Raw genomic sequence first — 57545 nt, 5'->3', positions numbered from 1 at the left:
CGCCCCAGTGCGCGAACCACAGACGGCCGTCGTGCCAGCGCGCGGACTCGACCATCGCCAGCCCGGTCAGCAGCGTCCGCGGAGGCGGCAGGTGCTCGATCATGGGTGCTCCTTCCCGTGTCGTCGGGGACAACGAACGGCACCACCCGCAATCGACAGCGGCCCGGAATCGACAGCGGCCGATCGCCGTCCCCATCGGCCGGTCGCGTCCCCAGGCCGCGGAACCCGAGGGAGCCGTGACCGCGCGGGGTGCGTCGGAACCGGTGTGGACGACCAGGACGGGCTGCGGGTGCGGCCCGAGGAACTGCGGGAGACGGGGGCGGCGTGTGTCGCCGCCGCGCTCGAGGCGCCGGCGGCCGCGCCGGGGGAGGCGGTGCGGACCGTCGAGGTCCTGCCGGGTGGGCGGGCCGGACCGGCGGCGGGTGGGCTGGCCGATCGGTGGGAGGCGGCGCTCGCGGGGTGGTGCGCCGACCTCCTGACCCACGGCGAGGCGCTGGCCGCGGGCGCGCTGGCCTACGCGGCCGGGGACGGCGCCGCCGCGAGCGGGCTGACGGCAGGGTCGGCGGTTGGGGGCGGCGACGAGCACGGGACGGGCCGGTGACGGCGCTCGGCGTGACGGTCGCGGCCGCTCGCCTGGTGGTCGCGCGCCGGCGGCTGGCCCGGGCGGGGGAGGTCCTCGCCGCGCCGGTGCCCGGATGGATCGGCGCCGCGGCCACGGCGGCGGAGGCGTCGCGCGTCGCCCTGCTCGGGGCGCACGAGGGCCTGCTGGACGAGCTGGACGCCGTGCTCCGGTCCCTCGGGGTCGCGGCGCTCGCCCTCGGTGCCGGCACCCCGCCCCTCGTCGTGGACGCGGCCCTCGCCGCCGCGCTCGCCGCCGCCGGCGCGCAGCCCACCGTCACGATCCCGGCGGCCACCGCGCCGGCGGGAGCCACCGTCCCCGGACTGGCGCCCGAGGCGGTCGCGCGGTGGTGGAGCGACCTCGACCCCGAGGCGCGGGCGGCGCTCGAGCGGGATCGTCCGGCGCTGGTCGGTGGCCTCGACGGGCTGCCGGCCGCGGTGCGTGACCGCGCCAACCGGCGGGTCCTCGCGGCCGCGCAGGCCGAGGCGCGTGCCGAGGAGACCGCAGCCCGCGACCGCCTCGCCCGCTCCCGCCACCCCGTCGAGCTCGCGCGGGCCGGCGGCGAGCTGCACGAGGTGCGGGCGCGGCTCGCGCGGCTCGGCGCCGTGGCCGCCGCGGTCGACCGTCCCGGTCGCGCGCTGCTCGACCTCGAGGTGGACCGGCACGCGACCGTGGGCCAGGGCGTGCGCGCGGCGGTGGCCCAGGGTGACGTCGACACGGCCGCGCACGTCGGCGTCGTGACGCCGGGGTTCACCACCGGTGTCGACGAGCTGCCGGGACGCCTCGAGGAGCTCGGTGCCCTGATCGACGCCGCCGGGCCGGGGACGGCCGCGGTCGCCTGGTACGGCTACGACGCCCCGCAGCTCGACGAGGTCGCCGACCCGGACCGCTCGGTCCTGGGCCGGGCGCCCGCCGAGGAGGGCGGCCGGCGGCTGGCCGCATTCCTCGGCGGCCTCGACGCCGCCCGGCCCGGCACGGGCGCCGACCCGCACCTCACCGCGGTGGGCCATTCGTACGGGTCGATGGTGACCGCCGCCGCGCTGGACGACCGCGGGGCGGCGGGGGCGGACGACGTCGTGTACCTCGGCAGCCCGGGCGTCGGCCCGACCCCGGGGCGACCGGCCGGCCACGCCTGGGTGGTCGAGGCCACCGGCGACGCGACGGCCGACACCGCGTGGTTCGGCCCCGACCCCAACCGCATGCCGGGCGTCACCGGCCTCTCGGCCCGCGAGGTCGCGCTGCCCGACGGGCGGGTGCTCACGGAGTCGCGGGGCCACCACGGCTACCTGACACCGGGGTCGACGAGCGCGGAGAACGTCGCCGCCGTGGTCGGCGGCCGCCCGCAGGACGCGGTGCTCGACCGGGGCATCGACGCCGGGGACCGGCTGCGACGGCTGGTGGGCCGGTGATCGGGGGTCGGTGATCGGGAGCTGAGCGCACGAACGGCCCGACCCCGGTCCTCTGGGGACCGGGGACGGGCCGTACCGACGAGCGAACGCGGGAGCGGCTGCGCCTGCCTGCTGCTCCGGGTTACTCCTTGCCGCCGGTGGCGGGCTTGTCGGAGGACACCGCGCCGTTGGGGCTCTGGCCGCTCACGGCGTCGGTGGCCGTGTGCGTCGGGATCTCCTGGGCGCTGGCCTGGGCCGGCGTCACCGGGGCGGACCCGGCCGCCCCGGCCGGCTTGTCGGCCGACACCGGCCGCGGGCGCGGCGCGGGCGGCGGCGGGGGCGGCAGCTCCGGCTCGCGGCGGGTGGCCACGACGGCGGCACCGACCCCGACCAGCGTGAGGACGGCGAGCCAGAGGCCCCAGCGACGGCGCTTCTTCGGCTCCTCGGGCTCGATGCGGGCCGCGAGGTCCTTGCGCACCGAGGTCAAGCCCTCCTCGAGCGAGCCGCGCACCGACTCGCCGAGGTCACGCAGCTCGTCGGCGCTGGTGGGCACCGGCGAGTCCTCGAGGCGCTTGCGCGCCTCCTTGGCGTAGGACTTGGCCTGCTTGCGGGCTTCCTTGGCCGCCTTGTTGGCGCGCTTGCGCGTCTCCGCGCGAGCCTCCTGGGCCCGGGCGCGGGCCTCGGACTGGGCCTCCTCGGCGCGCTGGCGGGCCTCGGCGCGCGCGTCGAGCACGCGCTGGCGGGCCTCGTCGGCGGCCTTGCGGACGTCCTTGCGGACCTCCGCACGCTTCTTCGCGCCCTGCTTGCGGGCCTTCTCACGGTCCTTGCGGGCCTGGGCGGCGGCCTTCTGCGCACGCTTCTCGGCCTTCTTGCGGGCGCGCTGGCCCTCCTTGCGCAGATCGTCCAGGTCCTCCCTGGCGCCGATCAGAGTCTTGCTGCTCAACGACTTCACCTCACTCGTCGGTGGGCGGCCATGATGCCCCCGGCCTTGTCGTGCAGGTGCCCGACCCGCCGGGGTGTCACACCCTCTACTCCATTCGAAGGTCGTCACCGCTCTAGTGGCACGATGGCCCGGTGACCTCCGCCGACACCTCGACCGCCACGCTGCACACCACCAACGGGGACATCAACCTCATCCTCTTCGGGAACGAGGCGCCCAAGACCGTCGCGAACTTCGCGGGTCTGGCGACCGGTGAGCAGTCGTACAGCGAGCCCAACGCCAAGGGCGGCAGCAACGGGCCGTTCTACGACGGCACCATCTTCCACCGCGTCATCGCGGGCTTCATGCTGCAGACCGGTGACCCCACGGGCACCGGCCGCGGTGGCCCGGGCTACAAGTTCGCCGACGAGTTCCACCCCGACCTGCGCTTCGACCGGCCCTACCTGCTCGCGATGGCCAACGCCGGCCCCGGCACCAACGGGTCCCAGTTCTTCATCACGGTCGCGCCGACCACGTGGCTGAACCGCAAGCACACGATCTTCGGTGAGGTCGCCGACCAAGCCTCGCGCGACGTCGTCGACTCCATCGCCGCCACCGCGACCGGCCCCGGTGACCGGCCCGTCCAGGACATCACCATCACGTCGGTCACGGTCGGATCCTGAGCGGCACGACCGTGAGGGCGGCGTGACCGCCGGGCCGGAGGCGACGCCGCACTGCGTCCGGCACACCGACCGGCCGACGGCGCTGGCGTGCACCCGGTGCGGCCGACCGGCGTGCCCCGACTGCCTGCGCCCCGCGCCAGTCGGCGCGCACTGCGTCGACTGCGTGGCCGAGGCGAACCGCGCGGCGGCGAGCACCCGGCCGCGCGGGGTCGGCGGTGGCCGGCAGCGCACGGACGCGCGGCCCGTGGTGACGACGACGCTCGTCGCCGTCAACCTCGTCGTCTTCGTGCTCACCGCGCTCTCGGCCGGCAGCGTGTGGGAGAACTACGCCTCGCCGTGGGTGGAGGCCACCTGGCTGGTGCCCGACGACGTCGCGGCCGGCCAGTGGTGGCGCCTCGTCACGGCGGGCTTCCTGCACATCGGACCGCTGCACGTCGCGTTCAACATGGTCGCGCTGTGGGTGCTGGGCCGCGATCTCGAGCTGGTGCTCGGCCGGTTGCGGTTCTCGCTGCTCTACGGGGTGTCCCTGCTCGGCGGCTCGGTCGCGGTGGTGCTGTTCGGCGATCCGTCCCGGCCCGTGGCCGGCGCCTCCGGCGCGGTGTTCGGGCTGATGGGCGCGCTGCTCGTGGTGCTGCGCCGCCTGCAGCTCAACCAGGGTCCGGCGCTGCTGACCATCGGCATCAACGTCGTGCTGAGCTTCACGATCCCCGGGCTGTCGCTGCTCGGGCACCTCGGCGGCCTGGTCACGGGCGTGCTCGTGGCCGCGGTGCTCGTGCACGGCCCGGCCCGGTCACGCCCCGCGGCCGGGCTCCTCGCCGTCGGGGGGATCGTCGTGGTGCTGGTCGTCCTCGTCGCGGTCCGGTCGCTCGCCCTGACCTGACCGGCCCTGGCCTGACCGACGCCGCCCCGCGCGCGCCCGGTGCTCCTGGAGCGCGTCCGCGACCTCGACCGGGTCGGTGCCGAGCTCCATGCGGCCCAGCACGAGCAGCCGGTCGGTCCCGTCGTCCCCCTCGTCCCGCACCTCCACCTCGAGGTACGCCGCGGGCAGGCCCATCCGGCGCATCCGCACCGCGCGGACGGCGTCGACACGCGTCCACGGCCAGGCGCGCCGGCCCGAGACGCCACGCAGGGCGAGGCCCTCGTCGTCGGCGCGCAGCCGCGGCCGGGCGAACGCCCCGAACGCGGCGCCCAGCGCGAGCGCGAGCGCCGCGAGGCCGGTGAGCAGGCGTCCGGGCGGGTCGGTGGCGGCCAGCGACCACGCACCGAGCCCGAGCGCGCCGGCCGCACCGAGGACGACCGCGGGCCACGGCGGGGCCCAGGAATCGCTCACGAGGACTTGTCCACAGGGTCCGTCCACAGCGGTGGACGAATGACAGCGGTGTGGTTCAGCGCCACTTCATGGTCATCAGCAGGGACACGACGATGAGCCCGAACCCGATGAGGAAGTTCCACGCCCCGAGGTCCTGCATGAAGGGGATGGACTCGGAGGCGAGGTAGTTGACCACCAGCCAGGCGAGCCCGATGAGGCCGACGCCGAGCATGATGCCGACGTACGCCGGGTGCGAGGGGCCGGCGGGCGCGGGCCCGGCCTTCGGGGGCGGGGTGTAGGCCGGCTTGCGGCGGACCTTGGACTTCGGCACGTCGGCTCCGATCGGGGTGACTGCCCGCGGAGTCTAGTGCACACGCCCTGATCACCCGGCTCGTACGCTGGGGGGATGCGCGTCCTGGTCGTCGACAACTACGACAGCTTCGTCTACAACCTCGTCCAGTACCTCGCGCAGCTCGGCGCCGACCCCGTCGTGCGCCGCAACGACGTCGACGGTGTGGTCGACCTCGTCGACGAGGTCGACGGCGTGCTCGTCAGCCCGGGCCCCGGGACGCCCGACGACGCGGGCGCGAGCCTCGACGTCATCCGCCGCTGCGCCACCGTCGGGCGCCCGATGCTCGGGGTGTGTCTCGGTCATCAGGCGCTGGGCGCCGCCCACGGCGGGGTCGTCGACCGTGCGCCGGAGCTGCGCCACGGCAAGACGTCGCTGGTCCACCACGAAGGCACCGGGGTGCTCGCCGGGCTGCGCACCCCGTTCACGGCCACCCGCTACCACTCGCTGACGGTGCTGCCCGACACGCTGCCCGCGGAGCTGGAGCCCACGGGCTGGACCGACGACGGCGTGCTCATGGCGATGCGCCACCGCGAGCTCCCGCTCGAGGGCGTGCAGTTCCACCCCGAGTCGGTGCTCACCGAGGACGGCCACCGCCTGCTCGCGACGTGGATGGGGTCCTGCGGCCATCCGGTCGACGAGACCGTGGTGCGCGACCTCACCGACGGGATGCGCGCGCTCGCGGTCGCAGCGGCACCGCCCGCCTAGCGTCAGTTCCCGGGGAAGAGCCCGCCGCCGGTGTCGTCCCCGCCGCCGGGCTGGAAGCGTCCGACGACCACCGCGATGCTGGACCCGGGATCGGCCGTCGACCCGGCCGACGGGTTCTGGCTCAGGATCGTGCCGTCCTGGGACTGGTCGCTCACGGCCTGGGACGTCTGCTGCAGGTTGCCGCCGCGGAAGCCCGCCTGGACGAGGGTCTGCACGGCCTCCGAGGGCCGCTGCCCGACGAGCGACGGCACCTGGGTCTGGTTGCCGCGCGAGACCTGCAGCGTGACCACCGAGTTGCGCGGCACCTGGGTGCCGGCGCTCGGGGAGGTCTCGACGACCGTGCCCGCGGACTGGCCCCCGTCGACCTCGCTGACCTCCACCCGCAGGCCCACGCCCTCGAGCGTCGAGGTGGCGGTCTGACGGTCCTGGCCGACGACGTCGGGCAGGCGCAGCGTCTCGCGCTGGCGCCCGATGGTCAGCTGCACCGGCGTCCCCGGGGCGAGGAACTGCCCGGCGGCGGGATCCTGCGCAAGCACCCGGCCGACCTGGTTGGAGTCGTCGACCTCGCGCTGCTGGGGCACCGGCGCGAGGGTCAGGCCGAGGCGCTGCACGCTCGCCTGCGCCTCGTTGGCGGTCTGCCCGGAGAGGTCGGGGACCTGCACGCGGTCGGGTCCCCGTCCGACGCGCAGCTCGACGACGCTGCCGTTCGGCACCTCGAACCCGCCGGTCGGGTTCGTCGTGACGACCTGGCCGACCTGCTCGGGGGTGGACGCCACCGGCACGACCGTCGGCCGCAGACCGGCCGTCGACAGCGTCTGCAGGGCGGCCGCCTGCTGCTGGCCGATCACCGTCGGGACCGCGACGGTGTTGGCCGAGGGCGAGAAGAGGAAGTAGGCACCGGCGAGGGCCGCGAGCAGCACGAGCACGGCCGCGACGCCGATCGCGCGCTTGCGGCCGCGGCGGCGCCGGGCCTCAGCCTGTTCGGCCTGCCACTCGGCGAAGTCGTCGACCTGGTCGACGGGCCCGGTCGAGGCGGCGACCGGGTGGCCGCCCGTCATGTACTCGGTGCGCTCCTGCTCGGTCATCACCGCCGGTGCGCCCGGGCGCTCGCCGGCCAGGACGCGGTAGAAGTCCTCGCGCATCTCGTCGGCGCTCTGGTAGCGGTTCGACGGGTTCTTCGCGAGCGACTTCAGGGTGATGGCGTCGAGCTCCGGCGATACCGCAGGGTTGATCTCCGACGGGGCCGGCGGGTCCTCCCGCACGTGCTGGTACGCGATCGCGACCGGGGAGTCACCGGTGAACGGGGGCCGACCCGTGAGCAGCTCGAAGAGCACGCAGCCGGTGGCGTAGACGTCGGAGCGGGCGTCCACGGACTCGCCGCGGGCCTGCTCGGGCGAGAGGTACTGCGCGGTGCCGATCACGGCGGCGGTCTGCGTGACGGCGGGCTGGGCGTCGGAGAGCGCCCGGGCGATCCCGAAGTCCATCACCTTGACCGCCCCGGCGGGCGTGATCATGATGTTGGCCGGCTTGACGTCGCGGTGGATGATCCCGTGGCGGTGCGAGAAGTCCAGCGCCGCGCAGACGTCGGCCAGGACCTCGCAGACCCGGTAGGGGTCCATCGGGCCCTCGGTCTTGACGATGTCGCGCAGCGTCCGGCCCGCCACGTACTCCATGACGATGTAGGGCAGGGGCACGTCGTCGGTGGGCGTCTCGCCCGTGTCGTAGACGGCGACGATCGCGGGGTGGTTGAGCGCCGCGGCGTTCTGGGCCTCGCGCCGGAACCGCACCTGGAACTGCGGGTCACGGGCGAGGTCCGCGCGCAGCACCTTGATCGCCACGTCGCGGCCGAGGCGGACGTCGCGGCCGCCGTGCACCTCGGACATCCCGCCGTACCCGAGGGCGGGCCCCAGTTCGTAGCGCTCGGACAGGAGTCGCGGGGTCGTCATCCTCAGAACTCCTGACAGGTGACGGTGACGGTCTCCCCGCGTGGCACCTCGCCGGTGGGCGAGAGGTAGAGCACCCGGCAGCGCGACGGGTCGGACGGCTCCCCGCCGAGGATGGTCGCGACCTCGGGATCCAGACCGGACTCCCGCAGCGCGGCCGACGCGACCGAGGCGGGCCGCCCGACGTAGTCGACCGGGTTGACGGAGATCCCGTTGGCCGCGGACGACGTGGTCGTGGTGCGCGAGCTGCGCGTGGTGGTCGAGCTCGGCGCCGTGGTGGTCGACGTCGCCGTCGTGCTCGCCACGGGTGGCAGCGGGTCGGACGTCTGGGTCATGTTCATGACCCAGAACACGCCCGCGAGCAGCAGCAGGGCGACCACGGCGAGGGCGGCGACCGTGCCCCACGGCCCGCGGCGGCGGGGCTGCTCGGGCTGGGCGGCCCACCGGTCCGGGCGCTCGGCGCCGCGCGGCGGCGAGGGCTCGCGCGACATCGCCGGCGCCACGCGGGTGGCGGGGTTGACGCGCTCGGTGGGTGCTCCGCCCGCACCGCCCTGGCCGGGCAGGGGCAGCGGCTCCCCGCGCCGGACCGCCCCGACCGCCTGCGCGAACTCGCCGCCGGTGGCGTAGCGCTGGCGCGGGTCCTTGGCCAGCGTCGCCTCGATGAGCTGGCGGACCACCGGCGGGACGTCGTTCGGCAGCGGCGGCAGCGGGTCGCGGATGTGCATCATCGCGACGGTGACCGCGTTCTCGGACAGGTACGGACGCCGTCCCGCGAGGCACTCGTAGCCGACCACGCCGAGGGAGTAGACGTCCGAGGCCGGGCCCGCGTCGCCGCCGCCCGCCTGCTCCGGCGCGATGTAGTGCGCGGTGCCCATGACCATGCCCGACCGGGTCACCGGCGCCGCGTCCACGGCCTTGGCGATGCCGAAGTCGGTGATCTTCACCTGGCCCGCGGGCGTGACCAGGATGTTGCCCGGCTTGACGTCGCGGTGCACCAGCCCGCGCTCGTGCGCGGCCTCGAGGGCCCAGCCCGACTGCTCGAGGATGTCGAGCGTGTAGTCGACACCCAGGCGCCCGTGCACGGCCAGGATCTGGGCGAGCGGCTCGCCGCGGACCAGCTCCATGACGAGGTAGGCGGTGGGCACCTGCACGGTGCCGTTGGCGGTGGCCCACTCCGTGGTGGTCTCGCCGTAGTCGTGCACGGCCGTGATGCCGGAGTTGTTCAGCGAGCCGGCCGTGCGCGCCTCGGTGCGGAAGCGGTGCAGGAACTCCGGGTCACCGGTGAGCTCGGCCTTGAGGATCTTCACGGCGACGGTGCGGCCGAGCCGGGAGTCCTCGGCCTCCCAGACCTCGCCCATGCCGCCGACGGCGATCCGCCGGCCGAGCCGGTAACGGTCGCCGATCAGCGAGCCGGTCGTCGGCGCCACTAGGAACCACTCCCCAGGGCGGCGGCGATGACCGCGCGGCCGATCGGCGAGGCGACCGAGCCGCCGGTGGCCTCCTCGCCGCGGTTGCCGCCGCGCTCGACGATGACCGACACGGCGATCTGCGGGTTGGGCACGGGGCCGAAGGCGTCGTACCAGGTGTGCGGCGGGTTGGTCTTGGGCGAGGCGCCCCACTCCGCCGTCCCGGTCTTGGACGCGATCTGCACGCCGGGGATGCGGCCCTGACCGGAGCCGTTGTTCTCCGAGCCGATCATCAGCTGGGTCAGCGTGTCCGCCGTCGACTGCGAGAACGCGCGGGCCAGCCGGTCCGGCTCGGTGGACTCGACGGTCGAGAGGTCCTGGCCCTGGATCTGGGCGACGGTGCTCGGGGTCATCGGCACGCCCCCGTTGGCCACGGTCGCCGTGATCTGGGCGTTCTGCAGCGGGGTGAGCCGCACGTCGCGCTGCCCGATGCCGGACTGCGCGGTCGAGGCGCCGTCGGCGAGGTCGCCGACGCGCGAGGCCTGCACCGGCATCGGGACGGTCAGTCCCGGGTTCTCGAAGCCCAGCGCCGTGGCCATGCCGCGCAGGCGCTCGGCCCCGATCTGTGCCGCGAGGTTCGCGAACGGCCCGTTGCACGACTTCGCGAACGCCGTCGCGAACGGCACCGTCGCCCCGGGGCCGCACGGCTTGCCGTCGTAGTTCTCCAGCGTCGTCGTGCTGTCGGGCAGCGTCACCCGGGGCGCGGCGGTGACCGGCGCGTCCGGCGTGATCGCGCCCGCCTCGAGGGCCGCCGCCGTGGTGACGATCTTGAAGGTCGACCCCGGGGGGTAGGTCTCGCTGGTCGCCCGGTTGGTCAGCGTCGGCGGGTCGTCCTCGGTGAGCTCGTTCCAGGCGTTCTGCTGGGTCGTGCCGGAGTGGCTCGCGAGCGGGTTCGGGTCGTACGACGGCGTGGAGACCATCGCGACGATCTCGCCGGTCTGCGGGCGGATCGCGACGACCGAGCCCTGGTAGCCGCGGGAGGCCATCGCCTCGTACGCGGCGCGCTGGACCCGGGGGTCGATGCTCAGCACGACGTTGCCGCCCGCGGGGTCGCGCCCGGTGACGGCGTCGGAGATGCGGCGCACGAACAGACGGTCGTCGGTGCCGTTGAGCACCGGGTCCATCGCGCGCTCCATGCCGCCCGCGCCGTAGATCTGGGAGTAGTAGCCGGTGACCGGGGCGTAGAGCGGACCGTCGGTGTACTGGCGCTGGTAGCGCAGCCGGTCACCGGGGTCGGGGCTCTGCACGCTCTGGGCGAGCACCTCGCCGCCGGCCGAGATCTGGCCGCGCTGGCGGGAGTACTCGTCGAGCAGGACACGGGCGTTCCGCGGGTCGGCGCGGTACTCGTCGGCCTTCACGACCTGGATCCAGGTGGCCTGCCCCAGCAGCAGCAGGATGAGGACCATGACCGCGAGGGAGACCCGTCGCAGCGGGGTGTTCACTCTCCTCGGGTCCTTCCTCGCGGGGCGTGCTCGGGGGCACCGGTGCCCGACTCGTGCCGCACGCCGTGGGGCGGGGTGCGCACCTGGTCGCGCGACACCATCTCGGTGCTCGCCTCGGCCAGGGGCGCCATCGGGGCCTGGCCCGGCGGGGGCGTGGCACCGGGCCGCTTGTCGGCGGAGGGCTGGCGCGCCGCGTTCGACACCCGCAGGACCAGCGCCACGAGAGCGTAGTTGGCCACCAGCGAGGACCCGCCGTAGGACACGAACGGTGCCGTGATGCCGGTGTTCGGGATCAGGTTGATGACGCCGCCGACGACGACGAAGACCTGCCACGCGATGGCGAAGCCGAGGCCCGCGGCGAGCAGCTTGCCGAAGGTGTCCCGCACGGCGAGCGCGCTCCGCATCGCGCGGGTGGCGAGCACGCAGTAGATCAGCAGCAGCGCGGCGAGCCCGACCAGGCCGATCTCCTCGCCGAGCGAGGTGAAGATGAAGTCGGTGCTGGCGAAGGGCACCAGCTCGGGGCGTCCGGCGCCGAGGCCGGTGCCGCCCATGCCGCCGGTGGCCAGGCCGAACAGGCCCTGGCTGACCTGGAAACCGCGGCCGTTGTAGTCGGCGAACGGGTCGAGCCACACCGAGACGCGGATCTGGACGCGGGACACGAAGGTCCACGCCGCGAACGCGCCCGCTCCGAAGATGGCCAGGCCGATGATCACCCAGGAGATGCGCTCGGTGGCCACGTAGAGCATCACGAGCACGATCCCGAAGAACATCAGGGACGTGCCGAGGTCGGACTCGAAGACCAGGACGGCCATCGCGACGCCCCAGGCCACGAGCAGCGGGCCGAGGTCGCGGGGCCGCGGGAAGGTCATGCCGAGGAAGCGCTTGCCCGCGCTGGTGAACAGGTCGCGCTTGACCACCAGGAACGACGCGAAGAAGACGACGAACAGGATCTTCGCGAACTCACCGGGCTGGATGCTCGCCGGGCCGATGCGGATCCAGATGCGGGCGCCGTTGACCTCCGAGAGCGAGGCGGGCAGCACCGCGGGCAGGGCGAGCAGGATCAGGCCGACGAACCCGGCCGTGTAGCCATAGCGCGAGAGGGTCCGGTGGTCGGGAACGAGCCACAGCACGCCGACGAAGAAGACGAGCCCGATCGCGGTCCAGCCGACCTGCCGTACGGCCTCCTGGGCGGGCTCCTCGTTCCCGAGGCTCACCGCGCGGGCGATCTTGGCGAGGTCGACCCGGTGGATCATCACCAGCCCGATGCCGTTGAGCAGCGCCGCGAGCGGCAGCACGAGCGGGTCGGCGTACGGGGCGAACTTGCGCACCGCGAGGTGGGCCAGCGCCAGCAGCGCCAGGTAGGCCGCGCCGAGGTAGAGCAGGGCCCACGTGAGCTCCTGCTCCTGGTTGGCCTCGACGAGGACCAGCGCGCCGGTGGTGATCACGGCGGCGAACGCGAGGAGCGCGAGCTCGACGCCGCGGCGCGTGGAGACGGCGGCCGCGACCGCCGGCCGCATCGCCGTCCGGTCCGCCGGGCGCTCGATGCCGGGCGCCCCGGGTGCGCCGGGGGAGGCGCCGGGAGCGGTGGGGCGCGTCATTACGGCACCCGGCAGTCCCGGCCCGGGACCTGCGGTTCGTTCGTGCTCGGGGACGCCACCGGGGCCTGCCCGGCCACGCCGGGGATGCCGGGCGCGGGGGTGGGCGCCGCGCCGGCGGGCGGCACCGCGCCGGGCACCGGCGTCGCGGCGACCGGCTCGCAGGGCGGCAGCATCTGCTCGGTGCGCAGGCGGTCGACGGTCGCCTGGGCGCGGGGGAGGTCCTCGGTGCGGATGCCGTCGCCGGCCAGCTGCTGGCGGGCGACCGGCGTGAGGTCGGCGATCCGGACGCCGGAGTCCTGCGCGACGCTCTGCAGGGCGACGCCGAGGAACGACCCGGGGACGCCCTGGTAGATCACGACCGTGTCGTCGTCGGCGGCCACGTAGTACTGGCCGCTGACGTAGACGGTGGCGGCGAGCACCGCGATGCCGGCGAGCGCGACGACGGCCAGCGCGGCGAGGGCGAGGCGCAGCCGGGCGCGGCGGGGGCGCCGGCGCGCGGACTCGGAGGCCGCGGGCGTGGGGCGGGGCTCGGGCTCGCTGCGGGTGAGCGTCGCGGCGGAGGCGCGCGCGGCCGCGGAGTCGCCGGGCGGCGGGTCGGCGCGGCCGTCGCCGGCGGCGCCGCCGTAGATGGGGTCGTGCTCGCCGAAGTCGACGTCGACGACGTCGGCGACGATGCAGGTGACGTTGTCCGGGCCGCCGCCCTTGAGCGCGAGCTCGATGAGGCGGTCCGAGCAGTCCTGCGGGTCGGCGATGGTGAGCGCCTCCGCGAGCGTCTCGGCACTGACGACGCCGGAGAGCCCGTCGGAGCACAGCAGGTACCGGTCGCCGGAGCGGGCCTCGCGCACCGTGAGCGCGGGCTCGACGTCGTGGCCGGTGAGCGCCCGCAGCAGCAGCGAGCGCTGGGGATGGCTCGCCGCCTCGTCCTCGGTGATCCGGCCCTCGTCGATGAGCGACTGCACGAACGTGTCGTCGCGGGTGATCTGGGTGAGCACGCCGTCGCGGAACAGGTAGGCGCGGGAGTCGCCGACGTGGACCATGCCGAGCCTGCTGCCCGCGAAGAGCACGGCGGTGAGCGTGGTGCCCATGCCGTCGAGGTCCGGCTCCTCGGCCACGAGCTCGGTGATCGCGTCGTTGCCCTGGGCGGTGGCTTCGGCGAGCTCGCCCAGGAGGTCGTCGCCGGGCTCGTCGTCGTCGAGCGGCACGAGGGCGGCGATGACCAGCTTCGAGGCCACCTCGCCGGCCGCGTGTCCGCCCATGCCGTCGGCGAGGGCGAGCAGGCGCGGGCCCGCGTAGACCGAGTCCTGGTTGTTCTGCCGCACCAGGCCCCGGTCACTGCGAGCGGAGTAGCGCAGCACCAGGGTCACGGGTCGATCCTGCACGGGAGGGGACGGGGCGTCGTCACCCGGGTCCGGATGGAGGGCCGGCCGGGCACGGGGCTGGTCATGAGCGGAGCTCGATGACCGTCTTGCCGATCCTGATCGGTGTGCCCATCGGGACACGGGTGGGTCCGGAGACCTTGTTGCGGTCGAGGTACGTGCCGTTGGTCGATCCGAGATCCTCGACGTACCAGTCGTCGCCCGACTGGGAGATCCGCGCGTGCCGGGTCGACGCGTAGTCGTCGTCGAGCACCAGCGTCGAGTCGTCCGCCCGCCCGATCATGATCGGACGGCCGTCCAGGGCGATGCGGGTGCCCGCGAGGGCACCAGCGGTGACGATCAGGGCGCGGGGCCCCGAGCGGCCACCGCCGCCGCGGGCCGGCTTGGACGTGCTCCCCCGGGAGGAGGAAGGACGTCGGCCACCGGGCGCCGCGGCCCGCAGACCCGAGGCCGCGTAGAGGTCGCTGCGGACGACCCGCAACGCGGCGAGGACGAACAACCACAGCAGGGCCAGGAATCCGGCCCTCGTGATCTGGAGGACGAGTTCGGGCACGCCGTCGGGCCTTCGGGCCTCAGCCCTGCGCGCGGAAGAGCAGCGCGCTGTGCCCGACCCGGATCGTGTCGCCGTCGGCGAGCTGCCAGGTCTGCACGGGCGTGCCGTTCACCGTGGTGCCGTTGGTCGACCCGAGGTCGGACAGGGTGGCCTGCTGGCCGTCCCAGTTGATCTCGAGGTGACGACGGGACACGCCGGTGTCCGCGAGGCGGAACTGGGCGTCCTGGCCGCGGCCGATGACGTTCGAGCCGTTGACCAGCTGGTAGGAGCGGTTCGAGCCGTCGTCCAGGGTCAGCGACGCGGTCATCTGGCGGGTCTGGACACCGCCGTAGCCCTGCTGGCCGTACTGGTCGTAGCCCTGCTGCTGGCCGTAGGGGTCGTAGCCGCCCTGGCCGTACTGGCCGCCGTAGCCCTGCTGACCGTAGGGGTCGTAGCCCTGCTGCTGGCCGTAGCCCTGGGGCTGGCCGTACTGGTCGTACCCGGGCTGCTGGCCGTAGCCCTGCTGCGGGTAGCCCTGCTGGCCGCCGTAGGGGTCGTAGCCCTGCTGCTGGCCGTAGCCCTGGGGCTGGCCGTACTGGTCGTACCCCGGCTGCTGGCCGTAGCCCTGCTGCTGGCCGTACTGGTCGTAGCCGGGCTGCTGGCCGTAGCCCTGCTGCGGGTAGCCCTGCTGCTGGCCGTACTGGTCGTACCCGGGCTGCTGGCCGTAGCCCTGCTGCGGGTAGCCCTGCTGCGGCTGGCCGTACTGGTCGTAGCCGGGCTGGCCGTACCCCTGCTGCGGGTAGCCCTGCTGCGGGTAGCCCTGCTGACCGTAGGGGTCCTGCTGGCCGTAGTTGCCGTCGCGACCCTGCTGGTCGTCCGGGTAGCGGCCGGGTGCCTGACTCATGGGCTGTTCTCCTGCGGATCGGGGGCTCGCGGCCCGTCGCCGCGACGCGTCGGGGTCAACGGACGACCTGGTGCGGAACTGTCCCGTGTGCAGCGCGTCGGAACGCTCCAGAGAGACTACGACCTCACCGTAAGTCTCCCACCCGCCCTCCGTGAGGTGCTCCTCCACGACCTCGATGAGCGAGTGGGTGATGGTCTCCTCGTCGCCGGCCAGACGTGCGTGGTCCGCGGGACTGAGCACCACCGTGTACTGATTGGGCGCCAAGCGGCGCCCACCTGCCAACTCTCGCACGCCGTCCTCCGCCTCACGGCGAAGGCCCTGTGCTATCTCCTGCGGGACGACCTTGCCACCGAACACGCGTGCGAAGGCGTCACCCACCAGACCTTCGAGCTTGCGCTCGAAGCGCTGTGCGCGCCCCACCGCGATCCCTCCTCGTCCGACGCTTCGCCCGGTCGTCCCGACACCTGCTGCCCCGTCCGGAGTGTCGCCACACCGACCGGGCCGGATCGATGGTATCGGTCGCCGTGCCGAGGGCGCCGACCTCCTTCCGGGCGGCCGGATCCCTGCGTGCTAGCGTTTTCGACAGATCACTTCAGGGCGAGTGGCGGAATGGCAGACGCGCACGGTTCAGGTCCGTGTATCCGGAAGGATGTGGGGGTTCAACTCCCCCCTCGCCCACCAGCACAGAGGGCCCCGGTCGTGACCCACGGCCGGGGCCCTTCGTCATCTTCACCGCCGCATCTCCACCCGCGAGAGGACAGCGACCGATGCACGACGCACGCCTCCTGATCGAGCTCGGGGGCGAGGCGCAGCGCCGCCTCGCCCGGCGCGGCTACCGGCTGGACCTGGCCGGCCTGGAGGCGATGTCGTCGCGGCGCTCCGCGGCGATCGGTGCGGTCGACGAGCTGCGGGCGGAGTCGAAGCGCGCGGCGGGCGAGGTCGGCCGGGCGGCGAAGGCGGGTGCCGCGAGCGACGAGGTGGATGCGCTCAAGGAGCACGCCCGTGCGCTCAAGGACCGGATCCGCGAGGCCGAGGACGAGGTCGACGCGGCCGAGACCGCGCTGCGCGACCTCCTGCTGACCGTCCCGAACCTCCCGTCGGACGACGCCCCCGACGGTGACTCGGAGGCCGACGCCGTCGAGGTCCGCCGCAGCGGCGAGCCCCCGGCGCTCGGCTTCACCCCGCGCGACCACGTCGAGATCGGCGAGGCGATGGGGATCCTCGACCTCGGGCGGGCGGCCAAGCTCTCGGGCGCGCGGTTCTCGGTGACGCGCGGGCCGGGCGCGGTGCTCGAACGGGCGCTCGCGTCCTTCTTCCTGGCGCTGCACACCGGTCGGCACGGCTACACCGAGTTCTCGGTGCCCTACCTCGTCACGGCCCCGACGATGACCGGCACGGGTCAGCTGCCGAAGTTCGAGGAGGACCTCTTCCGGACGGGCACCGGCGACCGGGACCTCTACCTCATCCCGACCGCCGAGGTGCCGCTCACGGCCATGCACGCCGACGAGATCCTCGAGACGGAGTCGCTGCCGCGGGCGTACACGTCGTGGACGCCGTGCTTCCGCTCCGAGGCGGGCTCCTACGGCCGCGACACCCGCGGGATCCTGCGCCTGCACCAGTTCTCGAAGGTGGAGCTGGTGCGGGTCTGCGCCGCCGACGCCTCGCGGGCCGAGCTCGAGGTCATGCTCGGCCACGCCGAGGCCTGCCTGCAGGAGCTGGGCCTGGCCTACCGGGTCATCCGGCTCGCCGCCGGCGACATGGGCTTCAACGCGCAGCTGACCTACGACATCGAGGTCTGGCTCCCCAGCCAGGACACCTACCGCGAGATCTCGTCGGTGTCGGACTGCGGCACGTTCCAGGCGCGCCGCTCGGGCATCCGCAGCAAGGACGCCCAGGGCCACCGCGGGCAGGTGGCGACGCTCAACGGGTCGGGCCTGCCGATCGGGCGGACCCTGGCCGCGGTGCTCGAGCAGTGCCAGGCCGAGGACGGCTCGGTGACCGTCCCCGAGGCCCTGGTCCCGTTCACGGGCTTCCGGCGCCTGCTGCCGGACGGCACGCCGGAGACGGTGCTCTAGCTAGCGCCGGATCGCCGCGAGCTGGTGGGCGTGGCCGACGAGCCGGTCGGCGGCGTCCCACACCCGGCAGGTCTCGTGCATGCGGTCGGCGCCCGCGCGCTCCACCCACTGCGTGACCCGCAGCGGGCCCGGCGCGGGGTCGGTGACGACGTGCGCCGACAGCGACATCGTCGGCGACCAGCCCGAGAGGCCCATGTCGAAGGTCGCGGGCGGCAGGACGTCGAGCGCGACCAGCAGGCCCTCGGCCGTCCACGGGTCGCCGGAGCCGAGCGACGCCCAGCCCGCGATCCGACCCTCGCCCGACGGGCGGCCGCGCAGGAAACCCGCCGTCCGCGGGTCGAGCCGGGTGTCGACCACGTCCATGATCGGCAGGGAGCCGCGACCGTCCTCGTCGGAGCCCGACGGGCTGCGCGGGCAGTCCTCCCGCGGGGTGAGCTCCGGCGGGGCCGGCGCCACGTCGTCGGCGGTGACCGCGGCCGGCGGGCCGAGGATGCACGCGGCCTCGACCGCCGGGCCGTCCTGGTCGAGCCGCACGCGCAGCTGGGAGGCGCCCCGCCCGAGCCGCAGGACGGTGACCTCGAGGGTCGCCGGCCCCGGCTCGGGGGCCTGGAGGTAGGTCCCCGTCACCGACTGCGGGCAGGTGTGGTCGGGACGCTGCGCGGCGATGGTCTCGCGGGCCGCGCGCGCCAGGACGGCGAGGAGATAGCCCCCGTGGAGCTTGGGGCCGATGCTCCACTGCTCGTCGAGGAGGATCGTGAACCGGCCGGCCTCGTCGGTCGACTCCGGCCGGGTGGCCTTGTCGAAGTCAGCCACGGTGCCCCGGACGGTCGGTCGTGCCGTCTCCCGCGCCCCGGGTCACGACTGCGGCGGGCGCGGCCAGTCGGCCGAGTCGTCGTGCGGGGGGCGCGGCGGGTGCGTCGGGCGGCCCGGGTCGGTGGGTGCCTCGGACGGCGGCGTGCTCACGGGCGGGCTCGCGGGCGGACCGACGGGACCGGTCGGCGGCTCCGGGGTGGCCGAGGCCCCGGGGGCGGTCGGGGTCGCGCCGGGCGGGGTGCCGGTCGGGCCGGTGGTCGTGGGGCCGGTCGGGCCGGTGCCCGTCGGGCCGGTGGTCGCGTCGGGTGTGCCGTCGCCCGCGGCCGCGCCGGGGGCCTGCGGTTCGCCGGTGCCCTGCTTGGCGGCCCAGCCGACGCCCTCGCCGGCCTTCGCCTCGGCCTTGCCGATCTGCTCGGAGTACTTGCCGCCGGTCTTCTCGTCCACCCAGCGCGCGGCCTTGCCGATCGCGCCCAGGATGCTGTCCTCGTTCTCGGCGACCTTCTTGCTGGCCGTGTCGCGCAGGTCGTTGGCGAACTGCTTGCCCTGCTGCACGTAGTCGTCGCGGCTCATGGGTCCTCCACGGTGGGCTCTCCGGAACGGAACCGTACCCGTGCGGCGCGCCCGCCCACACCCTTCCGGGGGCGCGCCACAGGGTCCGGTGGTATCGCCCGGGGAGGCGTGTGCGGCAGGGTGGCCGTCGGCCTCGCCGAGCGGGCCAGGCACGATGGGCAGGCGCCCCGGCCTCGCCGGGGAGGATCAGACATGCACTTGACCGAGGAGGCGCGCGGGCGTGAGTTCGACGGAGGCGGGCCCGCCGCCCACCGTGGGTGGAGGTCGTTACACCCTCGGGGACCTGATCGGGCGCGGTGGCGCCGCCGAGGTGTTCCGGGCGCGCGACGAGCTGCTCGGCCGCGACGTCGCCGTGAAGCTGTTCCCGGCCGGTGTCGGTGAGGCCGACGAGTCCCGCCGCCAGCGCGAGGTCCAGACGCTCGCCGGGATGAACCACCCCGGCCTGGTGACGATCTACGACGTCGGCCAGGAGCGCGACCGCGCCTACTTCGTCATGCAGCTCATCGAGGGTGAGTCGCTGGCCGACCGCATCCGCAGCGGCCCGCTCGCGCTCGGCGACGTCGTCGCCCTGGGCTCGGCCCTCGGTGACGCGCTGACCTACGTGCACCGCCACGGCGTGGTGCACCGCGACATCAAGCCCGGCAACGTCCTGCTCGACACCGACGGCCGCCCGCACCTCTCGGACTTCGGCATCGCGGTGCTCGCCGACGCCACGAACATCACCGCGACCGGGATGGTCATCGGGACGGCGTCGTACCTCTCGCCCGAGCAGGTGCGCGGGCAGCAGGTCGGGCCGGCGTCCGACGTCTACGCGCTGGGCCTGGTGCTCCTCGAGTGCATCACCGCGCGCCGCGAGTACCCGGGCAACGCGCTCGAGGCCGCCGTCGCCCGTCTGCACCGTGCGCCGGAGATCCCGCCGGACCTGCCGCCGCCGCTGGGCAACCTGCTCGCGGCCATGACGCGCGACGAGCCGATGGACCGCCCCACCACGGAGCAGGTGGTCGGCGAGCTGCGGATGATGGCCCGCGAGGCCGGCATGGACGCCCAGACGGTGTTGGCCCCCGCGCCCGTGACCGGCAGTGGCGCGATGCGGACCACGGCGATGGGGCCGGGTACCGGTGCCACCGCCTACGCCCCCATGGGCGGCGCCCCGGCCAGCGGGCCGACGCGGCGCATGGCGACGCCCCCCGGCGGCTACGCCCCGTCCGCCTACGGCGCGACGGGGGCCTACGGAGCCGCCGACCCGACCGCGCTCGTCGGGCCGGACGACCCGCGCACGGGTGGCCAGGCGCCTCCGAAGCGCGGACGCCGCGCCGCGATCGTCGCGCTCCTGGCACTGCTGCTCGCCGGCGGCGTCGGCGGGTACTTCCTGCTCTCCAACCAGGAGGAGGCGGCGCCGCCCGCGCTGCCCCCGGCCCCGCCGGTGTTCTCGTCGAGCACCACCACGACCACCGAGCAGGAGACGACCACCCGCTCGCGGCGCACCACCACCGAGGCGCCGACCACCACGGTCGCCCCGCCGCCGGTCGTCCCGACGACGCGGACGACCACGACCACTACCGTCGCGCCGAATCCCGGCGGGGGTGGCGGTGGCGGCGGAGGCAGCGGCGGTAATTCCGGTGGTGGCGGGAACGGCAACACCGACACCGGCGACGACGATCCCGTCGTACCGGCGCCGGCACCGGCGGGTGGCGGCTGACCTGAAGGCTCAGGCCCGGGGTGCGCCGAACTCCCCGGCGAGCACGCCGCGGCGGAAGGCGACCCACTCGTCGTCGCGGAAGTGCAGCACCGCGCCGGAGGAGTGCTCGAGCACCGCACGGCCCCCGTCGGCCCGGGCGTCCGGCGTCGTCACCTCGACCGCACCGTTGGCCGAGGGGACGTCACGGGCGACCTCGTCGAGGAACGCCGACCAGGCCTGCGCGTCGAGGTGCAGCACCGCACCCTCGCCGTTCTCCTTGGTGTCGCGCAGGTAGGTCGCGCCGTCGGCCTCGAGGACCTCGACGCAGCTGGCGCCGTTGGAGCTGAAGCTGGAGGTCCGCCATTCGTTGATCATGGACTCGTCTCCTTGCACCGGGGGGAGCGATGCGGCCGCGGCACGGGCTCGGGGCTCAGTGGGCCTGAGGTGTCAGCGCCGCGCGGCGGTCGCGGATCACCTGGACCGAGGCGTCCTCCGGCAGCGCTACGGCGTGGAGTCTGGCAGCGGCGGTGCGGTATCCGCCAATCCGGTCAGGATCCTGGACGTAGACCGCCCCGTCCTGGAACTCCACGTAACCAATTGATCGCGCAGCGTCGAAATCGAGGAGCGTGAACTCGCCGTCGAGCCCGTCGTGTACGGCGACCGCCAACGGCATGACCCGGATGCTGACGTTCTCCTGCTCCGAGAGAGTGAGCAAATGGTCGAGTTGCTCCGCCATGACGGCGGGGCCCCCGACGAGGCGGTCCAGGATCGTCTCCTCGATCACCGCCTCGTAGCGCAGCGGCCGCGCGCGGTCGTGCAGGCGCTGCTGGCGGGCCAGGCGCAGGGCGACGACGCGCTCGACGTCGACGACCGGGACGCGCAGCGCGTCGGCGAGCAGCGCCGTGGCGTAGGCGCGGGTCTGGAGCAGGCCGTGCAGCAGCAGCGGCTCGTAGGCGAAGGCGGCCGTCGCGAGGCCCTCGAGCCCGACGAAGGTGCGCAGCCAGTCGGGCACGACGTCCGCGAACGGCGCCCACCAGGTGCCGCGGTCGGCCGCCGAGGCGAGCGAGGCGAGGCGCTCGACGTCGGCCGGGGCGGCGCCGTAGGAGCGCAGCAGGCGGGCGACCTCGTCGGGACGCTGCTGGTTCTTGCCCTGCTCCAGGTAGTTGATCTTCGCGTGGGTGCACGCGAGGACGCGGGCGGCCGCGGTCTGCGTGTGGCCGGCGAGCTCCCGCGCCGAGCGCAGCTCGTGCCCGATGAGCCAGCGCAGCGCGCTGGGGTCGGACCGGTCCGGCCCGCTGCCCCCGCTGTGTCCGGTCTCCCCCACGTCGGCGGTGCGATCCACGCCCCGCGTCCCTCCTCGACCCCCTGCGGCACCGCCGATCGGTGCCGAACGTCGAGAGGGTAGCCACCTCCCGCGACACGAATCGGTGAACTACGCTTCCACCTACATGTAACGGTGCTCTCGCGTGACATGGAGGCCCTGGTGACCGAACGTTCCGGCGAGCCCGTGGCCGACCCGCCCGCCACCCCGGTGGTGGTGCCGTCCACGCCGGGAGAACCGACGTGGATCCTCCCCGCGGAACCGGCGTCCGGGACGACGACCACCACCGCGACCGGCCACCGCGCGACGCTGACGCACTGCCGGTGCGGCCTGCCCGTCGGCGGCGAGGGCTACGACGTCTCCGTCGACCCCGAGCCGCCCGGCCTCGTGACGGTGACCGTGCTCGGCCAGGTCCCGGGCGTCGCCCGGTGGGACCGGGGCGCCGACGGGCTCTGGCACGGTGCCCGCACGCGCTACCAGGTGCCGACGCCGCCGGTGCCGTGGCGCGCGCTCGGGGTCTGCACCGCGCGCCGGCGGCACCGGATCGTCCCCGTCCGGACCCTGGGGTAGGGGTCGGCGCGGAGGGGCCGGCGCGCAGGATCAGGCGTGGCGCCGGAACAGCGGCGCCCGACCGGGGGGCTGCTCGACGTCGCCGACCGGGGGCGGGGGCGGCACGTCCTGCGTGACCGGCTCGCCCTTCGCGACGGTGACCGACCCGCCGTGGTGCCCGATCTCGAGGTCGTCACCCTCCTCGAGCGTGTACGTGACCTCCGTGCTCGCCACCTCGACGTGCAGCGAGCGCCCCCGCCACTGGATGCGGAACCGCACGCCCGACAGCGCCTCGGGCAGCCGCGGCGCGAACGTCAGCCGCCCGTCGTGGGTGCGCATGCCGCCCAGGCCCATGACTATCGAGGTCCACGCGCTGCCCATCGCGGCGAGGTGGACGCCGTCGCGGACGTTGTGCTCGAGGTCGGCGAGGTCCATCTGCGCCGACTCGCACAGGTAGTCGTAGGCGAGGTCCATGTGGCCGGTCTCGGCGGCCATCACCGCGAGCGTCCCGGGTGAGAGCGAGGAGTCCCGGACGGTCACGCGCTCGTAGTAGACGAAGTTGTCGTGCTTCTGCTGCGGGGTGAACGCGTCGGGGCACTGCACCATCGCGAGCACGAGGTCCGGCTGCTTGACGACCTGCTTGCGGTAGAGGTCGAAGTACGGGTAGTTCAGCAGCAGCGGGTAGTTCTCCTCCGGCGTGTTCTCGAAGTCCCACACCGCGTGCCGGGTGAACCCCTCGCTCTGCTGGTGCACACCGAGGGCGGAGTCGAAGGGGATGACCATCGAGCTCGCCGCCGAGCGCCAGCTCGCGATCTCCTCGGGCGAGACGTGCAGGCGCTCGGCCTCGCGGGGCCAGCGCACCGCGGCGTCGGCGGCCCCGCGCAGGTTCTTCTGCGCCATGAGGTTGGTGTAGACGTTGTTGTCGGCCACCGCGGAGTACTCGTCGGGGCCGGTGACGCCGTCGATGCGGAAGGCGCTGTCGCTGTCGTGGTGGCCCAGCGAGCGCCACAGCCGCGCGGTGGCCACCAGCAGGTCGACGCCGATCTCGCGCTCGAACTCCTTGTCGTCGGTGGCGGCGACGTAGCGCATCACGGCGTCGGCGATGTCGGCGTTGACGTGGAACGCCGCGGTGCCGGCCGGCCAGTAGCCCGAGCACTCCTCGCCGTTGATCGTCCGCCAGGCGAACGCCGCACCGTCGAGCCCGAGGTGCGCGGCGTGCGCGGTGGCGATCTCGAGGGTGCTGTGGCGCCAGCGCAGGGCGTCGGCCGCCGCGCGCGGCTGGGTGTACATGAACACCGGGAGCACGAACGTCTCGCCGTCCCAGAAGCTGTGGCCGTCGTAGCCCTGGCCGGTGAGACCCTTGGCGCCGATCGCGCGGTGCTCGGCCCGGGCGCCGGCCTGCAGGACCTGGAACAGGCAGAAGCGCAGCGCCTGCTGCAGCCGCGGGTCGCCGTCGATCTCGAGGTCGGCCTTGGCCCAGAAGGCGTCGAGGTACTCCCGCTGGGCGGCGACGAGGCCGTCCCACCCGGTGTAGACCGAGGCGTCGAGCGCGGCCTCGACCTGGTCGACGATCGCGGGCTGCGAGCGCTGGCTCGACCAGCCGTAGGCCATGTACTTCACGACGCGCAGCTTCTCGCCGGGCTTCAGCCGCGTGATCACCGTGGTGCGCCCGACGTTGTTCGAGCAGGAGCTGGTGACCTGCGCGTCGTCGGGCCCGAAGACCTGGTGCTCCATCGCCGCGCCGACCCGCAGCTCGGAGCGCCGCGTCTGGTGGGTCATGCGCGCGCCGTGCGTGGAGTTGGAGTGGTGCTCGGGCACGAGCACGTTCTGCAGGGCCGCCGCCACCCGCGGGTCGCCCTCGATGACCGGCATCTGCTCGTTGGCGAACAGCTCGGACTGGATGACCAGCAGGGCCTCGGAGCCCGCGTCCTCGGGCACGGCGACCTCGTAGGAGATCGCGGCGACCGAGCGCTGCGAGAACGACACCAGGCGCTCCGACGTCACCGTCACCCGCTGCCCGTTGGGGGAGACCCAGTCGACGTGGCGGGTGAGCGTGCCCGCGCGCATGTCGAGCGTGCGGTGGTGGGCGCGCACCTGGCCGTAGCGCACGTCGAGCGGCTCGTCGTCGACGAGCACCCGGATCAGCTTGCCGTTGGGGACGTTGACCAGCGTCTGGCCCTCGTCGGGGTAGCCGAACCCGCCCTCGGCGTGCGGCAGCGGGCGCGACTCGTAGAACGAGTTCAGGTACGTGCCCGGCATCGCGTGCGGCTCCCCCTCGTCGAGGTTGCCGCGCATGCCGACGTGGCCGTTGGCCAGGGCGAACAGCGACTCGGTCTGGGGGAGCGCGTCGAGGTCGACGTGCGGCTCGTGCACCGTCCACGGGTCGACGCGGAACGGGTTGCTGATCACGGCTTCTCCTCGTCCACGGGACTGTTCACGCGCGCGGAGCGTAGCCCGGGCCGATCCGGCGACCGGGCCTACGGTGGAGCGCATGGCCGATCACGTCCGCATCCCCCGCACGGAGCTCGACGTCCACCCGCTCTGCCTGGGCGGCAACGTCTTCGGGTGGACGGCCGACGCGGCGGCGTCGGCCGCGGTGCTCGACGCCTACCTCGCCGCGGGCGGGAACTTCGTCGACACCGCCGACTCCTACACCTGGCGGGTCGAGGGCAACAGCGGTGGCGACTCCGAGCGGGTCCTCGGTGACTGGATGGCCGCGCGCGGGGTCCGCGACCGGATGGTCGTCGCGACCAAGGTCGGCTCGTGGCCCGAGCGGCCGGGGCTGTCGCCGGAGAACGTCCGGGCCGCCTGCGACGACTCGCTGCGGCGGCTGCGCACCGACCACATCGACCTCTACTACGCCCACCGCGACGACCCGGACACCCCGCTCGAGGACGCGCTCGGGGCGTTCGACGAGCTCGTGCGGGCCGGGAAGATCCGTCACGTCGGGCTGTCGAACTACTCGGCGGAGCGGCTGACCTCGGCGCTCACGGTGGCCGAGCGCCACGGCCTCGCCCGGCCCGTCGCGCTGCAGCCGCACTACAACCTCGTCGAGCGCGCGGTCTACGAGGACGAGCTGGCCGACGTCGCGGCCGACGCCGACCTCGGGGTGATGCCGTACTTCGCGCTGGCCAAGGGCTTCCTCACCGGGAAGTACCGGCCGGGCGACGCGCCGCCGGACACCAGCGGACCGATGGCCTCGGCGCGCGCCGGCGGGGCCGTCGCCTACCTCGACGCGCGGGGGACGCGGGTGCTCGACGTCCTCACCGGGGTCGCGGACGCCCACGGCGTGCCGATGGCCGCGGTCGCGCTCGCGTGGCTGGCCGCCCAGCCGACCGTCACGGCCCCGATCGCGTCGGCCCGCACGGTCGAGCAGCTCGCGACGATCCTGCCCATGGCGGACCTGGTCCTCGCCGCCGACGAGGTCGCCGCGCTCACCGAGGCGTCGGAGGACACTCGACTGGCGGGGTGAGCGCCGCTCGGGTTTCGTGGAGCGTGTGAGCGCGCTCTCCTCGGTGCACCGCGCCCTGCAGGTGCTGGAGGTCGTCGCCGCCGCGGGCGACGGGATCAGCGCGAAGGCCGTCGCGCGCCGGCTCGAGTACAACCTCTCGACGACCTACCACCTGCTCGACAGCCTCGTGTCCGACGGCTACCTGGTGCGCCTCGAGGAACCGCGCGGGTTCGGTCTCGGCCCGAAGCTGCCGGCGCTGCACGACCGTCTCGTCGCCCAGCTGCCCGTGCCGCGGGGGCTCGGCGGGATCCTCGGCGAGGTGCACGGCACCGCGGGCGCGGGCGCGCTCTACGCGGCGTTCCGGGACGACGACGTGGTGGTCGTCGGGCACGACGACTGCGCCCAGCACCCCGTTCCGGTGATCTCCACCTGGCGCGGTGCGCTGCACGCGACGGCCGTCGGGAAGCTCTGGCTGGCCGAGTCCGGTGCCACCGCCCGGCGGGCGATCCTCGACCGCGACGGCCTGCCCTCCCACGCCTACCGCACGATGACCGACCGCGACGAGCTCGAGCGCGAGCTGGACGCCGTGCGCCGCCGTGACCTCGCCGTCGACCGCGGTGAGCTCCGCGAGCGCCTGGCCTGCATGGCGGCGCCGGTGCGGGTGTCCACCGGCGAGGCTCCCGTGCTGGTGGGGGCGGTCGCGGTGGCCGTGCCGGTCGTGCCCGCGGGCGGTCCGGGCAGCATCGCCGACCGCCGCGACCGGCTCGAACGCGCGGTCCGCGAGGGCGCCCGTCGCCTGTCCGTGGCGCTCGCGGATCCCGTTTCCGCTGGATGGGACGACGGCGGGCCGGGCGCCGTACGGCGCGGATAGCCTGCCGCGCATGAGTCCCCGGACCAGCGCCCCGTTCCGCGCCGACCACGTCGGGAGCCTCCTGCGCCCGCCCGCCCTCAAGCAGGCGCGCTCCGACCACGCCGAGGGGCGGATCGGCGCCGACGAGCTGCGCAAGGTCGAGGACGAGGCGATCCGCGACGCGGTCCGGCTGCAGGAGGACGCCGGGCTGCAGGCCGCCACGGACGGCGAGTTCCGCCGCACCTCGTGGCACATGGACTTCCTCTACCAGCTCGACGGCGTGACCTCGTCGAAGGACTCGTCGGTCGAGGTGGCCTTCCGCAACGCCTCCGGCGACCTGACCTTCGCCGCCATGTCGCTGGTGATCGACCAGCGGATCGGGGTCTCGCAGACGATCTTCGGCGACGCCTTCACCACCCTGGCGTCGTTCACCTCGTCGGCGGTGCCGAAACTGACGATCCCCTCGCCCTCGATGCTGCACTACCGGCTCGGCGGCGCCCCGGTGCACGAGGGCTCGCCGTACAGCGACCCCGACGCGTTCTGGGCCGACCTCGCCGCCGCCTACCGCGACGAGGTGTCGCGGCTCTACGACATCGGCGTGCGCTACCTGCAGCTCGACGACACCTCGCTCGCGTACCTCAACGACCCGGCCCAGCGCGAGTCGATGGCCGCGCGCGGCGAGGACGCCGACCACATGCACGAGCGCTACGTGGCCACGATCAACGAGGTCCTCCGCGACCGCCCGGCCGACCTGCGCGTCACCACCCACATGTGCCGCGGCAACTACCGCTCCTCCTGGGCGGCCGAGGGCGGCTACGACTACGTCGCCGAGACCGTCTTCGGCGGCCTCGAGGTCGACGGGTTCTTCTGCGAGTACGACGACGCCCGCTCCGGCGACTTCTCGCCCCTGCGCTTCGTGCCCCGCGGCGACCAGCAGGTCGTGCTGGGCCTCGTCACCACCAAGACCGGCGAGCTCGAGGACCCCGACACCCTCAAGCGCCGCATCGAGGAGGCGACGAAGTACGTGCCGCTCGAGCAGCTCTGCCTCTCCCCGCAGTGCGGGTTCTCCTCGACGGTGGAGGGCAACGACCTCACCGCCGACCAGCAGCGGGCGAAGCTCGACCTCGTCGTCTCCGTGGCGCGCGACGTCTGGGGCTGACCCCTCGCCTCCCCACCCGCCCAGCGCGGGGCCCGGAGACGAACGAACGGCGCTTTCGCTGCTACCGAAGCAGCGAGAGCGCCGTTCGTGTTTCCGGCGACGCGGCGATCGCCACGTCGGGTCGTCCGACCGGGCGAACGATCGCCTCAACGCGGGCGTTCCCCGTGCACACCGGGTGCCGCCGTCCCCAGGTGCCGGCGAGCGAGTACCTTCGCGGGCCGGCGGCGCCGGAGTCTCGACGCATGCCGCGCCGTCCTCGCCAACCGGGACCGACTCCGAGTGAGCTGTCGTTCCTCGCTCCACACCGCGTTGTCGCCGTCGCCGACCTAGTCGCTGCCGGCGTGTCGTCGGCGACCGTCGCCCGCCGCATCCGCCGCGGTCTGTGGCAGCGCCCGGTGCGCGGCACGGCGGTGCTGCAGAGCGGAGTGCCGACCAGGGAACAGCTCGTCGAGATCGCGCTGGTCTACGCCCGTCCCGACGCCGTCCTCACCGGGGTGGAGGCTCTCCGCCGCCACGGGCTGCGCCGGGTCCCGGACACCGATGCGGTCCACGTCCTCGTGGGTGAAGCCCGACGGGTGTCCTCGAGCGCCTTCGTCCTCGTGGAGCGCACCGAGCGACTCCCGGCGCCGGTCGTGCGCGGTGACGTCCCGGTGGCGCCGCTCGATCGTGCGGTCGTCGACACGCTGCGGCGCTGCCCGGATCGCGACGAGGTGCGGGCGCTGCTCGCCGAGGTGATCGGCGCCCACAGGTCGACCGTGGCGCGCCTGCGCGACGAGCTCGAGGCGGGCTCGCAGCGGGGTAGCGGGCTGGTCCGCGAGGTGCTCGTCGAGATCGAGGACGGGATCCGCTCGGCGAGCGAGGGCTGGGCGCGCGACCTCCACGAGTCGAGCGATCTCCCGACCGTCCTGTGGAATCCGAAGGTGCTCCGCGCCGACGGACGACTCCTCGGTCGACCGGATGCGTGGTTCGACGATGTCGGCCTCGCCTGGGAGATCGACTCCTTCGAGTTCCATCCCGAGGGGGACGACGCCACCGCTCGTCGCCGGGCGGCGTTCGTCGCCGCCGGCGTCGTGGTCGTCCACCACCGTCCGCGACTCCTCCGCGCCGACCCGGCGCGGGTGATCGAGGAGGTGTGGAGCCACTACCTGCTCGCCGCCTCCTGCCCCCGGCCCGAGCTGACGGTCGTCCCCGTCTCCGAGGCCTCATGAGCCGTTCGGTGGCGAGGTGAGCGCCGAATGCTGTGGGCCCGGAGGAACGAACGGCGCTTTCGCTGCTTCCGAAGCAGCGAAAGCGCCGTTCGTTCGTCACGACCTGGCCCGCCAACCGAGCGAGCCAGGCGAGCCACGCGAGCTGGACCCGCGACCCCTCAGACGCCGTAGCGCGCCGCGAGCTGGCCGCGGCAGATGCTCGTGTTCGCGTCGACGCCCACCTGGTACGAGCGTGCCTTGCGCAGGTGCAACGGGAGGGCCTCGACGCCGACGGTGGCGCCCGAGGGGTCGACGACGAGCGGGTCGCCGTCGCCCGAGGGGATGCCGAGCTCCTCGCGGCGGGCCCGGAGGCGCCGGAGGTCGTCCGAGGGCGGGGCGTCGCCGAGCGTCATCGCCGCCACCTGCTCCGGGGTCGCCCCCTCGCGCACGAGGGGGCGCACGACGAGGTCGGTGCCGGCCATCAGCGCGCGCTCGGTGAACGTGCGCCGCAGGTCGTCGAGCTCCTCGACGGCCTCGCCGACCTCGGTGCCGGCCATGGACCCGACGAAGCCGGCCCGCGCGGCGACGCCGGCGTTGATGGCGTCGGAGGCGAAGTGGTCGGCCAGCGTCACGTCGGCGACGTCCACACCGGGCACCGCGGACACCGCGTCGTGGGCGTCGGCGACCATGAGGAACGCGAAGTTCGGGGCGCAGAAGTAGGTGGGAAGGCGCAGCGACACGTGCGCGACCCCGTCGGACACGGAGCAGGAGCCGACGAAGTCGAGCGAGACGACGTCGGCGTCGAGCTCCGGGTCGCGCACGGTGCGCAGCGCCTCCCACACCCGCGCCGCCAGGCCCTTGGCCGCCGCCGCAGCAGCCGCGTTGGACCCGGCGACACGGGCGTCGGAGAGCACCGTCATGCCTGGGCCACCGCCTTGTCCTCGACGAGCTCGGCGTCGTCGGCCGAGGCCGGCGCGCTGGCGTCCGCGGAGAGCCGGCACTCGGCCGGCACCGGGATGTCGTAGAGCCGGGCGGCGTTCAGGCCGAGGATCTTCTTCTTGCCGTCGACGCCGAGGCGCGGGTAGTCGTCGTACTCGGCGCTCTCCGGGTAGTCCCAGTCGACGAGGCCCTCGACCTGCCACTGCGGCGTCCAGATGTTGTAGTCCGAGCCGAAGGTCATCTTGTCCTCGCCGACCCAGAACAGCAGCTCGCCCATGACCTTCGCGAAGAAGCGGGGACGGGCGTGCATGAGCCCGCCGAGCACGACCGAGAGGCCGGCGTAGACGTTGGGCTCCTGCGTCGCCATGAAGCAGAAGTCCTCGATGCGCGGCAGGCCCACGTGCTCGACGATGAAGTTCAGGCCCTGGAAGTCGGTCGCCGCGTGGTCGACGTCGGAGACGTCGAAGGCGTCCTTGTCCAGCGGCCAGATCGTCGGGCCCTTGTGGACGTGGATGTTGCGGATGCCCAGTTCCTGGGCGCGCTCGAGGAAGCGGTAGCACTCGGGGTCCGAGAGCTTGAAGCCGCGCGAGTCGCCGTTCCACTCCGCGGTGTAGAGCTTCGCGCCGAGCGGCTGGTAGCGCTCGACGTTCTTCTCGAACTCGCGCATGCCGGCGTCGCCGTCGCGCGGGTCGAAGCGGGTGTTGACGCGGAACTTGTCCGGGTGCTTCAGCGCGAGCTCGCCGTTGCGCTCGCTGGTGTTGAAGCCGTCCTTGTACCACTCGCGCAGGTACGTGGACTGGAAGATGGCGACGTCGACGTGGCCCTCGTCGAAGACCTCGCGCATCAGCTGGTCCTCGGAGACCTTCTGGAACTCCTCGAGCGGCTGGTGCGTCTCGGTGGGGCCGAGCGACTGGTAGGCGTGGAAGCACTCGATCCAGCCCTTGGCGTACTGCTCGGCGCCCTGGACCCAGTTCTCGGGCGAGGCGTCCCAGTAGTGCATGTGGGAGTCGACGACGAAGTACTTCTCACCGTTCTTCTCGTACACGGTGACGGCCTCCTGGTGCTGCGCGGTCGTGGTGGTGGGTGTGGTGGTGGCCACGCGGTCCACATCACACGTGATCGTTTGGGCGTGGGCAAGACCACGGTTTCCGCCTGTCGCCGAAACGGACGAAACGGACAGGGTTCGAGGGTCGCGCGTACCGTCGTGGCCATGCGCATCGTCATCGCCGGCGGCCACGGGAAGATCGCGTTGCGCCTCGAGCGGCAGGCCGCCGCCCGGGGTGACGCGTCGGTCGCCCTCATCCGCGACCCGGCCCAGTCCGACGACGTGCGCGACGCCGGCGCGGAGCCGGTCGTCGCCGACCTCGAGTCGAGCCGCGCCGACGAGCTCGCGACCCACCTGACCGGCGCCGACGCCGTCGTGTTCGCCGCCGGGGCGGGCCCGGGCAGCACCGTCGAGCGCAAGGGCACCGTCGACCGGGACGCCGCCCTGCTGCTGGCCGACGCCGCCGCGACGGCCGGTGTCCGGCGCTACGTGCTGGTCTCGGCGATGAACATCGACAACCCGCCGGCGGCCGGCGACGACGACTCGGTGTGGGCGCACTACCTGCGCGCGAAGAAGGCCGCGGAGGACGCCCTGCGCGCCCGGGACGACATCGAGCTGACGATCCTGCGGCCCGGGCGCCTCACCGACGACCCGGGCACCGGCCTCGTGCGGCTCGGCGCCGTCGACGGCCAGCCGCCCGTGGGCTACGGCGAGGTGACCCGCGACGACGTCGCCGCGGTGCTCCTGGCCCTCCTCGACGCCCCGGACACGGCCGGCGCCGTGCTCGACCTCATCGGGGGCACCGTGCCGCCCGCGCAGGCCGTCGCCGCCCTGAGCGGCGCGAACGCCCCGCGCTGACCCACGCCTCTACCCGATCAGCCCCTGCTCGCGCAGGAACGACCGCGCCACCTCGTCGGGGTCGCGGCCACCGGCGGACACGCGCTCGTTGAGCTGGCGCATCACCGGCTCGGTGAGCGTCGGCGCGAGCATCCGCCCGAGCAGGGCCAGGCGCGGATCGCGGGCCATGACGTCGCTGCGGACCGTCAGCGCGGCGTTGTACGGCAGGAAGTAGCCGCGGTCGTCGACGAGCGTGGAGAGCCGCAGCGGGTTGAGCCGGCCGTCGGTGGCGAACACCTCGCCGAAGGTGCACGGGTTCGCGGCCGCGATCGCGTCGTAGATCTGGTCGATCTCGCGAGTGTCCAGGGCACGGTCGCCGAGGGGCACGTCGTACGTGGCGAGCAGCCCCTGCAGGCCGTCCTCGCGCCCCGTGAACTCCTGGTCGACGCAGAGGGTCCCCTCGGGCGATCCGGAGCGCACGAGGGCGGCGAAGTCGGAGAGCGTCCGGACCCGCAGGCGCTGCGCGATGTCGGTGCGCACGCCGATCGCGTACGTGTTGTTGAACGGCGTGGGGTCGAGCCACGTCACCTGGTTGCCCTCGTCCGCGGTGCGCACGGCGTCGTAGAGCGTCCGCGGGTCGGCGATCGTCGACTCCTGGGAGAGGTAGAGCCGCCAGGCGGTGCCGGTGTACTCCCAGTACATGTCGATCTGGCCGCTGGTCAGGGCGGCGCGGACGTTGGCCGAGCCCTTCGTGTCGCAGCGGTCGACGACGTTCGCCCCGGTCGACTGCAGGAGGGCGATGGTCATCTTGCAGAGCAGGATCTGCTCCGCGAACTCCTTGCCCCCGACGGTCAGCGTCTGCCCGCTGAGGTCGAGCTCCCGGGCGAGGGTCCCCGGCGGCGTGAGCCGCCGGTCGTCCGAGCACCCGGCGAGCAGGGCGGCCACGAGGGCGACCATCAGGGTGAGGAGCAGGACCGGGGAACGCCGGGGTCGGGGCACGGGCGTGGCGCCTTCGTCTCGGAACGGTCGTGGACGATCTTTCCGGTTCCACGACGACGGCCGGCCGGGTCCATCGGGACCCGACCGGCCGCCGCCGTCGTCACATCGTCAGGGGTTCACACGGCTCACTGGCCGCCGATGAAGCCCTGCTGCTGGAGCCAGCGCGTGGCGACCTGCTGGGGGTCCTGCCCCTGCGAGGACACCTGCCCGTTCAGGTCCAGCATCACCTCGTTGGTCAGCCGCGGCGTGATGGCCTCGAAGACGCGGGCGACGGAGGGGTTCCGGTCGAAGACCTCCTTGCGGAAGGTCGGCGACGCGTTGTACTGCGGGAAGTAGTTCTTGTCGTCCTGCAGCGTCACCAGGTTCAGGCCGGGGATGCGGCCGTCGGTGGTGAAGACCTCGCCGAAGTTGCACGGGTTGCCGTTGGCGGTGGCCTGGTAGATCGCGCCCGTGTCGAGCGTGTTCAGCTGCGGCGGGCCGGCCGGCGGGTTGGTGACGCCGTAGGTCCGGAACAGCCCGGCGAGGCCGTCGTCGCGGCCGGCGAACTCGGCCTCGACGCAGAGCGTCGCCGCCGGGTTGCCGCTGTTGGTGAAGTTGCCCCAGTCGGTCAGCGTGCGCAGGTTGTTCTGCTCCGCGAACGGACGGGTCACCGCGAGGCCGTAGGTGTTGTTGAACGGCGACGGCGGCAGCCAGACGATGTTGTTCTGCGCCAGGTCCGCGTCACGGGTCGCGATGTACTGCTGCTCGGAGCCCGGGATCGGCGAGGCGTTCTTGAGGTGGGTGATCCAGCCGGTACCGGTGTACTCCCAGTACATGTCGATCTGCCCGCCGGTCAGGGCGGCGCGGGTCGACGCGGTACCGGTGATGTTGCAGCGGTCGTTGACCGTGGCGCCCACCGACTGGAGGGACGCGATGGTCATCTTGCAGAGGACCAGCTGCTCGTCGAACTCCTTGCCACCGACCGTGTAGGTCTGGCCCTGCAGGTTGATGCCGCTGGCCGCCAGGCTGCCGCCCTGGGCCGCGGGCTGGCCGCTGCCCGACAGGCCACCGCAGCCTGCGGCCAGGAGGGCCGTCGCGGCGAGCGTGACAGCGCCCGCACGCCAACCGGAACGGCGACCGCTTCGGTCACCGCGGAATGTCCACCGCACAGTGTTCTCCTTATCCTCCGGGGTTGGCCGGGCCTCGCGGGCGGGGCGGACGGCCGAGAGAAAATCTCGAGGGGCCGGCGTCAGCCGGACCGGGCTCAGCCGGATCGGGCGACGACGACGCGTTCGACGACGCCGGCGAGCCAGTCGATGAGCAGGGCGACCGTGGCGATGACCGCCCCGGCGACCAGCAGGACGTTGATGCGGTTGAGCCGCAGCGCCTGCTGGACGAGCTCGCCCAGGCCACCCGCACCGATGTAGCTCGCCAGGGTGGCGGTACCGACGTTGAGCACGAGCGCCACGCGCAGACCGGCGACGATGACCGGTACCGCGAGCGGGATCTCGACGCGGAACAGCGTCTGCCGGGACGACATCCCCATCCCGCGCGCCGCCTCGATGAGCGACTGGTCGACCTGCTGCAGACCGATGACCGTGTTGCGGAGCACCGGGAGCAGCGCGGCCAGCGTCAGGCCGATGACGGCGGTGGTGACGCCGAAGTCGAGCCAGAACGCCATGAGCAGCAGGACGCCGAACGGCGGCAGTGCCTGCGCGAAGCCGCCGATGGCGAGGACCGGACCCTGCGCGCGCCGCGCGCCGCGGCGGCTCAGCACGATGCCCAGCGGGACCGCGATGACCAGCACCAGGATCGTCGACAGGGCGGCGAGCCAGAGGTGCTGGCGCAGGAGCCCCCACACGTTGTCGGCGGCGAGCACGCGTTCCTCGATGGTGTCGAGGTCGCGCGTCTGGATGTACACGAACAGCAGGATCAGCAGCAGGAGGATGATCGCCGGCAGGATGACCAGGTCGTAGTGCTGCTGCCAGATCCGCGCGAGGCCGCCGGCCTGCTTGCCCTCGACCTCCTCGACGGACTCCTCCGCCTGGGTGTTGATCGTCTCCGGGGTCGCCGTGCTCATGCGTCACGCTCCCGGGTGCGCAGCCCGCTCACGAGGTCGTTCCAGTGCAGGACGCCCTGCGCGCGACCGGCGTCGTCGACGACCGCGACCAGCGAGGCCGAGCCGTCGAGCATGACGTCGACCGCGTCGTAGACCGTGCCCGAGATGGGGACCGTCACCAGCGCGACGCCCGTGGCGTCGGCGCCCGGCAGGTGGCGCCACGACACCGGCTTGCCGGAGCCGTCGACCTCCACCACCGGGGTGCCGTTGGCGTTGCCGACGGCCCTCTCGTCGGTCTCGATGGGGTGCAGCTCCAGGCGGGCGAGCTCGAGCAGGGACAGCCGCCGGACCGCCGCGCCGCCGCCGACGAAGTCGGACACGAAGTCGTTCGCCGGGCGGGTCAGGACGGTCTCGGGGTCCGCGTACTGCTCGAGCTTGCCGGTCGCGAAGACGGCGATCTTGTCGCCGAGCTTCACGGCCTCCTGGAGGTCGTGGGTGACGAACGCGATCGTCTTGCCGACGGTGCGCTGGATCTCCAGGAACTCGTCCTGGAGGCGGTCGCGCGTGATCGGGTCGATGGCGCCGAACGGCTCGTCCATGAGCATGACCGGCGGGTTCGCGGCGAGCGCCCGGGCGACGCCGACGCGCTGCTGCTGGCCGCCGGAGAGCTGGCGCGGGTAGCGGTCGCGGAACGTCGAGGGCTCGAGGCCCACGAGGTGGAGCAGCTCGTCGGCGCGCTCCTTGATCTGCTGCTTGTCCCAGCCGAGCATCCTCGGGACGACGCCGATGTTGTCGGCGATCGTGAAGTGCGGGAACAGGCCGCCCTGCTGGATGACGTAGCCGATCTGGCGGCGCAGGAGGTCACCGTTGACGTGGGTGACGTCCTTGCCGTCGAGCAGGATGCGCCCCGAGGTCGGCTCGATCAGCCGGTTGATCATCTTGAGCGTGGTGGTCTTGCCGCAGCCCGAGGGGCCGATCAGCATGACGATCTCGCCCTGCTTGATGGTCATGTCGAGCTGGCTCACGGCCGGGCTGGTGCTGCCCGGGTAGATCTTCTCGACGCCCTCGAGAACGATCGTGTCGGTCTGGCCGGCGCCGGGCTCCGGGACGACGGCGGTCTGGTCGGGATTGTCAGACACGGATCCCCCTGGGGATGGTCAGGCGCTGGACGATGGCGAAGAAGATCTCGAAGACGGCGGCGACGATCAGGCACAACAGCGTGCCCGCGAGGACCTGGTAGAAGGAGTTCGCCGCACCGATGCGGGAGATCCCGTTGAGGAGCAGGATGCCGAGCCCGGGTCCCTGGACGACGGCGCCGACCACGGCGATCGAGATCGAGATCAGCGTGGTGACGCGGATGCCGTTGAGGATGACCGGCCACGCCAGCGGCAGCTGGATGGTGAGCAGCCGGCGCAGCCGGCCGTAGCCGAGGCCCTTGGCGGACTCGAGCACCGCACGGTCGACCGTGGTGAGGCCGGCGACGGTGTTCCGCAGCACCGTGTAGAGCGTGTAGATCGTCAGCACGATGATCGCGGTGGTGACCCCGAGCCCGGTGATGGGCAGGAACAGCGCGAACAGTGCCAGCGACGGCACGGTGAGCAGCGCTGCGGTGAAGACCAGCCCGCCCTCGCGCACGCCGGCCGCGAACCAGTCGAGGGAGAACCGGCGCGGGTCGGGCTCTCCGGTGGAGACCGCCAGCCCGAGGGCGACGCTGATCAGCGAGCCCAGGCCGACGGCGATGAGGACCACCAGGAAATGGGCCTGCGTCAGGAACACGATCTGCTGCGAGTTGCTGGCGAGATAGTCCAGGAAGTTCACGACGCTCCTCTCTCGGGAGCAGGGGGGGTGGACAGGGGAGACACCTCGGTGGTCGGTCCGGATGGTCCGGCGCGGGCGGTGGCGCGCCCCGGCGAGCTCGCCACCCCCAGCGCCCGGGACAGGTCGGAGGCCGCCCGCAGCACCGCGGCACGGACCTCGTCGAGCACGGGGTCGACGCGCGACTCGGGACCGCTCACCCCGAGGGCGGCGACGACGGCGCCGCTGCTGTCGCGCACCGGCGCGCCGAGCGAGAGGAGGCCGCGGTCGGTCTCGTGACGGGCGATCGACCAGCCCCGGAGGCGCTCGTCGGCGATCCGGGAGACCAGCTCGTCGAGCGAGCGCGGCGCGGCCGGGCCGGCCGGTCCGAGACCCTCGGGCACGATCACCCGGGCGATCGCGGCGGTGTCGAGGTCGAACAGGAGTGCACGCCCGGTGGCGGTACACGACAACGGCACCGTGCGCCCCACCCACCCCGCGGCGCGCAGCTCGCTGTCCGGCGCGGCGGTGCTGATGGTCATGACGCTGCCGCCGCTGCGGATGCCGACGTCGACCCGCTCGCCGAGCAGCGCGGCCTCGCGCGCCACGGCGGCGTCGGCCTCGTCGCGCAGCCGCCGGTCGACCGCGGTGGCGCCGATCGCGAACAGGCGCGTGCCGATCCGGTAGCGCAGCGAACCGGGTTCGCGGTCGACGTACCCGGCGTCCGCGAGGAGCTTGAGCAGGCGCGAGACCTGCGACTTGTCCCGTCCGAGCTGGCGCGCGATCTCGACCACGCCGAGCGAGGAGGGCCCGCCGGGGGTGCCGAGGAGGTCGAGGACGTCGAGCGCGCGGTTGACCGGGCCGCCGGCCTCGTCGCGCGGGCGCCGCCCCCGGGTCGCCGGGTCCTTCGGGCCGATGGCCGCGGTGGTCGCGGTGGTCGCGGTGGTCGCGCTCGGGGAGCGGGGCGCCGGGGCCTCGGGCCCGCCGGTGCGCGCACGAGGGCTCACGACCCGCCCTCCCCTCCCGTGTCCCCGTCGCGCAGATCGTCCTCGGTGGGGCGTCTGGGGCAACGGGCGTTGTCCCTGCGACAACGGCTGCGGGGACATTAGGCGGGGGAAGCGCGAGTTGTCACCCCGTTGGTCCGACATTCGAGGGACGTTTACCGGGGGAGTCCGGACGCGGTGGGTAGCAGCGGAGGGCGCATCGGGACGTGCACGACCGGATTCTTGCAGCTCCAGGGCACGTTTGTGATCTGGGACACGCCCTGAGGGCCCGCGGCATCACGGGCGGTGACGCGGCACCTGTGTCGAGATCGTGATGTGCCGGGAACACGGCGGGCCGCCCCTGCGGGGCAACCCCGGCACGGTCAGCGCGCGTCGGGCCCGGGACGCGCGCCGCCGACGGCCGCCCGCGGCGTGCCACCGACACCCCAGAGGGCGAGCAGACGGTCCTCGATGCGCTCGAGCTCACCGGCCACCGCGACGTGGGCGCTGCGCCGCCGGCTCGCGGGCATCTGCTCCGCGGCGCGCACGGCCGACTCGAGGTCGGACAGGCGCTGCTCGGCGTCCTCGACGAACGCGCGGATCTCCGACGAGCGCGTGCTGTCGCCGCCGCCGTGGCGCGTGCGCAGGTCCTGGACGGAGAGCGCGATGTTGTGGACGCGCGCGTAGAGCGCGGCGCCGCGGCCGGTGAACTCCCCGAGCTCGTCCGGCGCGACGCCCAGCTGGCGCGCGCGGTGCGCGTCCCAGCGGTCCCGGGCCATGCCCACGCCCTGGTACACGATCGGGGCCACGATCGGCACGACGATCCGGGCGATGCCGATGTAGCGCTTCACCTTCGCGCCGGTCCACGGGTCGAGGCCGTCGAGGCCGTCGTCCTTGTCGACCTCGGTCTCCTCGGAGCGCTGGCGCTTCTTCGCGGCCTTGAGCGCCTTCTTGTCGCCGAGGAGGGTCGCCTCCTGGGTCTCCGCGAGGTGCCGATCGGCGAGGGCCGCACGGCGACGTTCCTTCTGCGCCTTGACGGCGAGGTCGGCCGCCTTCCTGCTCACGACGTAGACGTCGTCGCCCACCTCCATGGCGTCCGCCTCCGTCGCCGGCCGCTCGCGGCGCCGCAGCAGTCCCATGGACCCTCCCGTCCTCGTGTCCGCCCATGTCCCGGCCGGATCTCCCGCACCCTAGTGGCGGGGGCGGTACGCCGGGGGGCGTGATCCGCCCGGCGCGTCGATGGCCCGAGTGCCCGGGCCGTCGCGGTTCCACACGCCCGGCCCGGACGCCCCCGGCCCGCGACGACCAGCGGTGTCGGGGTGCCGTGGGAAGCTCGGAGCATGAGCACGACCACCGCGCACGAGGCGGGCGACGGGTGCGCGGCCCCCCCGGCCACCCCGGCCGCCTCCTCCGCCGCTGCGCCGGACTCCCCGGCGTCGGCGGGCGTGCCGCGCCCGGTCCTGCTCGACGCGGCCGCCACGACGCGCTGCCGCCGCCGGGTCCACCTCGAGCACGTCCCCCCGGAGGATCTCGGGCCGGGCGGCCCGCCTCCCGGCGACGACGCCGATCCGGGGGTCGCGATGCGCAAGGCGGACGCGGCGTCCCACCGGGCCGCGCTGGCCGCCCGCTGGGCCGAGCTCCTCGGCTCGCGATGGGCCGCGGTGCCCCCCGCCCCGAGCGCCCGGGAGCGTGCGGCCGCGACGCGGGAGGTGCTCGCCGACACCGCGTGGCTGCCCGACGTCGTCGGCGGCGCCGAGCTGCCCGCCGGCGAGGGCCGTCGCGGGGGCGCCGACGCGCTGGTGCGTGCGGTGCCGGGCGACCCGTCCGCGGGCTGGTGGCCGCTGATCGTCGTGCGCCACCGCGTCACCGACCCGGGCGAGGGCGCGCTCACCTCCCCGCTCGCCCGCCCCCATCCGGAGTGGGCCGCGCCGGACGACGCGCGGCGGGTCCGCACGGTGACGCGCGACGTGCTGCGCCTGGCCCACCTGCACCGCATGCTGCGGGCCGCGGGCCTGGCGCCGCCCGAGGGCCCGGACGCGCCGGTGTGGGGCGGGGTCGTGGGCCTCGACGCCGACGTCGTCGTGTGGATCGACCTCGCGGCCCGGTCGGGCGGGTCGGGGGGCCCGGGCGGGCGCAGCGCGCTCGACACCTACGACCGTCGCCACGCCGATCGGCTGGCCGTCGCCGAGGCCGCGCGGTCGCGCGCGCCGGCGCTGGCCGAGCCCTCGCGCATCACCGAGTGCCGGCGCTGCCCCTGGTGGCCGACGTGCGAGGCGGCGTTGCGGGCGGCCGACGACGTCAGCCTCGTCGTGCGCGGCGACGCCGCGCTGCGGCTGCGCGGCCGCGGCGTCGGCACGGTGCGCGAGCTCGCCGCGCTCGACCCGGCCGAGGGCCTCCCGGGCCCGGAGCCCGATCCCGAGGTCGGCGAGGGCGGCTTCGAGGGTCCGGACCTCGTCGAGGCCGTCGCGCTCGCCCGGGCGTGGACCCACGACGTCCCGCTCGTGCGCCGCGTCGCGCGGCCCGCCGTCGCGCGCGGCGACGTCGAGGTCGACGTCGACATGGAGAGCCTCGGCGAGGACGGCGCCTACCTCTGGGGTGCGCTGCTCTCGGGCGCCGACATCGGGCTCGAGCACGGCTACCGCGCGTTCGTCACGTGGGACCCGCTGCCCACCCGCGACGAGGGCCGCTCGTTCGGTGAGTTCTGGACGTGGCTCGCCGACGTGCGCGCCCGCTGCGCCGCGCAGGGGCTCGTGCTGCGGGCCTACTGCTACAACGAGCAGGCCGAGAACCGCTGGCTGCGCGGGTCGGTCGAGCGCTTCGGCGGCATGCCGGGCGTGCCGTCGGCCGACGAGGTCGAGGAGTTCATCGCCTCCGAGGCGTGGATCGACCTGTTCCCCGTCGTCAGCGAGTCGTTCCTCTGCCCCCACGGCAAGGGCCTCAAGCGGGTCGCGCCGTCGGCCGGCTTCGCCTGGCACGACCCGGAGGCCGGCGGCGAGAACTCCATGCGCTGGTACCGCGACGCGGTCGGGCTCGACGGCGGCGAGCCCGACCCGGCGCAGCGCGAGCGGCTGCTCGTCTACAACGAGGACGACGTCCGGGCCACGTGGACGCTGCGCACGTGGCTGACGTCGGAGCGGGTCCTGGAGGTCCCGTTGCTCACGGAGCTGTGACCCGAGCTGCGAGGTCTCACCGCGGCTGCATGCGCAAGCCGCCGTCGAAGCGGATGACCTCGGCGTTCAGGTAGTCGTGCTCGATGATCTGGGCGACCAGCTGCGCGTACTCGTCGGGTCGCCCGAGCCGCTGCGGGAACGGGATCCCGGCGGCGAGCTGCTCGCGGAACGACTCCTCGACGCCCGCGAGCATCGGGGTGTCGATGATGCCGGGCGCGACGGTCATGACGCGGATGCCGTACTGGGCGAGGTCGCGGGCCGCCGGCACGGTCATCCCGACGACGCCGCCCTTCGAGGCGGAGTAGGCGATCTGGCCGATCTGCCCCTCGAACGCGGCCACCGACGCGGTGTTGACCACGACGCCGCGCGCGCCGTCGGCGAGCGGCTCGGTCGCCGCGATGGCCTCGGACGCGAGCCGCATGACGTTGAACGTGCCGATGAGGTTGACGCCGACGACCTGGTTGAAGACGCCCAGGTCGTGCGGGCCCTTCTTCGACAGGACCCGGCCCGCGGTCCCGATACCGGCGCAGTTGACCACCACGCGCAGCGGGAAGCCGGTCGCGGTGGCGGCCTCGACCGCCGCGGCCACCTGGTCGCCGTCGGTGACGTCGGCGCCGACGTAGGAGACGTTGTCGAGCGCCTCGGCACCGTCGACGGCCTTCGGCAGGTCGATCGCGACGACGCGGGCGCCCTGCCCGGCGAGCCGGCGGACGGTGGCACCGCCGAGGCCGGAGGCCCCGCCGGTGACGATCGCGGCGACGTCCTTGGTGTCCATCTCGGTGCGGTGCTCCTCTGCGGGCGGGAAACGGTCGGGGGCGTGTACCCGCGCGGAGGCTATCCCCGACACCCGGCGGCGGTCAGCACTGACCGTTCGTGGCCCTCGGCACCCCGTTCCGCCCCACCCCGCCGATCAGCGCCGCGCGATCCCGAGCTGGTAGTCGTCGAGGTAGCGCGAGGCGAAGCCGGCCTCGGAGTAGGCGAGATAGAAGTCCCACATCCGCACGAACGTCTCGTCGAAGCCGAGCGCGCGCACCTCGGGCTCGCGGGCGAGGAACGTCTCCCGCCAGCGGCGCAGGGTCTCGGCGTAGTCGAGCCCGATCGAGCGCCGGTCGACCACGTGCATCGAGGTGTGCCGGGCGAGGGTGTCGTCGATGGCCTCGAGGCTCGGGATGAGCCCGCCGGGGAAGACGTACTTGTGGATCCAGGTGTACGACGACTTCGTCGCCTCGAGCCGGTGGTGCGGCATGGTGATCGACTGGAGGCCGAAGCGCCCGCCGGGGGCGAGGAGCTGGTCCACGGTGCGGAAGTACTCGGGCCAGAAGCGCTCGCCGACCGCCTCGATCATCTCGACGCTGATCACGGCGTCGTACGAGCCCGTGGCCTCGCGGTAGTCGCGGACGTCGATCGTGATCCGGTCGGAGACCCCGGCACTCTCGGCCCGGGCGCGGGCCAGCTCCGCCTGCTCGACCGACAACGTCAGCGTGGTGACGCGCGCGCCGCGTTGCGCCGCCCGGATGGCCGCCTCGCCCCAGCCCGTGCCGATCTCGAGGACGTGCTGGCCCGCCCGCACGCCGGCGAGGTCGAGGATGCCGTCGATCTTGCGGTGCTGGGCGTCGGTGAGCGGCTCGTCCGGGCGCTCCGGGTCGAACCAGGCGGCCGAGTACATCATCGACTCGTCGAGGAACAGCGAGAACAGGTCGTTCGACAGGTCGTAGTGCCGGTGCACGTTCTCCTGGGAGACCTCGGCGTCGGCGGCGACCTCCTCGCGCGGCTGGCCCCGGTCGTAGAGGCGGCGCAGGTTGCGCAGCGGTCGCGGGACGAGCTCCTCGATGTGGTCGGTCATGGCGCGCAGCACGCCGACGAGGTCGTCGGAGTCCCAGTCGCCGACCATCCAGCCCTCGCCGAAACCGATGAGACCGTGCCGTCCGAGACGCGTGAAGAACGCCTCGGGGCGGATCAGGCGCAGCCCCGGTCCCTGCGGATCGCCCTCGACCGACCCGTCCGGCCACACCAGGTGCATCGGGAGCCGTTTGACCGCCGAGCGCACCAGCCCGCGGGCCACGGTCATCCGCAGCCGGTTCTCGCCCGGATCCTGCAGTCCCGGCCACACACCTTCCGCGGGACGCGGCACGACACGACCGCCCGCGACGGTGGTTGCGGTGGTGCGCGAGCTCGGAGACACGGCGATGTCCTCTCGTCAGCGGCCAGGGGTTCGACCGCTCGGCGTCGACGGCGCTCCTCGTGCGCCGCGTTCGCCGCCACCTTCGTCATCGGGCGCCGGGGTGTTCGCTGCTTTTCGCCGAGATCACGCTCCTGGTCGTCGAACCGACGATCACTCACGGACCGCGGTCGTGCGTTACCGTGCGGAACCTGCCCAGGTCCGACGGTGATCTCGTGGCTTCGGCAGGGCCTCGGAGGAAGGTGTGATGGGCGTCCCGGAGCAGCTGCGTCGGCTCGACGAGGACCTGGCCACCGGCCGGGTCGACGCCGAGTCCTACCGGCGGCGTCGCGACGAGATCCTCGCGGCCCGCCTGCCGGGGCCTCCACCGCCGCCCGCGCGCGACGACCTCGACGACAGCGAGCTCGACGCCGCGGACCAGGAGCTGGGTTTCGACGCCGACTTCGACGGCGAGTACGAGACGCGGGCGGCCCGTCCGGCATCCGCCACCCCGCCCCCGAGCGGGCCGTCGGCGCCGGCGGAACGACCGGCACGCCCGGCAGCGCCGACCGACCGGCGACCACCACCGGCGCCGCCGTCCCGCCCGCCGGGGAGTGGGCCGGGGAGTGGGCCGGGGAGTGGGCCGGGGAGTGGGCCGGGGAGTGCGCCGGGGGCTGCGTCGCGGAAGGCGCCGGTGGCTCCGCCAGCCGCCGCGCGGGGCACCGGCCCGACCGCACCGGTCGACACCGGCGCGGTCCGGCCCCCGCCCGGACCCGAGGCGCCGCCACCGCCGTCACCATCGCCGTCGGCACCGCCGTCACCACTGACGACGGCACCGCCGACGTCACCGCCGCCGCCGGTGACGTCGGCCCCGGACGCGCCCGCGCCGGCCGCCCCGGAACCTGACGTGCCCCGGGCTCCGGCCATGCCGTCGGCCGGCGCCGTCGAGAACGCCCTCGCGCCTCCGGCGCCCGAGCCGACGACCGTCGCGTCCGGCGACGGCGCTCCGGAGGAAGAGCCCTCCGGCGAGGACGCGGCGATCCACGCACCGCCGGGGTCGCAGGTCCCGTCGGGCGACGGCGCTCCAGGAGACGAGCGCTCCGGCGTGGACGATCCCTCCGGCGAGGACGCTGCGATCCACGAAGCACCGCCCGAGCCGGTGACGCCGGTCCCAGGGGAGGACGATCCCGCCTCCCCGGAGCCGCGGGGCATCCCCGTCCCGGCCACCCCCGCGGAGGCTCCTCCGCTGCCGGAGTCGCGCCCGTCGTCGCCGGCCCTGCGCCCGCCCCCGCCGCCCCTGGACGAGGACGAGGACGACGACGCCCGCACCGACGAGCGCCCGCTGCCGGCGGACCCGTTCCCGCCGCCCTTCCGGTGGTCGGCGCAGGACGCGGACCCCGACGCCGACGCGTCGCCGGAGACGACGCAGGTCGTGCGCGGTGCCGCGGGCCCGGAGGCCGACCGGACGCAGGTCGTGGTGCGTGAGGAGCCGACGCAGGTGGTGCGCCGGCGTCCGGAACCCCCGCGGGCCGCGGCGCCGCGGGCCGCCGTCCCGCCCACCCGACCCGGTCCGCCCCCGCCGCCGGAGCGCACGCAGTTCGTGCCCGGCGCGGTGCGGGCGCGGGACGCCGGGGGTGGGGTGGCGCGCCCCGAGGACACCGCCCCGCCGTGGGCGAGCGCGGCCGCGCGCTCCGAGGGACTGCAGGGCCGCGAGCTCTTCGCCCGCGGCCCCGGACCGCGCGCCGGCGTGATCCTCGGGACGGTGGCGCTCCTGCTGCTCGTCGCGATCGTCCTGATGGCCTCGATCGCGCTGGCCTGAGGGCCGATCACTAGGCTCATCACCGTGGCGACCATGGTCACTTTCCACGCGCACCCCGACGACGAGTGCATCTCCTGCGGCGGCGTGATGCGCGCCGCCGCCGACGCCGGGCACCGGGTGGTGCTGGTCGTCGCCACCCGGGGCGAGCACGGCGAGATCGTGCCCGGCGTGCTCGACGACGGCGAGACCCTGGCCGAGCGCCGCGTCAAGGAGACCCACGACGCCGCCGAGGTGCTCGGCGTGGCCCGGGTCGAGTTCCTCGGGTACGTCGACTCCGGGATGGTCGACACCGACACCAACGGCGCGGCCGGGTCGTTCTGGTCGGCGGACGTCGAGGAGGCCGCCGAGCGGCTCGCCGCGATCCTGCGCGAGGAGGACGCCGAGGTCCTCACCGTGTACGACCGCATCGGCGGCTACGGGCACCCCGACCACATCCAGGTGCACCGGGTGGGTCGCCGGGCCGGGGAGCTGGCCGGGACGCCGCGGGTCTACGAGGCGACGAGCAACCGGGACGACTTCCGGCGCATGGCCCGGATGGCCCGCGACGCCGGTGAGGAGATGCCCGACCTCGATCCCGAGGCGTTCGGCTCCGCCGAGGCGGAGCTGACCACGCGCGTCGACGTCACGCCGTGGCTGGGCGCGAAGCGTGGGGCGATGCGGGCGCACCGCAGCCAGATCCCCGAGGACTCCTTCTTCCTCGCGCTGCCCGACGACCGGTTCGCCCTGGCGTTCGGCACGGAGTGGTTCATCCGGGTCGGCGGTGATCCCGCACAGCGCGAGGACACCCTCTTCCCGGCCTAGAGCACCGACCCCGTGCTCGACACCCCGGCCCCCGCTCCCGCCGACGGCACACCACCCCGCACGGTGCCGAGCCGGCGACCCTCGGCCACGACCGTGGCCGTCGCCGCCGGCGGCGCCGTCGCGGGCGCGCTGCTGTTCCTCGCCGCGTACCGCGGGATGCCCGACGACTCCTACATCACCCTCGACTACGCGCGGAACCTCGCCGAACTCGGGCACTGGGGCCTCACCCCGTTCCGCGACGCCAACTCGGCGACCTCGCCGCTGAACGTGTGGCTCCTCGCCGCGGGCACCCTGCTGACCGGTCGCCCGGTGGTCGCCGTGGGCCTGGTGCTCGTGCTCACGACCGCGACGACGGCCGTGTGGGCCGCCGGGCTCGCGCAGGTCGTGCGACGACGCCCGACCGTCGTCGCCGGGCTGGTCGTCGGCCTCGTCGTCACGTCACCGATCTTCGCCAGCGTCGTCGGCATGGAGGCGTTCCTCGCCGCGGCGCTGCTCGTCGGCGTCCCCCGCTACGGCGTCGCCCGCCGGACGGTCCCCGCCGGGGTGGTCGCGGGGCTCGCCGCGCTGGTCCGGCCGGACCTCGTCCTGCCCGCCCTGGTCGTCCTCGCCGTGCTGTTCGCGACGCCCGCCCCGCGCCGCGGCTGAACAGGAACACGGCCCGTCGCCGAAGGTCTCCGCCGGCGACTGGTCCATCTTGAGCCCGGGGACGGCCCGGGGTGGCCGACCGAGGGCGGCCGGGGCGACGGACGGTTCGTCCTCGGCCCGCCCGGTCCGCAGATCGGGTAGGGCCGGTCAGCCCTCGAGGATGTAGCCGCGCCCGCGGACGGTGCGGATGCGCTCCGCCCCCAGCTTGCGGCGCAGGTAGCCGATGTAGACCTCGACGATGTTCGAGGTGGGCGGGCCGCCCCAGACGCGGGTGACGAGCTGCTCCTGCGACATCGCCTGACCGCGCGGGTGGCGGATGAGCGCGTCGACCACCGCGTACTCGGTGCGCGAGAGGCTCACCGGCTTGTTCTCGACGAACACCTGCTCGAGCGCGGTGTCGACCGCCACCTCGCCGCGGCGCAGGAAGAGCTGGGCGGTGGGGCGGTCGTCGCCGAGACGCAGCCGCAGGCGCGCCAGCAGCTCCTCCATGGGGAAGGGCGTGACCAGGTAGTCGTCCTGCGTCGCGCGCAGGGTCGACACCGTGCGGTCACGCGCCTCGGGGCTGGTCAGCGCGATGACGGGCGTGCGCGGGCTGTCGCGGTGCAGGTCGGCGAGCACCTCGACGGGCCGCAGCCCCGGCATCTCGATGTCCAGCACGACGGCCCGCGCCCCGCTCGCCCGCGCGGTGGCCCCGACGCTCCAGCTCTCCCGGAGGAGCTGGGGTTCGAAGCCGTGCGACCGCAACGTCCCCACGAGGACGCTCGTTGTGCGATGGGAAGGGGCCACGCACAGCACGCGGCCCCGCTCCGCGCCCGCATAACGATCAGGTCTCATCGCGGACCAGCTTGGACCGGCACGCTTCCGAGTTCAATCGACGAGCGGCGAGCGGAGACGTGATGCTCGTCGGCTGCGCCGAGCTGAGAGCCCGTTGCCGCGAGCGGAGCAGATTTTCCTCCGTTCGGCGGCATCAGCCTGCCGATCGTCGCGCCGAGCGGGCCTGCGAGCGGCACTCGAACCTGAGATCTCTCAGATAAGCGGTCGCCGGACGGCCGTGTCCCTACCGTGACCTCCCGTCGGAGCCGGGCGGCGACGCTCCCCCTCTTGCCATGCCGCCGTCCGCGCTCCGCCGACAACCACAGGACACCCGTGCTCCCGGCGCCGGCTCCCTGGACGAGCTCCCCCGTCCCGACGCCGCGGGCACCGTCAGGAGGTTCCCGTGCCCCGACGCGGACGACATCGCACATCGCTCCCGAAACGGCTGCTCGTCATCGTGGCCGCGCTGCTCCTCACCGGCGGCGCCGTCACGGTCGCCGGCTCCGCGTTCGCGGACTCCGACTCCGACTCGGGCTCCGACTCGGGCCTCCTGAGCTCTCTCGTCAGCGGCGACGATTCGGACAGCTCCGGCTCGGAGGACGAGGCGTCGTCCGACGAGGACGGGTCTGGCGACGGCCAGACCGAGGGTGAGGAGAACGGCGAGGACACCGGCGACGGTGAGAACGCCCAGGCCGAGGACGAGAACGCCGACGAGGGCCAGGGCGGCGACGAGAACGCCGACCAGGGCCAGAACGGCGAGGACGGCCAGGAGGACGGCGGCGACGGCGGTGCCCAGGCGCAGGCCGCCGAGGACGAGGACCCGCTGAAGCGCGACCAGATCGCCCCGGCCAGCGCGGACGAGTACGTCGACATCACCGACGTCGACGTCAACCGCAACCGCGGCGAGGGCGGCGTCTTCGCCGACGGCTCGTACACGATCAACTGTGGCACCAGCGACCACAACAACCCGAGCAACTTCATGGTCGCCCCGGGCAACCCGAACGGCGCCCAGCACACGCACGACTACGTCGGCAACACCACCACCGACGAGAACTCCGACGAGGCCTCGCTCGAGGCCGGCGGCACGTCGTGCACCAACGGCGACAAGTCCACGTTCTTCTGGCCGGTGCTGCGCGACCTCAACGGCACCGACTCGGACGCGAACGCGGACGGTGGCGGCAACGACGGCAACGTGGGACGCATCCTGACGCCCCGCTCGGCCGACATCACGTTCCACCGCACGAACGCCGACCAGGAGGTCGCGCCGCTGCCGCAGCACCTCGAGGTCATCATGGGCAACGCCAAGGCGGCCGCCCAGGACGGCAAGAACGCCAACGCGAAGTACACCTGCTCGGGCTTCACCGACCGGATCACGGACCAGTACCCGATCTGCCCGTCCGGCTCGCGGCTGATGCGGGTCCTCGACTACCCGAACTGCTGGGACGGCGAGAACCTCAGCTCCGAGGACCTGCGCTCGCACATCAGGTTCCCGGACGAGAACGGCCGGTGCGCCGACGGCGAGACCAACCTGCCGGCGCTGCGGATCACGCTGACCTACGACCAGCCGGCGGGCCGCGCGTTCTCGATCGACAGCTTCCCGGACAACCAGCACGACCCCACCACCGACCACTCCGACTTCATGCACTTCTCGTCGGTGGCTCGGGCCCAGGAGGGCGCCGACTGCCTCAACGGCGGACGGCAGTGCACGCAGAACTGACGCCGTAGCACGACGCACGACCCGAGGGGCCGTCCCCGTGATCTCCGCGATCACGGCGGGCGGCCCCTCGCGTTCGTGCGCCCGGCGACCTACGGTCGTCGGCGGGCGCCGACCGGCGCTCACGGGAGTCCGGAGCCACCGGGCTGAGAGGGGACCTGGCCGTCGACCCACGGGCGGCAGCGGTCCCGACCGTCGGAACCTGATCCGGATCATGCCGGCGCAGGGAGGCTGCTCGTGCGCACGTCCACGTCCACCTCGGAGTCCACCGCGAACCCCGAGGTCGCCCCCACCCTCGACGGCCCGGTGCCGAAGACCCTCGGGTTCCTCGACCAGGGCGCCTTCTGGGCCAACCTCGGCGTCAGCCTGCTGGGCTTCGCCGGCGTCCTCGCCGTCCTGGCGCCCGCGGGCGCGCCCCCGCTGACCGTCACCGCCGCCGTCGTCGCGACGGTCGTCGGCACCCTGATCGGCAGCGCCATGGTCGGGCTCTCGGCGATGCCCGGCGCCGCGACCGGCGCCCCGGCGATGGTGCTGCTCCGCGGCCTGTTCGGCGGGGTCCTGTCGTGGATCCCGTCGGTGCTCAACGTCGTCCAGCTGATCGGCTGGGGGACGTTCGAGCTCGTCGTCATCGCCCAGGCCGGCACGCTCGCCCTCGGCGGCCCGACCTGGGTCTGGGTGCTCGGCGCCGGGATCGTCACGACGCTGCTGACCCTCCGGCCGCTGGGCATGCTGCGGCTGCTGCGGCGGGTCGTCACGATCCTCGTCGCGATCTCGGTGGCCTACCTCGCCTGGTGGCTGTTCACGAGGCCGGAACTGGACCTCGGTGCCGGCGGCGGCTCCTGGGCCGGGTTCTGGGCGGGCACCGACGCGGCGATCGCCGTCGCGGTGTCCTGGATCCCGGTCGCGTCGGACTTCTCCCGCCACTCCCGGCGCGTCTCGACCGCGTTCACCGCCGCCACGGTCGGCTACGGGCTCACCCAGATCGTCTGCTTCGTGGTCGGGCTCGCCGCGCTGGCGCTCGTGGGCGGCAACGGCGACGAGGTCTTCGCGCCCATGCTGGCCGCCCCGCTCGGGCTGGTGGCGCTGCTCGTGCTCACCGCGCGGGAGACCGACCAGTCCTTCGCGAACGTCTACTCCACCGCGGTCTCGGTGCAGAACCTCGCCCCGCGCGCCGACCGGCGGCTGCTGAGCCTCGGCATCGGTGCGCTCATCACGGTGCTGGCGCTGGGCGTCACCATCGACGACTACGCGGTCTTCCTCGCGGTCATCGGGTCGGTGTTCGTGCCGCTGCTGGGTGTCGGGGTCGGGGACGCGCTCGTGCGGCGCGGCGCGGCGGGTCCGGACGGTCGAGCTCCGCTGCGCTACGTCTCCGGGGACCTGTCCCGGTGGGCGCCGTCGCGCCCGCTGATGATCGTCGCCTGGGTGATCGGCCTCGTCGTGTACCAGCTGGTCAACCCGGGCGGCGCGCCCGTCTGGTCGGACGCGTGGAGCGCGCTGCGCGACGCGATCGGCGTCACCCCGCCGTCGTGGCTCTCGGCGTCGTTGCTGTCGTTCGTCGTGGCCGCGGCGGTCGCGGCGCTGCTCGCGCGCCTCGAGCGGCGGTCCCGGGCGTCGGCCACCATCGGGTGACGCGGGCGGGGTCGATCCTGTAGGGCTGGGGTCCTCGAGGAGTCGACGCGCGAGGAGGACCGTGGGCCGGCTCGGTGGGTTCGGGCGCGAGCTGCGCTCGCCGGTGACGCTGCTCCTCGTCGTCGCGTGCACGGTCGCGGGGGTGTGGGCGGCGCTCGCGCTCACCCCCGACCAGGACGTCGAGGCGTTCGGGCAGCGGATCAGTGTCGGGGCCCAGCCGCCGACGGCGACCGTGTCGGGCCCGCCCCGGATCGTCCAGGTCGGCAACACGAGCCTCGACGTCCCGGACGTCACCATCTACGGCCCGCTGCGCCCGCAGCTCTCGATCGGCCCGGTCCAGCGCAGCGAGACCGCGGGCGCGGCCGTCGAGTCGCTCGCCGAGGGCCGCAGTCCCGCCGACGCGCTGTCGGCGATCGTGACGGGCTTCGAGGAGTGGTTCGGGAAGGCCACCCTGATCCTCGTCGCCGTCGTGCTGGGCGTCTGCGGGCTCGTCGGCTCGCTGCGGGTCCTGGCGACGCTGCGGTCCACCGCCCGGCGCTCCGGTGCCGGGGCCCGGGCCGCGGTGATCGCGCGCCGGCTCTCGGCGAAGCTGACGCGCTCGACGGTGGCGGCGCTCGCCGTGGCCCTCGTCGTGTGGGGCGCGAGCGGCGCGCTCGCGGTGGCCGGCGCGCAGGGTCTGCGCGACGCCCGGTCGCTCACCGACCTCACCGGGGCGCACCACGTGACCCCGTCGCCGGTCGGACCGACCGTGTCGGGCGTGCGGGGCGTCGTCATCGGCGACTCGCGCGTCGCGCGGCTCGGCGGACCGCTGCCGCCGGACGCCTCGCCGGAGGACGTCGCGTGCGCCCGCAGCACCGACTCGCTCGCCCGGCAGGTCGGCGCCGCGGTCGGCGACGAGGTGCTCAACCTCGCCTGCTCCGGTGCCCGCATCACCACCGGGCTCCGGGCGCCCCAGCAGACGGGCGGCATCGCGGTGCCCCCGCAGATCGGGCGGCTCAAGCAGGTCGAGGACCCGTCGTTCGTCGTCGTCGCCGTGGGACCGAACGACCTGAACTGGACCGACCTCATCGGCTACTGCTACGCGGCCACCGACTGCGCGGACAACTTTACCGCCGGCGAGTTCCGCTACCGGCTGGCGGCGTTCGACCGTGACTACGCCGACCTCCTCGCCGACCTCGCGACCCTGCCGTCCCGGCCACGGGTCGTGGTGATGACGTCGTACGACGTGCTGCGTCCGGACGCCCGGCAGGACCGGTGCCCCACCGCCCGCGGGCCGCTGCAGTACCCGGGGCTCACCCCGGAGGAGATCGCCCTGCTGTCCGGCCGGAACGCCGAGCTCAACGGCGTGCTCACCACGGGCGCGCAGCGCTACGGCTTCGACGTCGTGACCCCGCCGTTGACCCCGCTCTGCGAGCCGTCGCCGGACGGGCTGGGCCCGGACCTGCAGTCCCTCGCGGACCCGCACCCCTTCCACCCGACCGGGATCGGCGAGCTGCGCCTCGCGATCCCGGTGGTCGACCGGATCGGGCTGCCGCCCGCCGCGGCGCCGCCCCCGGGCTGACGCATCGATCGGGGTGTCAGGGGCTACTCCACGGCCGTGAAGATGCGGACACTGGGCGGGACCGGCATCAAGGTCAGCCCCTACTGCCTCGGCGCCATGATGTTCGGCGCCTGGGGCAACACGGACCACGACGACTCGATCAGGATCATCCACCGCGCGCTGGACGCCGGGATCAACTTCGTCGACACCGCCGACGTCTACGCGCAGGGCGAGTCCGAGGAGATCGTCGGCAAGGCGCTGAAAGGTCGCCGCGACGACGTCGTGCTGGCCACCAAGGCGCACGCGCCGATGGGCGACGACCCGAACCACCGCGGCAACTCGCGCCGCTGGCTGGTCGCCGAGGTCGAGAACTCCCTGCGGCGCCTGCAGACCGACCACCTCGACCTCTACCAGATCCACCGTCCCGACCCGGAGACCGACGTCGAGGAGACGCTCTCCGCGCTGACCGACCTCGTGCGCAGCGGCAAGGTGCGGGCGATCGGGTCGTCGACGTTTCCCGCCTCCGAGATCGTCGAGGCCCAGTGGGTCGCCGAGCGCCGTGGCCTCCAGCGCTTCCGCACCGAGCAGCCGCCGTACTCGATCCTCAACCGCGGCATCGAGCGTGAGGTGCTGCCGGTCTGCCGTCGCTACGGCATGGGCACGCTGGTCTGGAGCCCGCTCGCGATGGGCATGCTCACCGGCAAGATCCGCCGGGGGCAGGAGGCCGGGACGCAGCGGGCGCAGCGCACGCCCGGACGCTTCACCGACGAGCGCAAGCTCGACGCCGTCGAGGAGCTGGTCCCGCTCGCCGAGAAGGCGGGCCTGTCGATGGTGCACATGGCGATGGCGTTCGCCGTGTCCCACCCGGCCGTCACCTCGGCGATCATCGGGCCGCGGACCATGGAGCAGCTCGAGGACGTGCTCGCGGGCGCCGAGGTCACCCTCGACGACGAGGTCCTCGACCGGATCGACGAGATCGTCCCGCCGGGGGTGGACGCCAACCCCGGCGATGTGTCCTACGAGCCGCCCGCCATCGGCGAGGTGGCGCAACGGCGTAGGCCGATCGGAGAGCGCGCCGCGGCGGGAAATTAATTCCCTGCTCAGCGGCACATCGGCGCCCGTCACCGGGCACTCCTCCGGCAACACCGATCACTCAAGTCCCAGGTCCGGAGGGGGTCCGTGATGGGCACCGTCGCAGTCGTGATCATCATCGTGGTGGTGCTGCTGGTCGTCGCCGGCATCGCCGCCCTCGTGCTGGCGCGACGACGCCGGCAGCAGCAGCTCGCCGAGGAGTTCGGTCCCGAGTACGAACGCCGCGTCTCCGAGACCGGTGACCGCAAGGAGGCCGAGAAGGAGCTGCGGCAGCGCAAGGAGCGCCACGACCAGCACCAGCTCCGGCCCCTGCAGCCCGACGAGCGCCAGCGCTTCCACGCCGACTGGCAGCAGGTGCAGCGCGGGTTCGTCGACGACCCGGGCGGCGCGGTCGAGCACGCCGACGCGCTGCTCGTGACGATCATGCGGTCCCGGGGGTACCCGGTCGAAGGGGGCGAGCGCCGGACCGACGACCTCTCCGTCGCCCAGCCCCACCTCGTCGAGGACTATCGCGAGGCGCAGCGCGTCGTGACCGCCCACCGGCAGGGCACGGCGACCACCGAGGACCTGCGCGGCGCCTTCACCGCGTTCCGCACCCTCGTCGAGGCCATGCTCGACGACGGTGGCGGGCACGGCGACGGGCACGGTGACGGGCACGCCCGGGGTGACGGGCGTGGTCCCAACGGGGCCACCGAGCGCATCACCCCCGGTCCGGGCGGGGGCGACGGCCGCCACGGGCACCCCGACGCCGGGACCGAACGGATGCAGGGTGCACCCGGTCAGGGTGTCCCGCCCGGGGGTGCACCTCCGCGGGGCGCTCCCCCGCAGGGCGTCCCGCACCAGGGCGGGGCTCCTGCGGCCGCGCCTCAGGGACCTCCCCCGCAGGGTCCTCCCCCTCAGGGTCCGCCCCCGGGCGGACCGGCCGGCCCGGGCCGGCCACCGTCGGCGCCTCCCGCGTCCGGCGGACCCGACGGACACCAGGAGCGCCGCGCATGAGCCACCCCGAGCAGAGCCGCCCGGCAGGTCACCCCGACGAGCAGCGGGCGGGCCACGAGCGCCCGGGCGGATACGACGAGGATCCCCTCCAGAACGCCGGCGTCCCCGGTCAGCAGCAGGGCGGGCAGTACGCCGACCCCCAGGGCGCGCCGTACGGGGGCCAGCACGCCCCCCAGCACGATCAGCACGCCCGGTCGGGCGGCTGGTACGCCGAGCAGCTCGGCGGCGCTGGTCAGCACGCCGGCCAGCCGGCGGACCAGTACGGCCAGCAGCCCGCCGGCGGCGGATACACCGAGCAGCTCGGTGGCGCCGGTCAGCACGCCGGGTCGGGCGGCGGCGGGTACGCCGAGCAGCTCGGTGGTGCCGGTCAGCACACCGGCCAGCCGGCGGACCAGTACGGGCAGCAGCATGCCGGTGGCGGGTACACCGAGCAGCTCGGTGGCGCCGGTCAGCACGCCGACCCGTACGGCCAGCAGCCCGGGCAGGCGCCGGGCGCGCAGTCCTACGGCGCCGGGCCGGGGTCGGCCGGGGGCGCCGGTGACGTCGGGCAGGGCGGTCAGCCCGGCGTGTACCCCGGGCCGCCCGACCACGCGCGGGGCGCACCGGGTGACCCCGCCGCGGCGACCGGTGCCGCGAACGGCGGCCCGACCGCCGGCACGGAGGGCGGCGGGACCTCGATCATCGACCCGCAGCGGGCCGAGCACTGGCGCTCCCAGTGGGAGGACGTGCGGATGATGTTCGTCGACCAGCCCCGGGACGCGGTCGCGCGTGCCGACGGGCTGGTGGGCGAGGTGCTCGACGAGCTCGCGCGCACGTTCACCCAGCAGCGCAGCGCGCTCGACCCGAACGCCGTGGGCGACCCGTCGACCGAGGAGCTGCGGCGCGCGGTGCAGCGCTACCGGGAGTTCTTCGACCGGCTGCTGAGCCTGTAGACGCCGACCGGAGGGGGAGCGAGGGCGTCCCTGACTGCGTGGGACGCAGTCAGGGAGTCCCTCGCTCCCCTCGGGTACCGCGCACCCGTCCGACGCGCCCGTCCGACCGAAGGGCCCCTTGGCTCAACCCAGGGGAGTCAGGCGCGCAGGCGGACGTGGTCCGGGGTCAGGTCCTTGATCGACGACACCCCGAGCAACGCCATCGTCCGGCGGATCTCGGCGGTGAGCAGCGTCGCGAGGTGCTCGACGCCGCGCTCGCCCCCGGCCATGAGCGCGTAGAGGTACGCCCGGCCGATCAGGCAGCCCGAGGCGCCGAGGGCGACGGCGGCGACGATGTCGGCGCCCGACATGATCCCCGTGTCGAGCAGGATCTCGGCCTCGCCGCCGACCTCGGCCACCACCGACGGCAGCGTCTCCAGGGGCACGGGCGCGCGGTCGAGCTGGCGCCCGCCGTGGTTCGAGACGACCACCGCGTCGGCGCCGGCGTCGACCACCCGCCGCGCGTCCTCCGCCGTCTGGACACCTTTCACGACGAGCGGTCCGTTCCACGTGGATCGGAGCCAGGTGAGGTCGTCGAGGTTGAGCGCCGGGTCGAACATCGTGTCGATGAGCTCGGCGACCGTGCCCTCCCACGACGTCAGGGCCGCGAACTCCAGCGGGTCCGTGGTGAGCACGTTCAGCCACCAGTGCGGGTGGCGGGCCATGTCGGCGAGGGTCCGCGCGGTGAGTGCCGGCGGGATCGTGAGCCCGTTGTAGGCGTCGCGCAGGCGGGCCCCGCCGACCGGGGTGTCCACGGTCAGCATGATCGCCTCGTTGCCGGCCTCCGCCGCCCGGCGCACGACGTCCGCGCTCGCGGCCCGGTCGCGCCAGAGATAGAGCTGGAACCAGCGCCGGGTGTCCGGGGCGGCCGCGGCGAGGTCCGCGGGCGAGATGGTGCCCATCGTCGAGAGCGTGTGCGGCACCCCGATGCGGCCGGCCACGCGCGCCACCGCCGCCTCGCCCTCGTGGTGCATCATCCGGGTGAAGCCGGTCGGGGCGAAGGCGAACGGCAGCGCCGAGGGGCCGCCGAGCAGGGTCGTCGAGGTGTCGATGTGGGAGACGTCGCGCAGCACCGAGGGCCGGAACTCCAGCGACGCGAACGCCTCCCGCGCGCGACGCAGCGAGATCTCGCCCTCCGCGGCGCCGTCGGTGTAGTCGAACACCGCCCGCGGGGTGCGGCGCCGGGCGATGGCACGCAGGTCGGCGACGGTGTGGGCGCGCGCGAGGCGCCGCCGCGTCGGGTCGGGATCGGGGCGGGCGAACCGCAGCAGGGGACGCAGCTCCGACGGGCGCGGCAGCCGGCGCGCCGTGCGTCCTGTGGTCGGGTGCTGCGGCGGGGTCGTCATCGCCCGTGCTCCTCCTCGTGGCGGCGTGCTCGCGACGCCGGGGTCGTTGCTCACCGAACGGGGCCGGACGCGGAACGTCAAGGGAGTCGGGAGCTCGACCGGGGGAGGGTGTGGTCCCCCCGTGGCGAGGTCCGGTGCGGTACAACCGACCCTGACGGGCCGTGACCCGGCGGTCGGGGGAGAGGACGAGGTCGTGAGCTACCCGCAGCGCTCGTGGGACGACGGCGACGTCGAGGTCCTGCCGCGACGACTCTGGGCCGGCGGGGTGGCGACGGCGGTCGTGGCCGCCGGCATCGCGATCGTCGGCGTGCTGATCATCTCGAACGTCTTCGACCTGGGCATCCAGACCGCCCAGCGCAGCGGGGCCCTGGTCGACAACGCCATGACGATCATCCCGGTCTGCGCGGTCATCGCCTCCCTGGCGGGCACCGCGCTGCTGCACCTGCTGCTGCTGACCACGCCGCGCCCGGCGACGTTCTTCTCCGCGATCGTGCTGCTGGTGCTCGTGGTGCTGCTGTTGCAGGTGTTCCTCGCGGCAGGCGGCGTGGTCGACCACATCGCCACCGCGGTCCTCTACGCCGCGATCGGGCTGGCCATCATGTCGATGCTCTCGGGCGTCTCGCGCACCGCGGTGCGACCCGCGGCGCAGGGTGGCTGGGGCGGCCGGCAGTACGACGGGCGCTACGACCAGCGCTACGGCACGTACGAGGACCCGTACCAGCAGGACCAGCGCACGACCCGCTACGACCCGCGGGGGCCGCAGGGCGGCGGCCGCTGGGGGTGATCCGCCGGGCGTGACCGTCCGGCCGCGCCGCGTGACGTTGATTCTATTGACGTCACCTTTCCTTGACCCTCGCTCCGGGCGCTGACGACGATCGATGCCGCGTGATGCTCCACGCGGGTGCTCCCAGCTGCCCGCGTCCAGCTTCCGTCGCCCACCCCGCGCGGTGGGCGACACGAGGGAGGAGAGGTCGGCGATGGCACCCACAGCGGTGAACGGCACGGGCAACGGCACCGGTCGCGAGCACGAGGTCCTCCACCGGGCACCCGCACCGGCGGGCGTCGCGGTCCCGGCGCCACCGCTCCCCGCCGACCTCCAGGCCGCCCGCGCGGCCCTGCGCCTGGCGCTCCCCGAGCCGAACAGCAAGTTCAGCCAGGACGACGAGTGGTGCGTCGTCGCCGAGCCCGGCGGCGCGTGGGGCGAGTACCGCTTCCACGACTACGACCGCATCTTCCAGGTGCCCGGCCTCTACGAGAAGATCTTCTACGACGTCCTGGGCTGTGACTCGCCGCGCTTCATGGTGGGGCTGCTGAGCGAGGCGCTCGC

54 protein-coding genes and 1 tRNA gene (2 of these 55 cut by a window edge) are annotated in these 57545 nt (G+C 74.1%); 26 read left to right on the top strand and 29 right to left on the bottom strand.

Annotated features, from left to right (window positions below; all coding sequences use genetic code 11):
* Positions 1–103: the 5' portion of an SMP-30/gluconolactonase/LRE family protein gene (locus WCD41_RS09900; RefSeq protein ID WP_337713222.1), read on the bottom strand. 752 nt of this gene lie to the left of the window's left edge; the window shows 103 of its 855 coding nt (coding positions 1–103); it begins with the start codon at positions 101–103; its stop codon lies off the left edge, out of view.
* A gap of 162 nt (positions 104–265) precedes the next feature.
* Between WCD41_RS09900 and WCD41_RS09895 the strand changes: the two genes are divergently transcribed.
* The gene (locus WCD41_RS09895) at positions 266–601 is read left to right on the top strand and encodes a hypothetical protein (RefSeq protein WP_337713221.1); all 336 of its coding nucleotides are present in this window, start codon (positions 266–268) and stop codon (positions 599–601) included.
* Positions 598–2028, top strand: coding sequence for an alpha/beta hydrolase (locus WCD41_RS09890; protein ID WP_337713220.1), 1431 nt, complete (start codon positions 598–600; stop codon positions 2026–2028). Before WCD41_RS09895 ends, WCD41_RS09890 begins: the two co-directional genes overlap by 4 nt.
* 121 nt (positions 2029–2149) lie before the next feature.
* Here WCD41_RS09890 and WCD41_RS09885 read toward each other — a convergent pair whose 3' ends face one another.
* On the bottom strand, positions 2150–2950 hold the full coding sequence (locus WCD41_RS09885; RefSeq protein ID WP_337713219.1) for a hypothetical protein: 801 nt from the start codon (positions 2948–2950) through the stop codon (positions 2150–2152).
* A 131-nt stretch (positions 2951–3081) separates the two neighbouring features.
* Here WCD41_RS09885 and WCD41_RS09880 point away from each other — a divergent pair, with 131 nt between their 5' ends.
* On the top strand, positions 3082–3609 hold the full coding sequence (locus WCD41_RS09880) for a peptidylprolyl isomerase (RefSeq protein WP_337713218.1): 528 nt from the start codon (positions 3082–3084) through the stop codon (positions 3607–3609).
* Positions 3610–3631: 22 nt separating this feature from the next.
* Positions 3632–4489 carry a rhomboid family intramembrane serine protease gene (locus WCD41_RS09875; protein ID WP_337713217.1) on the top strand — a complete coding sequence of 286 codons (858 nt, stop codon included), beginning with the start codon at positions 3632–3634 and terminating at the stop codon, positions 4487–4489.
* On the opposite strand, the gene WCD41_RS09870 is transcribed toward WCD41_RS09875, so the two are convergent.
* Both WCD41_RS09870 and crgA read right to left on the bottom strand, forming a co-directional pair.
* Positions 4400–4939, bottom strand: a complete 540-nt coding sequence (locus tag WCD41_RS09870) for a PH domain-containing protein (RefSeq protein WP_337713216.1) — start codon at positions 4937–4939, stop codon at positions 4400–4402. The genes WCD41_RS09875 and WCD41_RS09870 overlap by 90 nt on opposite strands.
* A 55-nt stretch (positions 4940–4994) precedes the next feature.
* Complete coding sequence (gene crgA / locus WCD41_RS09865) at positions 4995–5249, bottom strand: cell division protein CrgA (RefSeq protein WP_337713215.1); 255 nt, start codon at positions 5247–5249, stop codon at positions 4995–4997.
* A 75-nt stretch (positions 5250–5324) separates the two neighbouring features.
* Here crgA and WCD41_RS09860 point away from each other — a divergent pair, with 75 nt between their 5' ends.
* A complete protein-coding gene (locus WCD41_RS09860; RefSeq protein ID WP_337713214.1) occupies positions 5325–5975 on the top strand; it encodes an aminodeoxychorismate/anthranilate synthase component II in 651 nt (216 codons plus the stop codon).
* 2 nt (positions 5976–5977) lie between these two features.
* Here WCD41_RS09860 and pknB read toward each other — a convergent pair whose 3' ends face one another.
* The 7 genes from pknB to WCD41_RS09825 form a co-directional block, all read right to left on the bottom strand.
* Positions 5978–7921, bottom strand: a complete 1944-nt coding sequence (pknB, locus tag WCD41_RS09855) for a Stk1 family PASTA domain-containing Ser/Thr kinase (protein ID WP_337713213.1) — start codon at positions 7919–7921, stop codon at positions 5978–5980.
* 2 nt (positions 7922–7923) lie between these two features.
* Positions 7924–9345: a serine/threonine-protein kinase gene (locus WCD41_RS09850; protein ID WP_337713212.1), complete on the bottom strand. Its 1422-nt coding sequence runs from the start codon at positions 9343–9345 to the stop codon at positions 7924–7926.
* Positions 9345–10826: a peptidoglycan D,D-transpeptidase FtsI family protein gene (locus WCD41_RS09845; protein ID WP_337713211.1), complete on the bottom strand. Its 1482-nt coding sequence runs from the start codon at positions 10824–10826 to the stop codon at positions 9345–9347. The genes WCD41_RS09850 and WCD41_RS09845 overlap by 1 nt, the downstream gene beginning before the upstream one ends.
* Positions 10823–12343 carry an FtsW/RodA/SpoVE family cell cycle protein gene (locus WCD41_RS09840; protein ID WP_337713360.1) on the bottom strand — a complete coding sequence of 507 codons (1521 nt, stop codon included), beginning with the start codon at positions 12341–12343 and terminating at the stop codon, positions 10823–10825. The genes WCD41_RS09845 and WCD41_RS09840 overlap by 4 nt, the downstream gene beginning before the upstream one ends.
* Before the next feature lie 80 nt (positions 12344–12423).
* The gene (locus tag WCD41_RS09835; RefSeq protein ID WP_337713210.1) at positions 12424–13788 is read right to left on the bottom strand and encodes a PP2C family protein-serine/threonine phosphatase; all 1365 of its coding nucleotides are present in this window, start codon (positions 13786–13788) and stop codon (positions 12424–12426) included.
* Positions 13789–13864: 76 nt separating this feature from the next.
* Complete coding sequence (locus WCD41_RS09830; RefSeq protein ID WP_337713209.1) at positions 13865–14353, bottom strand: FHA domain-containing protein FhaB/FipA; 489 nt, start codon at positions 14351–14353, stop codon at positions 13865–13867.
* Between the two features lie 19 nt (positions 14354–14372).
* Complete coding sequence (locus WCD41_RS09825) at positions 14373–15656, bottom strand: FHA domain-containing protein (protein ID WP_337713208.1); 1284 nt, start codon at positions 15654–15656, stop codon at positions 14373–14375.
* Between the two features lie 175 nt (positions 15657–15831).
* Between WCD41_RS09825 and WCD41_RS09820 the strand changes: the two genes are divergently transcribed.
* Both WCD41_RS09820 and serS read left to right on the top strand, forming a co-directional pair.
* A tRNA-Leu gene (locus tag WCD41_RS09820) sits at positions 15832–15917 on the top strand.
* Positions 15918–16003: 86 nt separating this feature from the next.
* Positions 16004–17311 (top strand): serine--tRNA ligase, encoded by a 1308-nt coding sequence (serS, locus tag WCD41_RS09815; protein WP_337713207.1) that lies wholly within the window; start codon positions 16004–16006, stop codon positions 17309–17311.
* On the opposite strand, the gene WCD41_RS09810 is transcribed toward serS, so the two are convergent.
* Positions 17312–18124: a thioesterase family protein gene (locus WCD41_RS09810; RefSeq protein WP_337713206.1), complete on the bottom strand. Its 813-nt coding sequence runs from the start codon at positions 18122–18124 to the stop codon at positions 17312–17314.
* Between the two features lie 42 nt (positions 18125–18166).
* Positions 18167–18694 carry an antitoxin gene (locus WCD41_RS09805; protein ID WP_337713205.1) on the bottom strand — a complete coding sequence of 176 codons (528 nt, stop codon included), beginning with the start codon at positions 18692–18694 and terminating at the stop codon, positions 18167–18169.
* A 220-nt stretch (positions 18695–18914) separates the two neighbouring features.
* Here WCD41_RS09805 and WCD41_RS09800 point away from each other — a divergent pair, with 220 nt between their 5' ends.
* Positions 18915–20393: a serine/threonine-protein kinase gene (locus WCD41_RS09800; RefSeq protein WP_337713204.1), complete on the top strand. Its 1479-nt coding sequence runs from the start codon at positions 18915–18917 to the stop codon at positions 20391–20393.
* Positions 20394–20402: 9 nt separating this feature from the next.
* Here WCD41_RS09800 and WCD41_RS09795 read toward each other — a convergent pair whose 3' ends face one another.
* Both WCD41_RS09795 and WCD41_RS09790 read right to left on the bottom strand, forming a co-directional pair.
* Positions 20403–20747 (bottom strand): DUF397 domain-containing protein, encoded by a 345-nt coding sequence (locus tag WCD41_RS09795; protein WP_337713203.1) that lies wholly within the window; start codon positions 20745–20747, stop codon positions 20403–20405.
* Positions 20748–20802: 55 nt separating this feature from the next.
* Complete coding sequence (locus WCD41_RS09790; RefSeq protein ID WP_337713202.1) at positions 20803–21714, bottom strand: helix-turn-helix domain-containing protein; 912 nt, start codon at positions 21712–21714, stop codon at positions 20803–20805.
* A gap of 141 nt (positions 21715–21855) precedes the next feature.
* On the opposite strand from WCD41_RS09790, the gene WCD41_RS09785 reads away from it, so the two are divergent.
* Positions 21856–22263, top strand: coding sequence for a hypothetical protein (locus tag WCD41_RS09785; RefSeq protein WP_337713201.1), 408 nt, complete (start codon positions 21856–21858; stop codon positions 22261–22263).
* Positions 22264–22293: 30 nt separating this feature from the next.
* Here the strand turns inward: WCD41_RS09785 and WCD41_RS09780 are convergent, their stop codons facing one another.
* Positions 22294–24651, bottom strand: coding sequence for a glycoside hydrolase family 65 protein (locus WCD41_RS09780; protein WP_337713200.1), 2358 nt, complete (start codon positions 24649–24651; stop codon positions 22294–22296).
* A gap of 82 nt (positions 24652–24733) precedes the next feature.
* Between WCD41_RS09780 and WCD41_RS09775 the strand changes: the two genes are divergently transcribed.
* The 4 genes from WCD41_RS09775 (at position 24734) to WCD41_RS09760 (ending at position 28910) form a co-directional block, all read left to right on the top strand.
* Positions 24734–25714: an aldo/keto reductase gene (locus tag WCD41_RS09775; RefSeq protein ID WP_337713199.1), complete on the top strand. Its 981-nt coding sequence runs from the start codon at positions 24734–24736 to the stop codon at positions 25712–25714.
* A 25-nt stretch (positions 25715–25739) separates the two neighbouring features.
* The gene (locus WCD41_RS09770; RefSeq protein ID WP_337713198.1) at positions 25740–26564 is read left to right on the top strand and encodes an IclR family transcriptional regulator; all 825 of its coding nucleotides are present in this window, start codon (positions 25740–25742) and stop codon (positions 26562–26564) included.
* Between the two features lie 10 nt (positions 26565–26574).
* Positions 26575–27702, top strand: a complete 1128-nt coding sequence (locus tag WCD41_RS09765) for a 5-methyltetrahydropteroyltriglutamate--homocysteine S-methyltransferase (RefSeq protein ID WP_337713197.1) — start codon at positions 26575–26577, stop codon at positions 27700–27702.
* A 341-nt stretch (positions 27703–28043) separates the two neighbouring features.
* Positions 28044–28910: a hypothetical protein gene (locus tag WCD41_RS09760; protein WP_337713196.1), complete on the top strand. Its 867-nt coding sequence runs from the start codon at positions 28044–28046 to the stop codon at positions 28908–28910.
* Between the two features lie 158 nt (positions 28911–29068).
* Here the strand turns inward: WCD41_RS09760 and WCD41_RS09755 are convergent, their stop codons facing one another.
* Both WCD41_RS09755 and WCD41_RS09750 read right to left on the bottom strand, forming a co-directional pair.
* Positions 29069–29809, bottom strand: a complete 741-nt coding sequence (locus WCD41_RS09755) for an iron-sulfur cluster assembly protein (RefSeq protein ID WP_337713195.1) — start codon at positions 29807–29809, stop codon at positions 29069–29071.
* Positions 29806–30873: an amidohydrolase family protein gene (locus WCD41_RS09750; protein ID WP_337713359.1), complete on the bottom strand. Its 1068-nt coding sequence runs from the start codon at positions 30871–30873 to the stop codon at positions 29806–29808. Before WCD41_RS09750 ends, WCD41_RS09755 begins: the two co-directional genes overlap by 4 nt.
* A gap of 165 nt (positions 30874–31038) precedes the next feature.
* Here WCD41_RS09750 and WCD41_RS09745 point away from each other — a divergent pair, with 165 nt between their 5' ends.
* A complete protein-coding gene (locus tag WCD41_RS09745; protein ID WP_337713194.1) occupies positions 31039–31731 on the top strand; it encodes an NAD(P)H-binding protein in 693 nt (230 codons plus the stop codon).
* A gap of 9 nt (positions 31732–31740) precedes the next feature.
* Here the strand turns inward: WCD41_RS09745 and WCD41_RS09740 are convergent, their stop codons facing one another.
* The 7 genes from WCD41_RS09740 to WCD41_RS09710 all read right to left on the bottom strand — a co-directional run bounded on the left by WCD41_RS09740 (position 31741) and on the right by WCD41_RS09710 (position 38663).
* Positions 31741–32709 (bottom strand): glycine betaine ABC transporter substrate-binding protein, encoded by a 969-nt coding sequence (locus WCD41_RS09740; RefSeq protein ID WP_337713193.1) that lies wholly within the window; start codon positions 32707–32709, stop codon positions 31741–31743.
* Positions 32710–32834: 125 nt separating this feature from the next.
* The gene (locus WCD41_RS09735) at positions 32835–33857 is read right to left on the bottom strand and encodes a glycine betaine ABC transporter substrate-binding protein (RefSeq protein WP_337713192.1); all 1023 of its coding nucleotides are present in this window, start codon (positions 33855–33857) and stop codon (positions 32835–32837) included.
* A gap of 95 nt (positions 33858–33952) precedes the next feature.
* On the bottom strand, positions 33953–34768 hold the full coding sequence (locus tag WCD41_RS09730; RefSeq protein ID WP_337713191.1) for an ABC transporter permease: 816 nt from the start codon (positions 34766–34768) through the stop codon (positions 33953–33955).
* Entirely contained in the window at positions 34765–35886 is a 1122-nt protein-coding gene (locus WCD41_RS09725; protein ID WP_373695097.1) for an ABC transporter ATP-binding protein, read from the bottom strand. The genes WCD41_RS09730 and WCD41_RS09725 overlap by 4 nt, the downstream gene beginning before the upstream one ends.
* Positions 35879–36565: an ABC transporter permease gene (locus WCD41_RS09720; protein WP_337713190.1), complete on the bottom strand. Its 687-nt coding sequence runs from the start codon at positions 36563–36565 to the stop codon at positions 35879–35881. Before WCD41_RS09720 ends, WCD41_RS09725 begins: the two co-directional genes overlap by 8 nt.
* Positions 36562–37548 (bottom strand): IclR family transcriptional regulator, encoded by a 987-nt coding sequence (locus tag WCD41_RS09715; RefSeq protein WP_337713189.1) that lies wholly within the window; start codon positions 37546–37548, stop codon positions 36562–36564. Before WCD41_RS09715 ends, WCD41_RS09720 begins: the two co-directional genes overlap by 4 nt.
* A gap of 359 nt (positions 37549–37907) precedes the next feature.
* Entirely contained in the window at positions 37908–38663 is a 756-nt protein-coding gene (locus WCD41_RS09710) for a DUF6474 family protein (RefSeq protein WP_337713188.1), read from the bottom strand.
* Positions 38664–38864: 201 nt separating this feature from the next.
* On the opposite strand from WCD41_RS09710, the gene WCD41_RS09705 reads away from it, so the two are divergent.
* On the top strand, positions 38865–40694 hold the full coding sequence (locus WCD41_RS09705) for a TM0106 family RecB-like putative nuclease (RefSeq protein ID WP_373695096.1): 1830 nt from the start codon (positions 38865–38867) through the stop codon (positions 40692–40694).
* A gap of 16 nt (positions 40695–40710) precedes the next feature.
* Here WCD41_RS09705 and WCD41_RS09700 read toward each other — a convergent pair whose 3' ends face one another.
* A complete protein-coding gene (locus WCD41_RS09700) occupies positions 40711–41469 on the bottom strand; it encodes an SDR family NAD(P)-dependent oxidoreductase (protein WP_337713187.1) in 759 nt (252 codons plus the stop codon).
* 135 nt (positions 41470–41604) lie between these two features.
* Positions 41605–42876, bottom strand: a complete 1272-nt coding sequence (locus WCD41_RS09695; RefSeq protein ID WP_337713186.1) for a class I SAM-dependent methyltransferase — start codon at positions 42874–42876, stop codon at positions 41605–41607.
* Between the two features lie 244 nt (positions 42877–43120).
* On the opposite strand from WCD41_RS09695, the gene WCD41_RS09690 reads away from it, so the two are divergent.
* Genes WCD41_RS09690 through WCD41_RS09680 form a run of 3 tightly spaced genes read left to right on the top strand, consistent with a single transcriptional unit; the run spans position 43121 to position 46117 of the window.
* Positions 43121–44671 (top strand): hypothetical protein, encoded by a 1551-nt coding sequence (locus WCD41_RS09690; RefSeq protein WP_337713185.1) that lies wholly within the window; start codon positions 43121–43123, stop codon positions 44669–44671.
* A 24-nt stretch (positions 44672–44695) separates the two neighbouring features.
* On the top strand, positions 44696–45472 hold the full coding sequence (locus tag WCD41_RS09685; RefSeq protein WP_337713184.1) for a PIG-L family deacetylase: 777 nt from the start codon (positions 44696–44698) through the stop codon (positions 45470–45472).
* A 12-nt stretch (positions 45473–45484) separates the two neighbouring features.
* Positions 45485–46117 (top strand): hypothetical protein, encoded by a 633-nt coding sequence (locus WCD41_RS09680; RefSeq protein ID WP_337713183.1) that lies wholly within the window; start codon positions 45485–45487, stop codon positions 46115–46117.
* A 147-nt stretch (positions 46118–46264) separates the two neighbouring features.
* On the opposite strand, the gene WCD41_RS09675 is transcribed toward WCD41_RS09680, so the two are convergent.
* Positions 46265–46870: a response regulator transcription factor gene (locus WCD41_RS09675; RefSeq protein WP_337713182.1), complete on the bottom strand. Its 606-nt coding sequence runs from the start codon at positions 46868–46870 to the stop codon at positions 46265–46267.
* Between the two features lie 517 nt (positions 46871–47387).
* Here WCD41_RS09675 and WCD41_RS09670 point away from each other — a divergent pair.
* The 6 genes from WCD41_RS09670 to WCD41_RS09645 all read left to right on the top strand — a co-directional run bounded on the left by WCD41_RS09670 (position 47388) and on the right by WCD41_RS09645 (position 54833).
* Positions 47388–48647 carry a DUF1996 domain-containing protein gene (locus WCD41_RS09670; RefSeq protein ID WP_337713181.1) on the top strand — a complete coding sequence of 420 codons (1260 nt, stop codon included), beginning with the start codon at positions 47388–47390 and terminating at the stop codon, positions 48645–48647.
* A 234-nt stretch (positions 48648–48881) separates the two neighbouring features.
* Entirely contained in the window at positions 48882–50273 is a 1392-nt protein-coding gene (locus tag WCD41_RS09665) for a purine-cytosine permease family protein (protein ID WP_337713180.1), read from the top strand.
* Positions 50274–50334: 61 nt separating this feature from the next.
* Positions 50335–51834 (top strand): GDSL-type esterase/lipase family protein, encoded by a 1500-nt coding sequence (locus tag WCD41_RS09660; protein WP_337713179.1) that lies wholly within the window; start codon positions 50335–50337, stop codon positions 51832–51834.
* Positions 51835–51870: 36 nt separating this feature from the next.
* Positions 51871–52905 (top strand): aldo/keto reductase, encoded by a 1035-nt coding sequence (locus WCD41_RS09655; protein ID WP_337713178.1) that lies wholly within the window; start codon positions 51871–51873, stop codon positions 52903–52905.
* Positions 52906–53013: 108 nt separating this feature from the next.
* Positions 53014–53901 (top strand): hypothetical protein, encoded by an 888-nt coding sequence (locus WCD41_RS09650; protein ID WP_337713177.1) that lies wholly within the window; start codon positions 53014–53016, stop codon positions 53899–53901.
* A complete protein-coding gene (locus WCD41_RS09645) occupies positions 53898–54833 on the top strand; it encodes a hypothetical protein (RefSeq protein WP_337713176.1) in 936 nt (311 codons plus the stop codon). Before WCD41_RS09650 ends, WCD41_RS09645 begins: the two co-directional genes overlap by 4 nt.
* A 137-nt stretch (positions 54834–54970) precedes the next feature.
* On the opposite strand, the gene WCD41_RS09640 is transcribed toward WCD41_RS09645, so the two are convergent.
* Positions 54971–56218, bottom strand: coding sequence for an alpha-hydroxy acid oxidase (locus tag WCD41_RS09640; protein WP_337713175.1), 1248 nt, complete (start codon positions 56216–56218; stop codon positions 54971–54973).
* Positions 56219–56411: 193 nt separating this feature from the next.
* Between WCD41_RS09640 and WCD41_RS09635 the strand changes: the two genes are divergently transcribed.
* Together WCD41_RS09635 and WCD41_RS09630 are read left to right on the top strand one after the other, a co-directional pair.
* Positions 56412–57002 (top strand): hypothetical protein, encoded by a 591-nt coding sequence (locus WCD41_RS09635; RefSeq protein ID WP_337713174.1) that lies wholly within the window; start codon positions 56412–56414, stop codon positions 57000–57002.
* Positions 57003–57195: 193 nt separating this feature from the next.
* Positions 57196–57545: the start of a class I SAM-dependent DNA methyltransferase gene (locus WCD41_RS09630; protein WP_337713173.1), read on the top strand. It continues 526 nt past the right edge of the window; only the first 350 of its 876 coding nucleotides appear in the window; the start codon lies at positions 57196–57198; its stop codon lies beyond the right edge, outside the window.

Origin of the sequence: Actinomycetospora aeridis (genome assembly GCF_037400275.1) — a bacterium.
GTDB classification, from domain to species: Bacteria; Actinomycetota; Actinomycetes; order Mycobacteriales; family Pseudonocardiaceae; genus Actinomycetospora; species Actinomycetospora aeridis.
This window is presented reverse-complemented; position numbering and strand designations above follow the sequence as displayed.

What these genes read in the sequence shown, in the direction of transcription:
- serS (WP_337713207.1), top strand. Translation starts at nt 16,004, where the DNA reads ATGCACGACGCACGCCTCCTGATCGAGCTCGGGGGCGAGGCGCAGCGC.
- WCD41_RS09775 (WP_337713199.1), top strand. Translation starts at nt 24,734, where the DNA reads ATGGCCGATCACGTCCGCATCCCCCGCACGGAGCTCGACGTCCACCCG.
- WCD41_RS09690 (WP_337713185.1), top strand. Translation starts at nt 43,121, where the DNA reads ATGGGCGTCCCGGAGCAGCTGCGTCGGCTCGACGAGGACCTGGCCACC.
- WCD41_RS09860 (WP_337713214.1), top strand. Translation starts at nt 5,325, where the DNA reads ATGCGCGTCCTGGTCGTCGACAACTACGACAGCTTCGTCTACAACCTC.
- WCD41_RS09640 (WP_337713175.1), bottom strand. Translation starts at nt 56,218, where the DNA reads ATGACGACCCCGCCGCAGCACCCGACCACAGGACGCACGGCGCGCCGG.
- WCD41_RS09805 (WP_337713205.1), bottom strand. Translation starts at nt 18,694, where the DNA reads ATGAGCCGCGACGACTACGTGCAGCAGGGCAAGCAGTTCGCCAACGAC.
- pknB (WP_337713213.1), bottom strand. Translation starts at nt 7,921, where the DNA reads ATGACGACCCCGCGACTCCTGTCCGAGCGCTACGAACTGGGGCCCGCC.
- WCD41_RS09645 (WP_337713176.1), top strand. Translation starts at nt 53,898, where the DNA reads ATGAGCCACCCCGAGCAGAGCCGCCCGGCAGGTCACCCCGACGAGCAG.
- WCD41_RS09700 (WP_337713187.1), bottom strand. Translation starts at nt 41,469, where the DNA reads ATGGACACCAAGGACGTCGCCGCGATCGTCACCGGCGGGGCCTCCGGC.
- WCD41_RS09710 (WP_337713188.1), bottom strand. Translation starts at nt 38,663, where the DNA reads ATGGGACTGCTGCGGCGCCGCGAGCGGCCGGCGACGGAGGCGGACGCC.
- WCD41_RS09765 (WP_337713197.1), top strand. Translation starts at nt 26,575, where the DNA reads ATGAGTCCCCGGACCAGCGCCCCGTTCCGCGCCGACCACGTCGGGAGC.
- WCD41_RS09730 (WP_337713191.1), bottom strand. Translation starts at nt 34,768, where the DNA reads ATGAGCACGGCGACCCCGGAGACGATCAACACCCAGGCGGAGGAGTCC.
- WCD41_RS09840 (WP_337713360.1), bottom strand. Translation starts at nt 12,343, where the DNA reads ATGCGGCCGGCGGTCGCGGCCGCCGTCTCCACGCGCCGCGGCGTCGAG.
- WCD41_RS09745 (WP_337713194.1), top strand. Translation starts at nt 31,039, where the DNA reads ATGCGCATCGTCATCGCCGGCGGCCACGGGAAGATCGCGTTGCGCCTC.
- WCD41_RS09755 (WP_337713195.1), bottom strand. Translation starts at nt 29,809, where the DNA reads ATGACGGTGCTCTCCGACGCCCGTGTCGCCGGGTCCAACGCGGCTGCT.
- WCD41_RS09705 (WP_373695096.1), top strand. Translation starts at nt 38,865, where the DNA reads ATGAGCACGACCACCGCGCACGAGGCGGGCGACGGGTGCGCGGCCCCC.
- WCD41_RS09795 (WP_337713203.1), bottom strand. Translation starts at nt 20,747, where the DNA reads ATGATCAACGAATGGCGGACCTCCAGCTTCAGCTCCAACGGCGCCAGC.